Raw genomic sequence first — 57,671 nt, 5'->3', positions numbered from 1 at the left:
AATACTGAGCTACATCATCGTACTGCTCATGCTTTCGTTGTATGTATTCCCGCTTTTCTACCTTTTTAATGTATCGATGAAGACTCAAAGTGAGTATCTGATGGATCCCGTAGCTCTGGCCAAGAGTCTGCGCTTGGAGAATTTTATGGATGCTTGGGAAAAAGGGAATTTCTCTCAATACATGTGGAACAGCATTTTGTATACAGGTGTATCTACGTTATTAACACTGATTATATCCGTGTTTGCGGCTTTTCCGCTGGCGCGGGGATACGTCAAGTTCAGCACCTTCTTTTATGTGTTTTTCCTGATATCCATGTATCTCCCGAATCCGCTGATTCCGCAATTTGCTCTGATTAATAGTCTGGGACTTTACAATACCCAGCTTGGTTTTATTTTGCTGAAAACAACAGGTACCGGCATCGCTTTCCTAATGTTTGTGGGGTATATCAAGTCTGTCTCCCGAGAGCTGGATGAAGCGGCTGCCATGGACGGGTGCGGATATTCACGTTATTTGTTTACGATTCTTGTACCGCTGATGAAGCCGGTGTTGGCAACAGGCATCATTTTAACAGCCATTGGAGCATGGAATGACATTATAGGTCCTACCATTTATTTGTCTGATCCCGCGTATCAGCCAGTGACCAAGGGATTGTTCTCCTTCTACGGACAATACATGAACAACTGGCCGCTGCTCGCTTGCGGTATCCTGGTTGTTACACTACCGCTCGTTATTTTGTATATTTTCCTCCAGCGCTTTATTGTCGGCGGTGCAATGGCCGGAGCTGTGAAGTCTTGATTCCTGAAAGGATGATACCGAGTATGAGTGAGAATAACTTTGTATTTCCCGCCACGTTTATGTGGGGAACTTCGACCTCTTCTTATCAAATTGAAGGTGGCGTGGATGAAGAGGGAAGAACGCCTTCTATTTGGGATACTTTCTGTCGAGCACCCGGAAAGGTGATAGGAGGGGACTGCGGAGATGTGTCTTGTGACCATTTTCACCGCTTTAAGGAAGATGTGCAATTAATGAAGCAGCTTGGCTTTTTACATTACCGTTTTTCCGTGGCCTGGCCGCGCATTATTCCCGCATCCGGCGTGATTAACGAACAGGGGCTGCTCTTCTATGAGCGTCTGCTGGATGAGATTGAGTCGGCCGGGCTAATTCCGATGCTGACGTTGTATCATTGGGATCTACCACAGTGGATCGAGGACGAGGGCGGTTGGACGCAGCGAGAGATTATCCAACATTTTAAAACGTATGCCTCTGTAATCATGGATCGATTTGGACAGCGTATAAGCTGGTGGAATACGATAAATGAGCCCTATTGCGCCTCTATTTTAGGCTATGGTACAGGAGAGCATGCTCCCGGCCATGAGAACTGGAGGGAAGCCTTTACTGCTGCCCATCATATTCTGATGTGTCATGGTGTCGCCATCAATTTACACAAGGAAAAGGGGCTGACGGGCAACATCGGCATTACACTGAACATGGAACATGTGGATGCAGCTTCTGAACGACCCGAGGACGTAGCCGCTGCCGTCCGGCGGGATGGCTTTATTAATCGTTGGTTTGCCGAGCCGTTGTTTAACGGGAAATATCCTGAGGATATGGTGGAATGGTACGGGGCGTACCTGAACGGATTGAATTTTGTACAGCCTGGTGATATGGAGCTGATTCAGCAGCCAGGGGATTTTTTGGGCATCAACTACTACGCCCGCAGCATCATTCGAGCGACTACAGACGCTTCGTTGCTTCAGGTCGAGCAGGTTCAGATAGAGGAACCGGTAACGGATATGGGATGGGAGATTCACCCTGAATCCTTTTATAAGCTGCTAACGCGGATTGAGAAGGATTTTACCAAGGGCTTACCCATTCTGATTACGGAAAACGGAGCAGCGATGAAGGATGAACTGATAAATGGGAAGATTGAGGACATTGGGCGTCAGCATTACATTGAGGAACATTTAAAGGTATGCCATCGCTTTATTGGGGAGGGAGGTCAGCTTAAGGGCTATTTTGTCTGGTCATTCCTCGATAACTTTGAATGGGCCTGGGGCTACAGCAAACGTTTTGGTATTATACACATCAATTACGACACCCAGGAACGGACACCCAAACAAAGTGCGCTGTGGTTCAAGCAAGTGATGGCGAATAACGGGTTTTAAAAGAAAAGGGGTGCACGATGCAGCGGTATTATTTTGACGATCAAGGACGTTTTGTGATTGAAAATTTTGCGCAAGCCAAGCCCTTTTCCAGTTTTCTACCCGGTATTGCTGGTGTTCAGGGAATTCCGCTGTGGACGTATTATGTTAACCGTGGACAAGGAATCGCAAGCTTTGGTGTAGAGGATAAGAACGGAGCGATCATGGAGTTTTTTCCGGCCAACCGCAGCTATAGTCTCGTGCCGATACACGGCTTTCGAACGTTTTTAAAGGTAAAGAGGCAGAATGAGTGGATCTATGCGGAGCCATTTTCGGCTGTGTGTCCTATGGAGCGTGAACAGCAAAAAATGCTGATATCCCGTCATATGCTGGAAATACATAGCTCAATTCCGGACATAGGGCTGGAGGTGCGTGTGCAATATTTCACGCTTCCCAATGAAAGCTACGCTGCGTTGGTGCGCAAAGTTGAGATTGTCAATCATTCCGCCCAGGAGCTTGAACTGGAGGTGCTGGACGGAATGCCTGCCGTACTGCCCTTCGGTATTGACAATGCGGCGTACAAGGAGCTTGGACATACACTGAAAAGCTGGATGGATGTGTATAATCTGAAGAACAGCATTCCTTACTACAAGGTGCGTGGAAGTACAGCGGATACAAGTGAGATCCACCAAATTGAAGCGGGACACTTTATGTACAGCTTTGTGGAGCAGGAGGGCAAGATCAGGCTATTGAGTCCAATTGTTGATCCGTCCGGTATATTTGGTGAAAATACGGCACTGACCTTCCCTGATCGCTTTATCCGTACACGCGTCGAAGACCTGGTTTCACAGCAGCCTGTGACGACGAATAAAGTGCCATGTGGGTTTAGCGGTTATACGGCTCGACTGATGGCAGGTACAGCCGTAAATCACTGTACGATCATCGGGCATGTGAATGATATTCAATCTATCAATGAACGAATTACGGAAATTGCAACCATGCCTTATATCGAGCGGAAGGCGGAGGAAGCCAAAGCGTTGATCGAAGAGTTAACGGATGAAATGGCAACGCGGACATCCATTCCGTTGTTTGACGAATACTGCCGTCAGAACTATCTGGATAACCTGTTACGTGGTGGTTATCCATTGTTGCTGGACAACGGCACGGAGCATCCGTTTGTATATCATGTATTTTCGCGTAAGCATGGAGATTTGGAACGGGACTATAATTTCTTTAAACTCCAGGCGGGATACTATTCTCAAGGAAATGGTAATTTTCGTGATGCGAACCAGAATCGGAGAAATGATGTGTGGTTTAACCCCGGCGTAGGAGATTTCAATATCCGTATGTTTATGAGCCTGATTCAGCCGGACGGGTATAATCCGCTTGTTGTAAAAGGATGTAGCTTTCAAGTGCGAGAGCTGGAACCGTTGCTGGGACAGGTGGAGGTGGCAGATCATTCGTCTTTGCGTGCTTTTTTCCAATCGTCGTTCACCCCGGGTGAGCTGATTCAACATATAATTCATGGTAACATCGCACTAAAGCAAACGGTTGAGACGTTTGTGACTGAAGCTCTCAAGCATTCCGAGCAATGCTATGAGGCTGATTTTGGTGAAGGCTTCTGGATCGACCATTGGACTTATAACATGGATCTAATCGAAAGTTATCTAAGTATCTATCCGGACAAACAAGAGGAACTCTTGCTCGCGACCAGAGAGTACATGTATTACGACAGTCCGGCATGGGTACAGCTACGTCGAAACAAATACGTGCAGATGAAGGACGGACGTATCCGTCAGTACGGGGCGGTCGTAGAGAGCAAAGAGAAAGAAGCTCAGCTGCACGCCCGGGATCGCGATGTTTATTGGGTTCGAACCGAACATGGAAGCGGAGAGATTTATAAGTCCAATTTATATGAAAAGCTGCTGTCATTAGCAGCCATCAAGCTGTCCACGCTGGACCCGGAGGGCTTGGGAATTGAGATGGAGGCGGGCAAGCCGGGATGGAATGATTCCATGAACGGACTTCCGGGGCTGTTTGCTTCTGGATTCAGTGAACTGTGTGAATTACAGCGACTCGTAAGATTTTTAATAAATGCACAGGTGAAGCTTTCGGGTGATTCTGTGCTACGGCTGCCGCGAGAAGTTGCTAAGTTGATCCAACAGCTGAGGCTCACAATGGAGGAATACTACCATGATTCTGATGAGGCTGATTACAGGAATGAAAGCAAGGATTACAGCTTCTGGTCACGGATTTCGGATGCTAGAGAAGCGTATCGCGAAACGGTTCGTTTTGGATTTGAAGGGGCAGAAACACCACTAGCGTTTGATGATGTGCTGGTGTTTTTGCGCCAGGCTGAACGTAAGCTTCAACAGGGGATGGATAAGGCTCTGCTTATCGGTGAGGGGATATACCCAACCTTCTTTTATTATGAAGCCAGAGAATTCGAGGTACAGGAGGATGACTGCGGGGGCAAGCACGTAAACATACATTCCTTCGAACGTAAGGATACACCATATTTTCTAGAGGGACCGACTCGGGCTATGAAAGTGGTTGGCGACATTGTAAATGGGCAGAAGCTGTATCGGCAAATCAGGCAGAGCGGGCTTTACGACAGGAAGCTGGGCATGTATAAGGTAAATGAGAGTCTGACGGGGCAGCCGTTTGAACTCGGTCGTTCCAGAGCCTTTACGCCGGGTTGGCTGGAAAATGAATCTATATTTATGCATATGGAATATAAATATTTACTAGAGTGCTTAAGGATGGGTCTTTACACTGAATTTTTTTCCGACATAAAAAAAGCGTTACCGCCTTTTATGGACGCTGAGGTTTACGGCAGAAGTACGCTGGAAAACAGTTCCTTTATTGCTAGCAGTGCTAATCCTGATGCAAGTTTACATGGAACGGGATATATTGCGAGGCTCAGTGGATCTACGGCAGAATTTATTCATATGTGGATATGGATGATGACGGGCGGGAAACCGTTTGGCTATGATCATAGGGGCCTATCCTTGAAGCTGGAGCCCAAGTTGCCAGGCTGGATGTTCACAGATACAGGAGAGTTATCCTTCTGCTTTCTTGGAAGTTGCCAGGTGACTTATTTTAATACGAATCGCAAGGATACTTATGCGCCGGACTGCATAGTGACCCAGTATGTACTGCATTATGCCAGTGGAGAAAAGAAGACGGTAAACGGGGCTGTATTAGATCAAAAAGAGGCGCAGAATGTGAGAAATCGGTTGGTTTCCCGTATCGAGGTGTATTTGGGGATATAGCTCCATTAATTTATGCCGTCATGCTACATAACAGAGCATGACGGCTTTTTAAGACTGCATAAATCCTTGTGTGAGGGGGAACTATGCTGAAATATCTCGCAAATCCAGTATAACAGGGCAGTGGTCACTGCCTGTAATATGGCAATCAATGCTCGCATCCATCAATAGCGGACGAAGTCTCTCCGAGACGAGGAAGTAATCAATCCGCCAGCCGATATTCCGTTCCCTCACCTTTGGCATGTAGGACCACCAGGAATAAACATCCGTCCGGTCAGGATAAAAGTATCTGAAGGTATCTATAAATCCGGCGTCGAGTAGCTGTGACATGCGATCCCGTTCCTCGGGCGTGAATCCAGCATTTCCGTAGTTAGCTTTCGCATTTTTGAGGTCGATTTCCTGATGAGCCACATTCAAATCTCCACAAATGATGACGGGCTTCTTAGCATCCAGTTGTTGAAGATAGCTGCGGAAACGATCTTCCCATTCCAGTCTGTACGGCAGTCGGGATAAGTCCCGTTTGGTATTCGGTGTATACACATTGACGAGATAAAATTTTTCGAATTCCAGAGTAATGGTTCTGCCTTCCGGTTCTTCATTTTCTTCAAGTCCATAATGCACAGAAAGCGGCTTGATTTTAGTGAAAATAGCCGTGCCGGAATATCCTTTTTTCTCGGCATAATTCCAGTATTGTGTGTATTCCTCCATGTTCTCCATGAGGATTTGTCCCTCTTGAAGCTTCGTTTCCTGTACGCAAAAAATATCGGCATTCGTTTCTTTTAGATAAGTATAAAATCCTTTGGTCACACAGGCCCTTAAGCCATTTACATTCCATGATATTAACTTCATTAGTTATTCTCCTTGTTACTCATCGCGGTGAAGAGGTGTGATTTGTATATTCTCTGTTGATGTAAGCTTATAAATGTCTTCTATCTGGACTTCATAGGTCTTTTCATCAAAATGGTCCTGACCAAACATATAATCGTTTAGTTCTATTGCCTTAAGATTTCGTTTGGTATTCATAGCCGAAGGGAAGTATTTGATATCTATTGAGGCTTTATTTCCGGCCAACACTGTCTTGAGAACCTTCGCGGTTTGTAATATCCGTTCTTTTTCCAATGGCAACCCTGAGTCAGTTAGATCCGCGAATACAATTAAACGAATATACTGATTGCCGACCGCTTCTGGATTCTGTTTAAAATCGTCGTATTCTTTGATCATCTTATCCGTGTTCCCTTCTTGCACTCCAGAATGAACAGCGGCTGCTTCACCGTATAGCTTCTGTATAACGGGTTTGAGCTTCATGTCCAGTTGGCTCTCCCAAAGGGCGTTAAGATAATTTTCTCTAAATGGGACATCATCATAAGGACGCTTGGTCATGATAAAGAGGACGGAAGGATGACGATTAGAGATCGCCTCCATGGTATATTCAGTGGAGGGTATACTATGATAGCTGATATTTTGAATTTGAAAGTCCTCTCCGTATTTTTGCTCCAGATATTGCTCTGATTCTGCGGCTACGTTGCGTTTATTTTCACCTGTTTGTGTAAAAGGCTCTATAATATCTACGAATTTCATTGTGACTGCAAGAAGCAGAAGTGTAGCTCCCAAAGCGAGACTGAGCAAAGTGCGCCATTTGGAAGGCAAGGATGCACCCGTCGGCGCGCTATCCGCATGGTTTGGAATTTGAAAAGATCGTACTGTAAAAACAATGCCTAGAATGTGGAAAAGGATGGCCAGCGGTCCCGAAATAATAAGCAGGTACCCGAGAGAAAACATTGTAAAATAGATCAGAATTCCCTGTGTGATGATAAGAGCCGCTCCACCAATCATATAGGACGGAATGGCGAGATAAAACATACCCAGTCCAGTACCTAATATGGAAAGCAAAGTGGCAACAAAACGATGAATTTCCCACTGCTTTTGCAGTTTTTTCGTAGTCAAGGGAGTCAGCCTACCTCCTTCACTTAAAAGTGATGCAACATGATAGATGATAGCAATTTCTGTGTTTTTTTGAAAGAGCAGACACTTGAAACCAGCGCCTAAAACAGCGTTGGGCAGACAGCTTTTTCTACATTATTTATAATGAGAAAAAGCTCCCTTGCGGAAGCTTTTTGTATAGTATACCAGGAGAGGTACTATCCCTATGGTCAACTGCGAAGTATAGGCTCGATGCCGATAGTCCGAAGTTTCCCCGTGGGTTATCATCTTTCATGAGAACAAAAAAAGCCTCCATCATGGAAGCTTCTTGTTATAACGTCCCAGGAGGGATTCGAACCCCCGACCGACGGCTTAGAAGGCCGTTGCTCTATCCAGCTGAGCTACTGGGACATAAAATTCAAGCGAAGATTAATATATCATATGGACAAAAAAGATTCAAGTCTTATTTTGCATATATCGCTTATTTAGGCTTTATACAGCATAAATTCCGAGTAGACGTAGTTTTTTTTGCCTTATAAAAGGGTATGTTAGAATACAGGTGAATATGTGGAAGACGAGTGGTTGGACTTCGGCTGCTGTTTCTCATATAATCTACAAATACTTGAGCTTGCGGAGGAGAGGGGGTGCCTTGAATAAAGGACTCCAAGGTGACGACAAAAGAAAATAATATTGTATTGTTTCCGAAGACACTGGACTATTATCAAATTCAACTTACTGTAATGCTTGAAAACGAACGTTACGGAGAGGCGATGGCGATGCTGCGTTTTTTGATGCAGTGTCAGGGACAGGAGCAGAAACAATACGATGAATGGAACGCTCTATTACAATGGCTGGAAGCTGCATTTCCACAGTACGCTGACAGCGGGGCGGTAACGGACGCTGTAGAAGAAGACGAAGTCAGTGAAGTAGAGTTGGCTCGCCGTCATGCACGCTTTAAGCAGGAACAGGATGCAGGCTACGGCAACAAGCTGTTGCAGATGGTTATGGATGAACCGTTATCCGAACAGACGATTTTAGCGTTGGAACAGTTGTCCTATCTGGAACTGCCGGAAATCGACGATGCCTTGCTTCGCTGGATTACGGAACGGGAAATCCATCCTCTGCTGCAATTCCGTGTTCTGCAGACACTGCGACGACGCGGAATGGAAGGGACGATAGAAATCAGACGGGGTGACGAAAAAGCGGAAATCGACATTGAAACGGTTCCGTTACAGCCGGGTGATTTTCCAGAGCCGATTATGCGTATTTTGGAACGGGTGGCCGATCAGACTGAGGTGCATGAGCCTACACTATTCTATTTTGCACAGGAGCTGTGGTCACAGTTTGTGATGGCAGTGTACGGTACGAAAGATTATAGATCAATGTTGGTGGAAGAGGACGGAATGCCGGATATTTGGGCGGCGGCACTCCATCAGACGGTTTCGGAAAGTTTGAACGGAAACAATAATGAGGAAGAAACCCGTGTTATATACGGCATTACAGATGCGCTGCGCTTCCGTTTTGAGCAGGCGTATCGGTCGATGCGAGTATTCGTGGCGGCGGGAATGAACACTCCTTAATGACCGGAAACGTTTACCTGTAAAGCATTCAAAGGGCTGCTCTTGAAAAAGACAGTAATGTTAGATATACTATAGTGGTTATTTTGTGTGCGTTGATTGTAATGAAAACTAAGTGAAGATTTTGTTGGAGGGGAAAGCATAAAATGAAAGCAACTTGGGAGAAAATAGAGAAGAACCTTGGGGTTCTTGAAGTTGAGGTTGACGCGGATCGTGTAGCCGCTGCACTCGACAAAGCTTTTAATAAAGTGGCAAAACAAGTAAGTGTACCAGGATTCCGTAAAGGTAAAGTACCACGTCCTATCTTTGAAAAACGCTATGGTATTGAAAGTCTGTACCAGGATGCGATTGACATCCTGTTGCCAGAAGCTTACAGCCAAGCTGTAGAGCAAACGGACATCTTCCCGGTTGACAGCCCTGACGTTGAAATTGATCAATTTGCTAAAGGCGAATCTTTCAAGTTCAAAGCGAAGGTTACCGTTAAACCTGAAGTGACTTTGGGCGATTACAAAGGCGTAGAAGTGCCTGTAAGCAAACTCGAAGTAAGCGACGAAGAACTGGCTCAAGAACTGGAGCGCCTGCAACAACGTCATGCTGAATTGGTTGTCGTTGATGAAGATGCTGCTCAATCCGGTGATACAGCTATTATTGACTTCGACGGTTCCGTGGACGGTGTACCATTCGAAGGCGGACAAGCTGAGAAGTATTCTTTGGAACTGGGTTCTAACACATTCATCCCTGGTTTTGAAGAGCAAGTGGTTGGTTTGCACACTGGCGATTCCAAGGACGTTGAAGTAACGTTCCCTGAGAACTACCATTCTGCTGACCTCGCTGGCAAACAAGCGGTATTCAAAGTGAAAGTTCACGAACTGAAACGCAAAGTTCTTCCTGAACTGGACGATGAATTTGCTAAAGATGTAAGCGAATTTGACACACTGGCTGAATTCAAGAAAGACTTGAAAAAGCAATTGCTGGAGCGTAAGGAAAACGAAGCTAAAGCAGCCCGCGAGGGTGCTGTAGTGGAGAAAGTTGCTGAGAACGCAACAATCGACATTCCTGAAGCAATGGTGAAGAGTGAAGTGCAAAACATGGTTCGCGATTTCGACAACCGCCTGCGTAGCCAAGGTATGAACCTTGAAATGTTCCTCGGCTTCTCCGGTCAAAGCAAGGAAGACCTGGAAGAGCAAATGAAAGCTGATGCTGAGAAGCGCGTACGTAACAACCTCGTGCTGGAGCAAGTGGCTAAAGCAGAAAACATTGAAGTTTCCGAAGCGGAAATTGATGAAGAGCTGAAAAACATGGCTGAAGCTTACAAACGTTCAGTTGAGGAAATCCGCAGCATTCTGGAAGGCAACGGCTCGTTCGCTAACCTGAAAGAAGAAATTTCACTGCGCAAAACGATCGCTTTGTTGGTGGAAAACAGCAAAGAAGTAGAAGCGCCAGTTGAAGCTGCTGAATAATTCAGACGATAAAATATACGGAGTATGCTGTAACAAGCTGCAACGTAGCAATTAGATAGGGATAAGGCACGTAGTGAAAGTTACGTGCCTTATTTTTACCTTAGGCAACCCAAATTTTAGTCGTTTATGGAAAGTGCTGTGAGTCGTGCTTTTTTGTTTTACATAAGTCACTACCGTATATTTGCACATACATACGAAACATGGTTAAATATGAGAAGGTCTCGGCAGAGCGTACTGTGAACAGCTCGCACTGCATATATGAGCGCATGCAAATATGACACGAGACTCTGAACATGTTAAAATATTTTGTAAGGTGTTCACGTTTCATGCTTGCCGCTTCCGTTTTAATGGGACATAAGGATGCGGATGAATACAGGTGTTCATTTTAATAAAGAAAAGAGGTTGGTCGTGATGAGTCTCGTCCCTATGGTTGTGGAACAAACGAATCGAGGAGAACGATCTTACGATATTTACTCGCGGTTGCTTAAGGATCGTATTATTTTCCTAAGTGGCCCGATTGATGACGATGTCGCCAATCTCGTCATTGCACAGCTATTGTTCCTTTCTGCGGAAGATCCAGAGAAGGACATTAATTTGTACATTAACTCGCCAGGCGGTTCTGTAACTGCGGGCATGGGTATATATGATACAATGCAATTCATTAAGCCGGACGTATCAACGATCTGTGTAGGCATGGCTGCAAGTATGGGTTCGTTGCTGCTCACAGCGGGTGCGCCAGGCAAGAGATATGCACTTACCAACAGTGAAGTCATGATCCATCAGCCGCTCGGTGGCATTCAAGGGCAAGCCTCCGATATGCTGATTCATGCGGACTGGATTATCAAAACACGTGCCAAGCTGAATCAAATCTATGTAGAGCGTACGGGTCAGCCCCTCGAAAAAATCGAACGTGATACTGACCGGGATTTCTTCATGGAAGCGGAAGAGGCAAAAGCATACGGTATCATTGACCAGGTGCTGTCTAAACCGATTAATCTGTAAAGGGGTGGCTCTATGTTTAAATTTAATGATGAAAAAGGACAATTGAAATGTTCTTTCTGTGGTAAATCTCAGGACCAGGTTCGCAAGCTTGTTGCTGGACCGGGCGTATATATATGTGACGAATGCATCGAGTTGTGCACGGAGATTGTGGAAGAGGAATTGGGTCATGAAGAAGAAGTAGATCTGAAAGACATTCCGAAACCAATGCAAATCCGTGACATTCTGGACCAATATGTCATTGGTCAGGATCAAGCGAAAAAATCGTTGTCTGTAGCGGTATATAATCACTACAAACGTATTAATACCCAAAACAAAATTGATGATGTGGAACTGCAAAAAAGTAACATTTTGATGCTTGGACCTACAGGTTCGGGTAAAACGTTGCTTGCGCAAACCATGGCTAAAATTTTGAACGTCCCTTTTGCTATCGCGGACGCCACTTCCCTCACGGAAGCAGGTTATGTGGGTGAAGACGTTGAAAACATTTTACTGAAACTGATTCAAGCTGCCGATTATGATGTAGAAAAAGCCGAACGCGGCATTATCTACATTGACGAAATTGATAAAGTAGCCCGCAAATCCGAAAACCCGTCCATTACACGTGACGTATCGGGTGAAGGTGTACAGCAGGCATTGCTTAAAATTTTGGAAGGCACGGTTGCTTCTGTACCTCCGCAAGGTGGTCGCAAGCATCCGCATCAAGAGTTCATTCAAATTGATACCACGAATATCCTGTTCATTTGCGGTGGTGCCTTTGATGGTCTGGAGCAAATGATCAAACGCCGTATCGGTAAAAAGGTCATCGGCTTTAACGCTACTAGCGAACAAAAAGATCTGAAACCAGGCGAATATACTTCAATGGTATTGCCTGAGGATCTTTTGAAATTTGGTCTGATTCCGGAATTTGTAGGACGCTTGCCTGTAATTTCTACGCTGGAGCCGCTTGATGAGAACACATTGGTTCGTATTCTGTCCGAACCGAAAAATGCGTTAACCAAGCAATACCAGAAGCTGCTTGAGCTGGATAATGTACAACTGGAGTTTAAGCAAGATGCTCTGGAAGCCATTGCTCGTGAAGCGATCAAGCGTAACACGGGTGCCCGTGGTCTTCGCGCGATCATCGAAGGTATTATGCTGGACGTAATGTATGAGGTTCCTTCCCGTGAGGATGTGACCACTTGCGTCATCAATGAGCAGGTTGTAAAAGACAAAATCGCACCGGAACTCGGTGGTACAGATAAGGATAAAAAACAAGAAGAGAGCGCCTAAGGATTGATACTTCGCGATCTCTAAAACATGAGAAGCCGGATCTCCACTTCACTAAACCCGTATGAGGTTTTAAGGGGTGGAGGTTTGGCGTTAATGGGAGAGAAAAGTGCATGTTCTTAAGACAAGACACACGTCCCGTTAAAGTCGGGAATCTGACGATTGGCGGCAGCAATGAAGTCATCATCCAAAGCATGTGTACAACCAAAACAGCAGATGTGGAAGCTACTGTAGCCGAGATTCTTCGCTTGGAAGAAGCCGGATGTCAACTGGTGCGGGTTACCGTCAACAATGAGGAAGCTGCCGCAGCCATTAAGGAAATTAAAAAACGGATTCATATTCCGCTGGTGGCAGATATTCACTTTAATCACAAGCTGGCTCTACTGGCAATTGAAAATGGAATTGATAAGGTTCGCATTAATCCAGGCAACATTGGACGACGTGAAAAAGTGGAAGCTGTCGTTAAGGCGTGTAAGGAAAAAGGGATTCCGATTCGGATTGGTGTGAACGCCGGGTCATTGGAACAGCATTTACTGGATAAGTATGGCTACCCTACGCCAGAAGCGATGGTAGAAAGCGCACTGTATCATATCGGTATACTGGAAGAACTTGATTTCCATGACATTATCGTGTCACTGAAGGCGTCTGACGTTCCTATGGCGATTGCGGCTTATACGAAGGCAGCTGAAATTATTAAGTATCCGCTCCATCTGGGCATCACCGAAGCCGGTACGCTCTTTACCGGAACGGTTAAAAGCGCGGCGGGTATGGGTGCCCTGCTGGCATCAGGCATCGGGTCCACAATGCGTATTTCGCTCAGTGCCGATCCGGTGGAAGAAGTGAAGGTCGCACGTGAGTTGCTCAAAACTTTTGGATTGATCACTAACGCAGCTACATTGATTTCTTGTCCGACTTGCGGACGTCTGGATATTGATCTGTTCTCTATTGCTAACGAGGTAGAGGACTACATTGCAAAACTCAAGGTGCCGATTAAAGTATCAGTACTGGGTTGTGCAGTAAATGGTCCAGGTGAAGCGAAGGAAGCTGATATCGGAATTGCCGGAGCACGCGGTGAAGGCCTTTTGTTTCGTTATGGAAAAATGATTCGCAAAGTACCTGAGGCTGATATGGTTGACGAGTTGAAAAAAGAAATTGATATCATCGTCAAGGCTTACGAGGAAACGGGGAAAATCCCGGGACGTGAAGAACGTCATACCGCCGAGAAGGTGTAGGCAAAAGCAGTTATTATAAAGAGGCATAGTCATAATCTATTGTCATTATTTAAACGCCGTGGAGAGCAGCTCTGCTACAGAACTGTTCTTCGCGGTGTTTTTGTATTTCTCTCTGATCTTTTGAAAGACTGCCGTTTAGCTATCGCGGAAAAGGAAATACTGTCTTTCATAGAGCGGCATTTTTCAAATTGCTGAGATGAGAAACGGAGGAAATGCGATGGACTTGACTATGATTTTGTTATTGGTGCAAATGTTTTTCGGGATTGTCATCGGTCTGTATTTCTGGAACCTCCTGCGGAGCCAGAAAACGAACCGTAGTGCGGTGGACCGGGAATCCCGGAAGGAATTGGATAAGCTGCGGAAATTACGTTCTATTTCACTTACCAAGCCGTTGGCTGAACGCACACGGCCTGCCACGTTACAGGATATCGTCGGTCAGAAGGACGGACTGCGCGCGCTTAAGGCGGCGTTATGTAGTGCGAATCCGCAGCATGTTATTATTTATGGTCCCCCCGGTGTAGGCAAGACGGCTGCTGCGCGCGTGGTACTGGAAGAGGCTAAGAAGAATCTGTCCTCCCCGTTCAAGGGAGATGCCAAATTCACGGAGATTGATGCCACGACGGCACGTTTTGACGAGCGGGGTATTGCGGACCCGTTGATTGGTTCAGTACATGATCCGATCTATCAAGGGGCAGGAGCGATGGGTGTAGCGGGTATCCCGCAACCTAAACCCGGAGCTGTAACGAAGGCACATGGGGGTATGCTGTTCATTGATGAGATTGGCGAGCTGCATCCAACGCAGATGAATAAGCTGTTGAAAGTGCTGGAGGATCGCAAGGTATTTCTGGAAAGTGCGTATTACAATTCGGAAGATTCGCATACTCCTGCTTATATCCACGATATTTTCCAAAACGGTTTGCCAGCGGATTTTCGTTTGGTAGGTGCGACGACTCGTTCGCCGCATGAGCTGCCACCAGCTATTCGCTCCCGGTGCATGGAAATTTATTTCCGTGCCCTGCAGCCGCAGGAGATTGCTCGTATTGCTGAGGATGCTGTCCACAAGCTAGGCTTTGGCCCTTGTCCTGAGGCGGTAGAAGTCGTACAGCGTTACGCGACGAACGGCCGGGAGGCAGTCAATATGATCCAGCTTGCTGCTGGTTTGGCACTTACCGAGAAAAGGGAACGTCTCAATGCTTCCGACGTGGAATGGGTAGCGGGTAGCAGTCAAATTCAACCACGTCCTGATCGGAAAATACCGGGCTTACCGCAAATCGGATTCGTTAACGGATTAGCTGTATACGGTCCAAACATGGGTATGTTACTGGAAATTGAAGTTACCGCGGTTCCGGTTCCTGAAGGAAAGGGAAGCTATAATATTACGGGGGTCGTGGATGAGGAAGAAATCGGAGGTGGGTCCCGCACACTGCGCCGTAAGAGCATGGCTAAAGGTTCTGTGGAAAATGTTCTGACCGTTTTGCGTACGCTCGGATTGTCTCCGTCGAATTACGATCTGCATATCAATTTTCCCGGGGGTACGCCAGTAGATGGCCCGTCGGCAGGGATTGCGATGGCAACAGCTATTGCTTCTGCGATGCGGGGGATTCCGGTGGATCACGAAATTGCGATGACTGGCGAGGTTAGCATCCATGGCCGTGTTAAGCCGATTGGCGGTGTATTAGCCAAGGTTGAAGCTGCTTTTCAGGCAGGAGCCAAAAAAGTGATCATTCCGCAGGACAACTGGCAAGCTCTTTTTGACAGCATTGAGGGTTTAAAAGTCATCCCCGTACAATCGGTTACCGAGGTGTTCCGTCATGTGTTCGGGGAAGAGATGACGTCGGATTCGCCTGTACATGCGCCAATTGAGACTTTTCGCCCATCCCAATCTTCCTTGTTACAGGCTGATGGGACGCATAACGGGACGATATCAGATACAGGATCTTGCTAATGAACTACCCTTTCATTGGTTTTTTCATAAAACATTTGATAAAATATGAAAGATAGCAACGTGAGGATTGTAAAATCCGGAACCTGAGAATCACTGGAGGTGCGAAAGCGATGGGACCCACCAAGACAAAAGGTCGTCGTTTTCCTTTGCTGCCTTTAAGAGGACTTCTGGTCTACCCGAGCATGGTTCTGCATCTCGATGTGGGCCGGGAAAAATCGGTCAAGGCTTTGGAAAAAGCGATGGTTGAAGACAATTTGATTCTCCTGTGTTCTCAATCAGAAGTAAATATTGAAGAACCCACACAAGAGGACATTTTTCGAGTCGGCACGGTAGCCAAGGTACGCCAGATGCTCAAGCTTCCCAACGGAACCATTCGAGTATTGGTGGAAGGGCTGGAACGTGCCGAGATTATTCAATATACGGACAATGAAGAATATTACGAGGTAATGGCGAAGGAGCTGCACGAGGCAGAAAATGTACAGCCTGAGACGGATGCGCTTATGCGCACTGTATTAACTCAGTTCGAGCATTATATCAACTTGTCCAAAAAGGTAACACCGGAGACACTCGCTGCGGTATCTGATATTGAGGAGCCGGGACGGCTTGCAGACGTGATCACAAGCCATCTGACGCTCAAAATTAAGGAAAAGCAGGATATACTGGAGACGATCGACGTTACTCAGCGTCTGGAGAAGCTTCTGGATATTTTGAACAATGAGCGTGAAGTACTGGAGCTGGAACGTAAAATCAACCAGCGTGTGAAGAAGCAGATGGAAAAGACGCAGAAGGAGTATTATCTGCGTGAACAAATGAAGGCGATTCAGAAGGAACTTGGCGAGAAGGAAGGTCGCGCAGGAGAAGTTGAAGAACTACGCAACCAGCTGAGTGAATTGGAGTTGCCTGTTCCGGTGAAGGAGAAGGTCGAAAAGGAAATCGACCGTCTGGAAAAAATGCCGGCAAGCTCTGCCGAGGGTGGCGTCATCCGTAATTATGTCGATTGGCTGTTAAGCTTGCCATGGAACAAGTTTACCGATGATGATCTGGATATCGTCAAAGCCGAAGAGGTGCTCAATAACGACCACTACGGACTGGATAAGCCCAAGGAGCGGGTACTGGAGTATTTGGCTGTGCGCAAGCTGGTGAAGACCATTAAGGGGCCGATTCTGTGTCTCGTAGGTCCGCCAGGGGTCGGTAAGACCTCGCTGGCTCGTTCGATTGCCAAATCCATGGGTCGGGAATTTGTCCGCATCTCTCTCGGAGGTGTGCGGGATGAAGCGGAAATCCGTGGTCACCGCCGGACTTATGTTGGCGCGATGCCGGGGCGGATCATTCAGGGAATGAAGACCGCAGGAACGTCTAATCCGGTCTTTTTGCTGGATGAGATTGATAAAATGGCCTCCGATTTTCGGGGGGATCCATCGGCGGCATTGCTCGAAGTGCTTGATCCTGAACAAAACAATACGTTCAGCGACCATTTTGTCGAGCTGCCATTTGATCTGTCCAACGTGATGTTTGTAACGACAGCCAATGCTGCGCACAACATCCCACGTCCACTAATGGATCGCATGGAGACGCTGTATATTCCTGGCTACACCGAACTGGAGAAGCTGGAAATCGCCAATCGGTATCTATTGCCCAAGCAGAAGAGAGAGCATGGCTTGGACGAGGAACAGTTGGTCATCGGGGAGGATACGCTGCTGCGTGTCATTCGCGAATATACCCGTGAATCCGGTGTGCGGAATCTCGAACAGCAAATGGCTTCTCTATGCCGCAAGGCGGCGAAGTCAGTTGTATCCGGTGGCGAAGGGCCAATTCAAATCACACCGGATAATCTGAAAGATTATTTGGGTATCGCTAAATTCCGTTACGGAGTAGCAGAACTGGAGGATCAGATCGGTACGGTTACAGGCTTGGCATGGACAGAGGTCGGTGGTGAAACACTGATGATTGAAGTGACGGTCGTACCCGGTAGCGGGAAACTGATTCTTACAGGTAAACTGGGAGACGTTATGAAGGAATCTGCACAGGCGGCATTCAGCTACACTCGGTCCAAAGCAGTCGATCTGGGCATTGAGCTAGACTTTTATGAGAAAAATGATATTCACATTCATATTCCTGAGGGAGCGATTCCGAAGGATGGTCCATCTGCGGGAATTACTATTGCTACAGCATTAATTTCGGCTTTGACCAACCGTCACGTATCCAAGGATGTAGCTATGACGGGCGAAATTACCCTGCGCGGTCGCGTATTGCCGATTGGTGGTTTGAAAGAGAAGTCGCTGGCTGCCCATCGGGCAGGCTACAAAAAAATTCTGCTTCCCAAAGATAATGAACGGGATTTGAAGGATATTCCCGACAGTATCCGGCAGGATGTTGAATTTGTCCCCGTTGCCCATATGGATCAGGTGCTAAAGCATGCTTTGGTTGAGCAGGCAAGGGTACATTAGAGAGGAATTAAGAACACAATGAAAGTAACAAAAGCAGAATTTATAATAAGTGCGGTTGGTCCCGATCAGTTTCCTGTGGACGCTTTGCCAGAGATTGCTCTGGCAGGGCGCTCCAATGTTGGTAAGTCTTCACTGATTAATCGGTTGATTAACCGTAAAAATTTGGCGCGTACCAGTTCTACGCCGGGTAAAACCCAGCAACTCAATTATTACCGGATTAATGATGATCTTTATTTTGTCGATTTTCCCGGTTACGGTTACGCTAAGGTATCCAAAACATCCCGTAAAGCTTGGGGGCAGATGATTGAGTCTTATTTGCTGGAGCGTGAGCCACTCAAACTGGTGCTTCAAATGGTAGATTTGCGTCATCCGCCGTCCAAGGATGATATCATGATGTATGATTGGCTGCGTCATAATGGGCTTCCCGTATGTGTTGTAGGCACGAAGGCAGATAAAATCCCCAAAACACGGCGGGAAAAGCATTATAAGGTAATCAAGCAGGAACTCGGAATACTTCCCGGGGGATTGTTTATCCCCTTTTCATCCGAAGAAGGTATGGGCAAGGAAGAGCTGTGGTCTGTCATCTCCAGCTATATAGAGAATGACGACGAAGAGCAGACGGAATTGTAAGGTTAGGGACGTCCTTGAGGGCGTCCCTTTTTCATGATTCGGGCTTCAAAAAATATTAAACTCACTAAATTGGTGGGAATAATATATAATAACTAAAGGAACTCATGGAATTTAAGCAGAAAAGTGAGTATATGAGGGATAATGCAGTCTCAACCCCATCATTTTCTGTTTATTTCCGATGTATGGCGGAAATTTATGATTTGATGAGCAAGAAAAGCGCTGCAGGTCTGATGTATAATAAAACATAAAGCTTAAACTAAAGGTTCAGAAAGAATTGAGGAGATTGGTATGGCTCAGCGGTTAGCCACAGAGTATGTAAAAACCACTTTGACCTTGTCAGAAACCCAAATGGACGAATTTTTGCGAGCAGTGGATGATCCCCAGGTGCATTACCGGATTAAAGTTCTGGATAACGGAGGACAGGAAATCGTTCTGGAGCATATTGCGGGTGAGGAAGTTCATTTGTTTTTTGAAGCCAAAGAGGGAGCGTTTGTCTGTGAATTGACTTGCCGCTTAATTCATCCGCAACTAACCCTGTTTATACGCAAACTTTTTGTTCGCTTTAAGGGTGAAGGCATTGTTTACCGAATGTATCAAGGATTCACTATGGTGTATTTTTATAATGAAGGTGCGGTTCGCAAAATTATGGAAAAGAATGCCGAAGGCTCCAGTCTGGTGTTTGAATATAAAAATACAGTGCAGGAACTGCAACAGCTTTTTCAGCATCAGAACGTCGAAAATGAAATATCAGAAGTATATAATCTCATTAATTCGTTGCTTGACCAGCGGAATTTGGCACGCACTTTCTCGGAGCTGGAACAGATTGATCAGAAGCTTCGGATGAGTTGCTCCAAATTATTTGCATTGGAAGCCTAAAAAGGCTTGAACATCTGGAATGAATCGTTATGCAGTGTAGTCCCTTTCGTTACCGAAAGGGGCTTATTTATTCCAAAAAAATGATTGCATTTGCTGCACATAGATGTTATTTTTAATCTCGTTGAAAATGAATATAGGAACCAGGATTCACTCAGGACATTGAATGTTGCGAGAGGTTATCCCTCGGGAAGTGAATGACGTAGGTCCTAGCGGATGAAATTTTTTTCAAACATTTTATTCCTAGGAAGGGGGAACCGAAAGATGGAATTGGAGTACTCAACTTTCGGAAGACACGTTGCCGTAGATACTTGGGGTGTTGAGTTTGAATTACTGAATGATGCGCAGTTTTTGGAGGCTCAATTAGTTGAAGCTGCTGAAGCTTGCGGAGCAACGGTGATGTCTGTTCAATCCAAGCAATTCGAACCACAGGGAGCTACCGTGCTTGTACTGTTGTCGGAGAGTCATCTCTCTATTCATACGTATCCTGAGAGAGGATTTGCCGCTATTGATTGTTATACTTGCGGTGAGACTGTTGATCCGCAGCTGGCTATTGATTACCTGGTATCCGTTCTAAAACCGAAAAAAACATATGCGAAGAAGCTGATTCGTGGCTTGGGAGAGCTTCAGGTGGAATCCCCGGAGTGCAAGCTGGCTGAGTTGGTTTAAATCGTCCTCAATGGAGCCATTTGTGCGTCCTATATCATAACCATGGAACATTTCCATGGTTATTTGTTTTAAAAGTGGTTCACACTAAATCAAATCATACAGAACGTGCTGGATGTTCATGAAAGCCATCCAATTTTCATAAACAATTCATAAAACAGCCGGAGGAGATTCGGACTTCTGTGATATAATTAACATAGTTTATGATAACAGTGGTTATTCTTATTACAGTTTAGGCAGGTGAATTTGCAATGCACATCGTCGTTGTTGGGTTGAATTATCGTACGGCGCCTGTGGAAGTCAGAGAGCGTTTTACATTTGCAGAACAAGATTTGCCAAAAGCGCTGGAACAACTCAAACTTACCAAAAGTGTGTTGGAGGGCGTAGTTGTCGCAACCTGCAATCGGACTGAAATATATGTTGTGGTGGACCGCCTTCACATGTGCGGTTATTTTATACGCAGTTTTATGGAGCAATGGTTTGGCATTCCGCGTGATCAATTTACACAACATTTATATATATATGAGGACGAGCAGGCGATTCGGCATTTGTTCCGTGTGACTTGTGGTCTTGATTCTATGGTAATCGGAGAAACACAAATTTTGGGACAGGTAAAGAACGCCTTTCTTCAGGCTCAATCCCAGAAAATTACGGCAACGTGGTTTAATATGTTGTTTAAGCAAGCCGTCACATTGGGCAAGCGTGCCCATTCGGAGACGTCTATCGGAGAAAGCGCCGTATCTGTCAGCTATGCAGCAGTTGAGCTGGGCAAACGGATTTTCGGAATGTTTACCGATAAAAAGGTACTTATTCTCGGTGCTGGTAAAATGAGCGAGCTTACTGTTAAGCATTTGTACAGCGGTGGAGCAGCTGAGGTTATTGTAGCAAACCGAACCCTGTCCCGTGCGGAAGACCTTGCCTCCAAGTTCCATGGAACGCCGGTTACGATGGAGGAAGGCATGAATCGGTTGGCGGATGTGGATATTGTCATTAGCTCGACAGGTGCCCAGGGTTATATTCTGGATCGGACTCGGGTTGAAGCAAGTATGAAACGTCGACAGTCTCGTCCTTTGTTTATGATTGATATTGCGGTTCCGCGTGATCTCGACCCGGCTATTGGTGAATTACAGAATGTTTTCCTGTACGATATTGATGATCTGGAAGGGATCGTGGAGAGCAATTTGGAAATGCGCCGTACCGAAGCTACAAAAATCGAGCATATGATCGAAGATGAACTTAGCGAGTTTTATCAATGGTTGAAAACGATGGGAGTGCGTCCGGTGATTCGTGCATTACAGGAAAAAGCGGAGTCTGTACATCAGGATACATTGGAAAGCTTGTTCAATAAGCTTCCCGAGCTGGATGAACGGCAACGCAAAGTGATTAGCCGCTTGACGAAAAGTATGCTGAATCAGATGATGCATGATCCGATCAATCGGGTAAAAGAACTGGCTGTCCAAAAGCAGGGAAATGAGGCCCTAGACATGTTTAGCCACATTTTTGCTCTGGAGGATCGTTTGGATGACGCCGCTCAGAAAGTAGATAAAAGCGATGCATCTGCGTTAATGAAACCGGAAGCCGGTGTTCATGAAAAAACCGTTCAGGCTCAGGCTTTGCCAGCGTCGTTTGCGCCGGCCAGCCTGTAAAGGTGGGTGAACAGAAGTGGCTTCAGGCATGCTTATATATGATTCAATGATTTATGTTTTTGCCCTGAGCCTTCTGTTTGTATTCTCGGATGGGATTCGTCGCAATGCGAATGCTAAACGGACAGGTACAGGGCTTCTTGTTGTCGTTCTGGTGCTCCAGCTTGCTTATATGGGGATAAGAACCTGGAATGAAGGGCATCTTCCTATTTTCGTGACCTACGATTTTCTATTTCTGTTCTCAGTTATTTTGGTACTGATTTCTTTGATTCTGACACGTTATCAGCGATCCGAATTTGCGGTATTGTTGCTTAATATTATTAGTTTTGCAGTGCTAGTGCTCAACAATATATGGATGGAGCCTCTCGATAACCCGCTTGGAAATTGGCATACAGTGCATGGACTGCTCCTGATTCATATTGCGCTGGCTAATCTTGGTTTTGTAGCGATGACGGTAGCAGCTGTATTTTCGGGGTTATATCTGTTTTTGCATCGTAAATTGAAAGTAAAGAAATGGAATGACACGATCAGACGCCTGCCGAGTCTGGAAATGATGGACCGGTATACGCATATGGCGCTGTTGATTGGTACTCCTTTGTTGGGAGTCTCTATTGTAGTTGCCGTTATTTCTATTATTGCCGAGGAACGCTGGCGTCTCTTGCTAGATACCAAGGTGCTGATGACGGCGATTGCCTTGTGCGTGTATATTATATTTTTAGTGAGCAAAAGATTGAATCAGCGTTCAGGGCTTGTAATGGCAAAGTGGGCATTGGTGGGCTACACGCTATTGATTCTTAATTTTTTGCTGAATTCCTGGTCTGTATTTCATCAGTGGACGGGAGAGTGAAAAGCCTTTTGCAGCATTTTGTCCCGATTTCGTTGAATTGTAAGAATAAGATCTGTTGTGTTGTAGGTGGCGGTAGGATTGCGGAACGAAAGGTAAAGGGGATGATGGAAAGTGGGGCATTCATTACCGTCATTAGCCCGAATATAACGCCGGATTTACAGGTTCTGGCGGATCACAAGCAGCTCCACTGGGTAAATCGCGTATATCGCGAGGGTGACCTCCAGGGAGCCTTTCTTGTATATGCGGCGACGAACCAGAGAGAAGTGAATTATGAGGTTGCGCATGAGGCCAGACAAAGGGGTATACTGGTAAATGTGGCGGATCGATCGGAAGAGGGAGACTTTATAACGCCGGGAATCATTCGACGAGGGAGACTGACGATTAGTATTTCCACAGAAGGGGCTGGCCCTGCTGTGACCGCTGATATTACATCAGCTTTGGATACGTTGTTTGGTAGCGAATACGAGCCATATCTGGATTTCATGCACGATATGCGACAGATCATCAAACGTAAGATAAGTTCCCCGCAGCAAAGGACCAAACTACTGAGGCGCTTGGCGAGTAGTGGAATTTTGGATCAAATACGCCGTCATGAATTTATGGCTTGGACCGAAAAAGAAATAGACCTATGGATTGCGCAAAATCAGGAGGAATAACATGCGAACAATTGTGGTAGGCAGCAGACAGAGTGCGCTGGCGTTAACTCAGACCGGGCATGTCATTGAAGATTTGAACGCGCTGTGCGCGGAGTATGGAATGGATTTGCAATTTGTCGTGAAGAAAATCCTGACCAAGGGTGATCGAATATTGGATGTAACCTTGTCCAAAGTGGGTGGCAAAGGGCTTTTTGTCAAAGAAATTGAACAGGCCATGCTGGCTGGTGAGATTGATATGGCAGTACATAGTATGAAGGATATGCCTTCCGAATTGCCGGAAGGGCTTGTCAACGGCGCTGTGCCGCGCCGTGAGGACCCGCGTGATTGCCTGATCACATTGGGCGCCAAGAGTCTGGAGGATTTGCCTCAAGGGGCAAAGGTGGGCACGAGCAGCCTGCGCAGAGCCAGTCAAATCAAGTCCATGCGACCTGATCTACAATTGGAGCCTGTGCGTGGTAATATTGATTCCCGTCTGAAAAAGCTGGAGACGGAAGGTTTTGACGCTATCATTTTGGCGGCAGCAGGCTTGCATCGGATGGGCTGGAAAGAGCGAATTACGTCCTATATACCGGAAGAAGACTGTTTGCCGGCGGTTGGGCAGGGAGCGCTAGGTATTGAATGTCGTGCGAGCGATGAAGAGCTATTGGCCTTGCTGCGCCTTTACAACGACCGGGATACCTCGGCTACCGTTGCGGCAGAACGAACCTTTCTGGGCGTTTTAAATGGGGGGTGCCAAGTGCCGATCGGGGCTCATGCGGTATGGGCTGGTCAAGAAATCAGCCTCACGGGCATGGTAGGCTCGCCAGATGGCGAGGTTATTTTGAAGGAAACGCTCCAGGGAAATGATCCGCAAAAGCTGGGAGAAGCGGTGGCGGCCAGTTTGATAGCCAAAGGAGCGGAACAGATTCTGGCGCAGGTGAGGGGATGATAGCATGGCAGGAAAAGTATATTTGGTAGGTGCAGGACCCGGAGACGCAAGATTAATTACGGTCAAGGGTTGGGAATGCATTCAATTGGGCGATGTCATTGTGTACGACAGACTGGCAAGCCCGCGTCTCTTGGGATTAATGAAGCCAGGTGCCCAAAAAATCTATGTCGGCAAGTTGCCAGATCGTCACACTATGAAGCAAGAGGAAATTAATCAGCTGCTGGTGGATTTGGCTTTGGAAGGCAAAACAGTTGTTCGTCTTAAAGGGGGAGACCCCACTATATTTGGACGAGTCGGCGAGGAAGCTGGGCTACTGCGTAAACATGGTATTTCCTATGAAATTATACCCGGCATCACATCAGCAATCAGTGTGCCCGCCTATGCGGGCATTCCAGTCACACACCGGGATATGGCCTCATCGCTGTCTATCATTACAGGTCATGAAAGTCCCGATAAACTCGACAAAAGTATTCATTGGGATAAAGTGACGAACGCAACGGGCACACTGATCTTTATGATGGGTGTAGCAAAGATTGGCTATATCAGTGAACAGCTGATAAAACACGGCAAGCCGTCAAATACTCCTGTTGCCTTGATCCGTTGGGGGACCCGCGCCGAGCAGGATACGCTGGTGGGTACGCTGGCGGATATTGAAGCTAAGGTGAAGGCTGCGAATTTTCAACCTCCCGCCGTCATCGTTGTCGGAGAAGTGGTCAATCAACGTGAACAGTTAAAATGGGCTGAGGACATGCCTTTGTTTGGCAAGCGGATTTTGGTTACTCGCGCGCGTGCGCAGGCCAGCAGTCTGGTTCACCGGATTGAGGAGCTTGGCGGCGAGCCTTATGAATTTCCAGTTATTCAGACGGTCGCCCCTTCGGACGAGTCAACCAAACAGGAAATTAAAGAGGCATTTGCGCGACTTCCTGAATATGACTGGGTGTTTTTTACCAGCGTTAACGGAGTGGAATACTTTTTCACCCACTTAAAGGAACAGGGTAAGGACGTACGTGCGCTGTTCAAAGCGCGTATTGCCGCAGTCGGACCAGCTACAGCAGCCGCGCTTCGGACGCACGGAATTGAGGCAGAACAGATCGAAGGCCCTTTTCAGGCAGAGGGTTTGCTCGAAGGGTTTGAGCAGGATTTGCAAGCAGGGCAGAACGTATTTCTCCCAAGAGGTGATCTCGCTCGGGCATGGCTGCCAGAAAAGCTGAGGGAGATGGGACTTCATGTGACCGAGGCTGATTTGTATCAAACTGTGCTGGCGGCCAACACACAGGATGATGAGTTACTCAAGCTGCTTGAGGAGCGCGCCATTCACGCGATTACGTTTACCAGTTCATCGACCGTAACCTTTTTTCTGGAAGCGCTCAGGCAAATGGGGATCAATGATCCGCTGTCGCTGCTGGAGGGAGTTACGATCGCTGTGATTGGTCCCTTGACTGGTGAGACAGCTACCCAAGCCGGTTTGACCGTCAGTTTTATGTCAGAAAAGGCGACCATTGAAAGTCTGATCCAATCGTTATGTGACTGGAAACAATCAAGTACTGTTATGACATTATAATTATTATTTTTACTAATGAATGTATAAAAATGGAGGTTTGTAATCATGAGTATTCCTTTTACCAGACATCGTCGTTTGCGCCAGTCGGCTGCAATCCGCAGTATGGTGCGTGAGACGGTATTGAATCCTGCTGATTTTATCCAACCGATCTACGTAACATTTGGCACTGGGGTGAAACAGGAAATAAGCTCTATGCCAGGTGTATACCGTTTTTCTCTGGATCGGCTGGAGGAAGAACTGAAAGAAATTAGTGAGCTTGGCATTCCCGCCGTGCTCCTGTTTGGCATACCCGAAACAAAAGACAGTTTGGGGACTTCGGCTTTTGTGGACGATGGTATTGTTCAGGAAGCTACTCGTCTGATCAAGTCACGTTATCCCGAACTGCTGGTTGTGGCTGACACTTGTTTGTGCGAGTTTACGGACCATGGACACTGCGGTATGGTGCACATGCATGAGCATGATGGTGAGGTATGCGGTGAAGTATTGAATGATGAATCTCTGGAGGTGCTGGTACGTACAGCCGTTTCTCAGGCCAGAGCTGGTGCGGATATTATCGCGCCATCTAATATGATGGACGGTTTTGTACAGGCGATTCGGCAGGGATTGGATCTGGAAGGCTTCTCACATATTCCGATCATGTCGTATTCCGTCAAATACGCGTCTGCTTTTTACGGCCCTTTCCGGGAAGCCGCAGATTCTGCGCCGCAGTTTGGTGACCGCAAATCCTATCAGATGGACCCTGCTAATGCACGTGAAGCGTTGAGAGAAGCAGAATCTGATGTACTGGAGGGTGCCGATATGCTGATGGTGAAGCCTTCTCTTTCTTACTTGGACGTGATGCGTACGATTAAGGATCAATTTGATCTGCCTATGGTGGCTTACAACGTCAGTGGTGAATATGCCATGGTCAAGGCAGCAGCCCTTCAAGGATGGATTGATGAAAAAGCGATGGTGCTGGAGATTTTGACAAGCATGAAGCGTGCGGGTGCAGATATGATTATTACCTATTCCGCCAAGGATGCGGCAAGATGGTTGAAGCAATAAGTGTATTTTCAGAAGACAGGAGTGGTCAGAATGATCGACGAACAACGAACAGTGCGTAAGGATACGCGCTCCAAAGCAGCCTTTGGTGAGGCAAAACAATATATTCCGGGTGGCGTAAACAGTCCGGTTCGGGCTTTTAAAGCTGTTGGGATTACACCTGTATATATCGACCGTGGTGAAGGATCGCGCGTATATGATATTGATGGTCAATCCTATATAGACTATGTATGTTCATGGGGCCCGCTCATTATGGGTCATGCACATCCTGAAGTTGTTAAAGCTTTACAGACTGCTGTGGTAAAAGGGACCAGCTTCGGCGCACCAACATTGGCGGAAACTGAAATGGCCAAGCTCGTATGTGAACGCGTTCCTTCCATGGATATTGTTCGTATGGTTAACTCGGGAACCGAGGCGACAATGAGCGCGATTCGACTCGCACGCGGATTTACGAGTCGTAGCAAAATCCTTAAATTTGAGGGATCTTATCACGGTCATGCGGACAGCTTGCTGATTAAAGCTGGTTCTGGTGTTGCTACACTGGGTCTGCCCGATAGTCCAGGCGTACCCGAAGGCGTGGCCACACATACGATCACCGTCCCTTACAATGATTTGGCTTCGGTGAAGTTGGCTTTTGAAAAATTTGGCGAGGAAATTGCCGCAATTATTGTCGAGCCAGTAGCAGGAAATATGGGAGTCGTGCCGCCACAGCCTGGATTTTTGGAAGGGCTGCGTGAGGTGACCCGGCAGTATGGAAGTCTGCTGATTTTTGATGAAGTGATGACTGGATTCCGGGTTGGACTTCATTCGGCTCAAGGACGCTTTGGTGTGACGCCGGATCTTACGTGTCTGGGCAAAGTCATTGGTGGTGGACTGCCTGTAGGTGCTTACGGCGGACGTCGCGATATTTTGGAGCAAATTGCTCCATCGGGGCCAATCTATCAAGCGGGTACGCTTAGCGGAAATCCGCTGGCTATGGCAGCAGGTTACTCGACACTTAAATTGCTGACACCAGAAGTATATGATCGGCTGGAAGAGCGGGCAGCACGGCTTCAGGCCGGATTCGAACGTAATGCGAGCGAGCTGGGTATCCCTGTCTCGATTAATCGCGTGGGTTCCATGGTTTGTCCATTTTTTACAGAAGAAAAGGTTGTCAATTTTGATACAGCTAAAACGAGTAATCAGGACCACTTCCGCCGTTACTTTACTGAAATGGTGAATGAGGGAGTCAGTGTGGCGCCGTCTCAATTTGAGGGCATGTTTGTATCGGGCGTACATACGGTGGAGGATATCGATGCCACCATTGAGGCGAACTATCGCGCGCTCAAACGTCTATGAGCTGGCAAGGTGGCTGGAAAAGAAGGGGGCCATGGCTGGAAATCACACCGGGACGGGAAATCACAGATGATGAAAATTGCGCTGATGCTGTAGATCAGTGGTTGCTGAACCGTTTGGAATTACCGGAAAAGCTGTGGCGCAAACTACGTCATGAAAAAGAGATTGAACTTACAGGGGACCGGCTACGGCTGGCCCTTTTTCCTGTAATGAACCTTGGTATCACCCCACGTTGGTATGATTTGAAGGTACTGTATGAGGATGATTTTTGCCTGGTTGTGCACAAACCAGCAGGTATGGCAGTACATCCGGACGGCGCTGTACAGGATGGCCCGCTGACGTTGGATCATGCTGTCGCATCCTACTATGAGATGAATGGCATTCATGCGGCGGTACGGCATGTGCATCGTTTGGATGTGGATACGACGGGCCCGGTGCTATATGCCAAAAATGAATTTGCCTTGCTCAAGCTGGACGAGCAGATGAGGGCTAAGGACATCGGCCGCCGTTATGTAGCTTTGGTGCGAGGGAAAGTGCCTTCATCGCTGCGGACGTTGGATTGGCCGATTGGCAAGGACAGGCATCACAAGCAGCGTCGTCGTGTATCTCCGACCGGGCAGAAGGCGGTTACTCATGTGGAACTTGGGGAAGTATGGGGGAGCGGTCCAAATGCGATAAGTCTCGTATATCTGACGCTGGAGACAGGCCGGACGCACCAGATCCGCGTACATCTTAGTCATGCTGGCTATCCGTTGCTCGGGGATGTGTTATACGGGGGCCGGGCTACTGATTTTGGCAGGCAAGCGCTGCACGGAGAGCGTCTTACCTTCAGCCATCCGCTGAGCGGCGAAACGATTACCGTGGAGGATGCTTGGCCGGATGATTTTCAAAAGCTGCACAAACAGCTATAAAAGATGGCATGCCTTCTATTTTGGCGCATATACTTGAACCTAGAAACGGTTTGCAATATGGAGTTTCCGTGCGTCTGACAGGTGTCAGGGGATGTGCGGAGACTGCCCAAAGGAGGATGCCATCCTTGAACAAACAACAGAATGATCAGCCGCAAGGCTTGCGTTTTGATATTTATGAACGCATTCATTTGACGGAGGAAGCTGCCGGGATTGCTGAGTTGGAGGAAATTGAGCTTCTGCCACGCATTCAGGTTGTAACCCACGGCGACCATGCCGCTTTGCGAGGGCATTTGCTGCTGGAGGGCGTGTACCGCACACCTGAACAGATCACGAGTGAGCTTCATCATTTGATCCCTGTGGAAATTACCATTCCGCTGAACCGGGTAGGGAGATTGGAAGATATCTCCGTCGAGATTGAAAATTTTGATGTGGACCTGCTTTCTTTACGCAGTCTAAACATTACAGGCGTTCTTTCTTTGCATGGGGTGGAAAGCTCGCACGCGGAGGAGACGGCGGTTTGGCTGGATGAGGAGTTTACCGTGGTGCATGCGCCTGAGCATCCGGCTCAATCCGTTTCCGCCGATGGAGAGCATCGCCAGGAAGAGGCCTATTCTACCCAAGACTTGACATCCGATCACATTACAGACCCTGAACTTTCCTACAAAGTGCCAGCACAACAGGAGTACGTTTCCTGGGAGCAGTCGTCAGAGGAACATGGGGAACAGAAGTCATCATCGGAACAGCAAGCTTATGAGCCGGCAGTAGACCCGAACCGATTCTATGAGCCTTGGACGGGCAAAGCAGTTGAAGACAGCTCTCCCGAGGTCAAGCATGAGCATGAGTCACCGGAAGTGTGGGGATTTCAGCAAGAGGAAGCATGGACGGGGGGGAATGAGCCCAAAGTATCTTCCGCATCTCCCAATGTAGCATATGACCCTTTACTGTCTGAACCGCATCCTTCCACAGAGTCGGAAGTCTATCTGGAGCCACAGTTGGAAGCGAGTCAGGTAGATGGCTTCGACTTCAGGCCTGAAGCGTCAGAGCAGGTGAATCACGAGGTTCATGACACCTTTACTGAGGATAAGCCAGAGATGCGCGTGGCGCTTAACAGTAAAAAGGATGAAGGAGCAGACGAGCCGGACCCGGTTGTCTACTCATCATTGCTCCAATCCAGCCGTTCGGTGAAGGAAGCGGAATACCAGCAGCAGTTGGAACATGAGCCGCAGGATCAGAATCAGAAAGCCGAAGAAGAGCGTGAGGATGCCAAGTGGAAAAACCTATTTTTCCATACACAGGATGAAACGCCTTTCCGCAAGGTGCGGTTATGCATTGTACAGCGTGAGGATACACTGGAAACCATAGCTGACCGTTATCAGCTCAGCACACGAGAGCTTCAACTGTATAACAGATTGGCGGAGCATCATGTGGAAGAAGGGCAGGTATTGTATATCCCTTGATCCGGTCGCTGAAAAATGCACGGCGGGTGTTGACTATAGTCAATGGGAAATGTATGATGTGGTATAGTTATTGAAAGACTGAGATCGGGAAGAGTAGGCAGCAAGCCCTTCAGAGAGTGGAATTGCAGCGCTGTGAGGTTCCGCAGGAAGCTACTGGCCGAAGTCACCCGGGAGTCGCCTGTTTGAACAGTTCCTCATTTAATTCCTACGGAAGGTAAGAGGTTCACGGTAGAATAAGGCCGGTCCGCAACCGTTATCTGCATAAAGTGTCACACCATGTGTAATGGATCAGTGGATACATACACGAGGGGTGAAACAAAGGTGGTACCGCGAGAGAACAGCCTTTCGTCCTTTGAGGATGAAGGGCTTTTTTTATTTGCCAATTGAAAAATCATGGAGGTATCCTGATATGTCAGAACAAGACAACAAGACAACCTTGGAAATGCCAACAACGTACGATCCAAAATCAGCAGAACAAAAATGGTACAAAACGTGGATGGAGAAGGGCTATTTCCGCGCTGGGCAACATCCGGAGGCAGAGCCTTTTACAATTGTTATTCCACCACCGAACGTTACGGGTATGTTGCATATTGGACATGCTCTAGATTTTACTTTGCAGGATATTATTATCCGCGCCAAGCGGATGCAGGGTTATGATGCCTTGTGGCTGCCAGGAGCAGACCATGCGGGTATTGCTACCCAAACAAAGGTAGAGCAGAAGCTGCGTGAAGAAGGCCTGACACGTTATGATTTGGGCCGTGAGAAGTTTTTGGAGAAAGTGTGGGAATGGAAGGATCTTTATCTGGATAACATCCATAATCAGTGGGAGAAAATGGGTTTTTCTCTCGATTATTCTCGCGAGCGTTTTACGCTGGATGAGGGACTTTCCCAAGCGGTACGCGAAGTATTCGTTAAACTGTACAAGAAGGGCCTGATTTATCGCGGTAAACGCATCATTAACTGGGACCCTGCTGCACGTACTGCATTGTCGGACATTGAGGTGGAATACAAAGAGGTGAACGGAAATCTGTATCACCTGCAATATCCACTGAAAGACGGTAGCGGATTTATTACAGTAGCCACTACACGTCCTGAGACGATGCTGGGCGATACAGCTGTAGCTGTACATCCAGAAGATGAACGCTACAAGCAAATGATTGGCAAAACGCTTGTGCTTCCAATCATCGGTCGGGAAATTCCGGTTATTGCGGATGACTACGTGGATAAAGATTTCGGTAGCGGCGCGGTTAAAATTACACCGGCTCACGACCCGAATGACTTTGAAATGGGACAACGTCACCAGTTGCCACAAATTACGGTGATGGACGAAACGGGAACGATGAATGCCGAAGCAGGCAAATATCAGGGTCTTGATCGCAGCGATTGCCGTAAGCAAATCGTCGCTGATCTGAAAGAGCAGGGCGTACTGATTCGTATTGAAGAGCACGTACACCAAGTAGGCCACAGTGAGCGTACAGGTGTAGTTGTAGAACCTTATCTGTCTACACAATGGTTTGTGGAAATGAAGCCTCTGGCAGCTAAAGCGATTGAAGTGCAGAAGGCTGGTAACGGTGTAAACTTTGTACCGGATCGCTTTGAACGTACTTATCTGCATTGGATTGAAAATGTGCGTGACTGGTGTATTTCCCGTCAATTATGGTGGGGACACCGTATTCCGGCTTGGTACGATGAGGAAACCGGAGAAGTTATTGTATCGGCAGAAGACCCTACAACTTTGCCTGAATACGCCGGCAGAAAGCTAAAACAGGATGAGGATGTGCTGGATACTTGGTTCAGCTCGGCTTTGTGGCCGTTTTCGACACTGGGTTGGCCTGAGCAGACAGAGGACCTCAAACGCTACTATCCGACTAATGTCCTGGTTACAGGCTATGACATTATTTATTTCTGGGTATCGCGTATGATTTTTACCGCACTGGAGTTTACGGAAGAGATTCCGTTCAAGGACGTACTTATGCACGGTTTGGTTCGTGATGCGGACGGTAGAAAAATGTCCAAATCCCTCGGCAACGGTGTTGATCCGCTTGACGTGATCGACCAATATGGTACCGATGCCATGCGTTATATGATTTCCACCAGTAGCACGCCGGGACAAGACCTTCGTTTCCGCTGGGAGCGAGTGGAGCAGGCCCGTAACTTTGCCAATAAAATCTGGAATGCGTCACGCTTTGCGCTGATGAATCTGGAAGGCGTTACTGCGGCAGATATAGACATTACCGGTGATTTGAGCACCGCTGATCGTTGGATTCTGCATCGCCTAAACGAAACTTCACGCGACATCACGCGTCTAATAGATGCTTATGAATTTGGCGAGACAGGCCGCCTTCTGTACAACTTTATTTGGGATGATTTGTGCGACTGGTACATTGAGTTTGCGAAGCTTTCCCTATATGGCGACAATGCAGAGGCGAAAAAGAAAACACAGTCCGTACTTGCATATGTATTGGATCGGACACTGCGCATGATTCATCCGTTCATGCCGTTTATCTCCGAGGAAATATGGCAGCATCTTCCGCATGAAGGCGAAACGATTACACTGGCGGCTTGGCCTGTTTATGATCCTGCTTTCGAGGATAAGGATGCGGTCGCAGAAATGAATTTGCTGATCGACGTGATTCGCGCTGTGCGTAATATCCGCGCTGAAGTCAACGTACCGATGAGTAAAAAAATTGAATTGCTCATAAAACCCGGCGATCAAGCCGTTCTCGATATCATTAACCGTAATGGGGAATATGTACGCCGATTCTGTAATACGTCTGAATTCGACGCGGGATTAGAGTTCACCGTTCCAGATAAAGCCATGACATCTATAGTTAGCGGTGCAGAGCTATACCTGCCGTTAGCCGGACTTCTTGATATTGCCCAGGAAATTAGCAGACTGGAAAAAGAACTTCAGCATTTGAACAGTGAAGTGGAGCGCGTGGAGAAAAAGCTCTCCAACCAAGGCTTCGTGGCGAAGGCACCAGCTAAAGTCATCGAGGAAGAGAAGGCCAAGCAAGCCGATTACTCAGATAAGCGCGCTAAAGTTATCGCACGTATTGAAGAACTCAAGGGATAATTTCACTCACAATAAAATGACCTGAAGGTGAAGAGGATGTCAGATACGATCAGGGGCGGCGACGCGGCTCCTTTACAAAGTTATGATGAAGCAGTGGAATGGATTAACGGCTTGATTCCGTTTGGTATCAGACCCGGATTGGAACGAATTGAACAGCTAATGAGAATGTTGGGTGATCCGCAACGACATCTGAAATTTGTGCATATTGCGGGGACTAACGGTAAGGGCTCAACCTGTGCCTTCCTGACCTCTGTGCTACTGAAATGTGGTTACGATGTCGGAACTTTTACGTCTCCATACATCACCCGATTTACGAACCGTTTTCAATTCAATGGGACCGATATTCCCGATGAAACGCTGGTTTTGCTTGCCAATCGCTTGTATCCGTTGGTGAAAGAAATCGCAGACAGTGAATTGGGATCACCTACGATGTTTGAGGTATCGACAGCATTGGCTATTTTATACTATGCTACGGTAGCTTTTCCAGATGTTGTGGTATGGGAGACAGGTCTCGGGGGAAGGATGGATGTAACTAATATCGTGAGTCCAATCGTCTCGATCATTACGAATGTCGGCTATGACCATACAGATATTTTGGGAGATACGCTCGAACAGATTGCAAGGGAAAAGGCCGGTATCATCAAGCCGGGTGTACCTGTCGTCAGTTGTGTTTCCCAGCCCGAAGCTATTCAGGTCATACGTGAAACGGCGGCAAAGCAAGGGGCTACCTTGTACCTGGCAGGAGAACAATTTACGTATGAACGGCTAAACGGGGATGAAACAGGTCAGACCTTTTCATTCGCGGGACCCTTCCGACATATGGAAATCGACATCACGTTGTTAGGCGAGCACCAATGTTCTAATGCGGCAGGGGCTATGATGGCACTTGAAGTTCTACGTCAGTATATGGCTTTTGTGTTAGATGATGCCGAACTGCTGGAGGGCTTTAGGCAAGCTGCCTGGGCAGGGCGTCTCGAACAGGTCAGTATCTCGCCGAGAATTGTCCTTGATGGGGCTCATAATCCAGAAGGGGCACAGACGCTGGCCAAGAGTCTTCCTCAACTATATTCGTACAAAAAAATGGTTTTAATGATGGGGATGCTGTCAAACAAGCATCATGAAGCATACTTGCAGCATATACTGCCACTAGTGGATACGCTTATCCTGACCGAGCCCGATTTTCGCCGCAAAATGAATGCCGCTGAATTGGCTCATCTCGTGGAGAAGCTGCGGCCGTCTTATGCCAAAACGGATTTAAAAATTATTGTAGAAGGTGACTGGAAAAAGGCACTCAGTCTGCTTCAGTCACATACGGAAGCGGAAGATCTGGGGGTGGTGTCCGGCACGCTGTACCTTATTGCAGATGTACGGGCTACCCTTATGTATCAAACCGATTCGGAAAAAGGTTGGTGAAATTGTTGATTACTTCGGAACATGTTCATTTTATCGGTATCGGCGGCTACGGGATGAGCGCAATTGCTCGGGTCATGCTGGAGATGGGGTATACGGTGACTGGCTCAGATGTAGCATCTCAAGAGCTGACAGAAAAACTGGCGGCAAAAGGCGCAAAAATATATATTGGACACACGCCTGAACATATTGCAGGCGCGGATATCGTCGTCTATTCAACAGCATTGTCACGTGACAATGTGGAGCGGGTAGCAGCGGAAGAATTGAATATTCCAACTCTGCACCGTTCGCAGATGTTGGCTCGCTTGCTTAACGAACGTAAGGGAGTAGCTGTTGCAGGAGCGCACGGTAAAACGACAACCTCCTCAATGATCGCTCTGGTTATGGAGAGATGCAATGTTGATCCAACGTACATTATTGGCGGCGAAATCACGAATTTGGGGACGAACGCCAAAGCAGGTAAAAGCGAGTTTGTCGTTGCCGAGGCGGATGAGAGCGATGGTTCTTTTCTGCAATATCATCCTTGGCAAGGTATCGTAACCAATATTGAAGCGGATCATTTGGAAAATTATGATGGCGACTTTAATCGTCTGAAAAGTGCTTACGTGCAGTTTTTGAGTCAAATTCGGCCGGATGGAGCAGCAATTGTATGCGCAGATGATCAGAACATCCGAGAGATGCTACCTCAGCTCCAAACTCGGGTCATTACTTACGGAGTGGAGCATGAAGCGGATTATATGGCGACAGATATCCAATTAGGTGACCGTCGTTTAAGCTTTACTATGAGCCGTAAGGGAACAGCACTCGGAACGATTGAATTATCTGTACCGGGTAAACATAACATGTATAATGCGATGGCTACTGTGATTTCATGTTTGGAAGCAGGGATTCCATTCGATCAAATCGCTGCGACAATTGTGGAATTTCACGGAGCGAAACGTCGTTTTCAGGTGCTAGGTGAAAGCAATGACATTCTGATTATTGATGACTATGCGCATCACCCAACAGAGATTGAGGCTACGATTAGCGCAGCGAGAGCGACTGGCAAGCGTATTATTGCTGTGTTCCAGCCGCAACGCTACAGCCGCACCTTTTTCCTGCTGGACGCGTTCAGCCGCGCGTTTAGCGAGGCTAATGAAGTCATAATTACCGATATTTATTCACCAGCGGGAGAAAAGCAGATTGAAGGCGTGCATTCTTCCAAGCTCGTGGATTTAATCGTCCAAAACAGTAATGCTAATGCAATCTATTTACCGACCAAAGAAGCCGTGATCGAGGAGTTAAAAGATCGGCTACAGCCGGGTGATCTTGTGCTGACGATGGGAGCGGGAGATATCTGGAAAGCAGGCGATGCGTTAGCACGCCATCTTCGCGGACAGCAAGTGTAATACGTATAAAAATGAGCTGTTACACCAATGAATTACATTTATTCAAGGGTATTCCGAACACGAATGTGTTTCGGGATACCCTTTTTTTGTAATGCTGGGGCATATATTCTTAGCTTGACTCATACAACAGACTATGAGGAAGTATGGGACAAGGAGGGAGTGCATCCATGAACAAGACCAAGATGACATTCCGGTTCGACCAACAGTTGCCGGAGACAAGCCGGGAGGATAAGCTACAGGTGCTTCCGTACAAAAACGAGTCGATTACGAACGAACAGCGTGAAACGATTAGAGATAAGGGGTTATATCAAAAAGATAAGCGTCATCAAGCTGATAACCCGCAAAAAGGAACGGAACGGATTAGAGGAATGAAGAAAAATACTGTAACTACGCAAGAAGCAGAGCTCAATGAGCCTGAGGATCTGAATAAACGCATTTCAAGTCGGCGCTTTGCTCCGACATTAAGAGTACAAGAGGGATGGGATGACCCCTTTGGCCGTTCGGCGGCTTCTTGGTCAGATGCGGACGTTCTACCAGATAGCTTAGAAGAGAATGAGGAAGCTTATCATTCTGGCCAAGAGTACAGAAAACGTCCGCCTCACCCTTCTAGATGGAAACTGGTTGGCTCTGTAGCCAGCGCACTGGTGACCGGGGGTATGTTTGGATATATTATGTTATTACTGTTTAACGGAGGAGGCATGGTCCCGGGAGCAGATCCTTCAGTAGAGGAGGCTGTACCGGTCTTTAGAGAATCTGTTGGTGTGGATGCAATATCTGCAAAAGAGAATTCTGTCCCTGTCACTGTCATAGAGGCTCAGGTACCTCCACAAACCTACTATTTGCTGCAATATGGGGTTTTCAGCACTCCAGAACGGGCCTTACAAGCAAAAGAAGAACTGTTGAAGGCAGGCATTGCAGCAGGAGAGGATACCGAGGACCAAAACCGGGTATATGCAGGAATATCACCGGATAGGGAGCAAGCCAAGTTGCTCAGCAATCAGTTGAAAACACAAGGAGTCGAATTGTATGTTCGTGAGCTTGAATTGCCTGGATTCGAAAAAGCGGCTTACGGAGGCGAAGGTGATAAACTCACTAGCTTTTTTCAGTTAAGCAGTTCATTGGTGGGTAAGTTGAGCGGACTTTCCTCAACCTTGCTCAGAGAAGGAGGTCCGAATACGGTCCCAGCCTCCGACATGAAGGAGCTGAACGACCTGCATCAGCAGTGGACACAAAATATCACTGCACTTCCTACCGGTCTTCCGAAGGAAGCGGTTGCCTCCGCAACCTCACTTGAAAAGGCGATGAACAGCGCGGTCTCTGCACTTGGGGAATATAATAAGAATACGGCCAAGGAACACATTTGGGAGATTCAGTCCTCCATGATGGAATATGTTTTGCGTGAGAAGGAATTTATCCAATTCATAAAACAATAGGCTAACCATATTTTCCGGCAAGGAACTGGAAATAGTTCCCCATGCCGGATTTCTGTTTGTATTGCAGTACAAATCACCGTATAATAATGAAGGTGTCAAAAAATGGCGAGGGAAGATCAGGATGAAAAAAAATGTAGGAATGCTTATACTGTTTTTGTTGCTCGGTTGGCTCTTGGGTGCATGGATTGCCAAAGCCCTTCAATCGATCAAGTTCCTTTCCTTTCTGACCCACCCCACTAGGATATCTTGGTCGCCGAGAGCGGACCTGGATATTATCAGCTACAACATAACGATAAATTTTGAATTGAGCCTGCTTAGTCTGATCGGCATCATTGCCGCGTTCTGGCTGTACCGCAGGCTCTAACTGATGAAAAGGAGCTTCCCTTATGGACGGGAAAATTACGCCCCGCATTATTCTGGCATCGACTTCACCAAGAAGGAAGGAATTGCTCGCATTTTTGAGACTCCCCTTTGAGGTGGTGCCGAGTCATGCGGATGAGAGCACGCCTGAGAGCTGGACGCCTCAGCAAATCGTGGAGACCCTTGCGGCACGCAAAGCCGAAGCGGTCGTGAACACCGCCGCTCAGTCCGAGGAAGCTGGACTGGTTATTGGCAGTGATACCATTGTCGTGCTGGATGGTTCGGTATTGGGCAAGCCTGCCGACCATGCGGACGCGGTTCGCATGCTGACTGCATTGCAGGGAAGAACACACCGTGTGTACACCGGGGTAGCCTGCATACATACCGGAACCGGCAAAATGCTTGTCAGACATCGCCAAACGGAGGTTACAATGAAGCCTCTGAGCCAAGAGCAAATTGTGGCATACGTGAACACTGGCGAACCATCTGACAAAGCAGGAGCGTATGGCATTCAAGGCATGGGTGCTACGCTGGTGGAATCTATTCAGGGTTGTTATTTTAACGTCGTAGGATTGCCGCTTTCCTTGCTGTCGGACATGCTGTCCGATTTTGGAGTGAATGTGTTGCGTCCATAAAGGGGATAAACATATGCTGGAGTCGCCAATACTGATGCTTCGCGACCTCCCCCATGAAGAACGACCAAGAGAGCGCATGATGACATATGGGGCGGATGCCTTGAGCAACGCGGAGTTGCTGGCAATATTGCTGCGTACAGGAACACAAAATGAGTCATCGGTGCATTTAGCGCAGCGTATTTTGCAGCAGGCAGGGAACTTGCGTCAACTGGTGGATATGAGTCTGAGCGAGTTGACCCAGATTAAGGGCATTGGAAATGCTAAAGCGATACAGCTAAAAGCGGGTATCGAACTGGGGCGTCGATTAGCATTGTCTCGCCATTTGGAGACCCCGGTGATTAGTTGCCCGCGGGATGTGGCAGATCTGCTGTTTGAGCAGCTTCGTTATTTGCAAAAAGAGCATTTTGTATGCTTGTTCCTAAACACTAAAAATCATGTCATTGCTCAGGAAACACTATCTATGGGCAGCCTGAATTCCGCCATCGTGCATCCTCGTGAAGTATTTCGGGCAGCAATCAAATGCAGCAGTGCTTCGATCATTTGTGCTCATAACCATCCGAGCGGTGATCCGAAGCCAAGCCCGGAGGATGTCCAGTTGACTCGCCGCCTGATGGAAGCGGGCAACATCGTGGGTATCGACGTGCTTGATCATATTGTGATCGGGGACGGGACCTTTATAAGTTTGAAGGAACAAGGTCTGATATAATATAATATTTAAATCAAACATTTAAATCCGACCGGATAATCCGGCCTGAATAAACCGTTTATACATGGATAACAGATTTCAGGGAAGAGAAAAGGAGATTACATCATGCTGGGTGGCTTTACAAAAGATTTGGGAATTGACTTGGGGACGGCAAACACGCTTGTATACGTAAGAGGAAAAGGAATTGTGGTTCGTGAACCATCTGTAGTCGCTTTGCGTACAGATACAAAAACCATTGAGGCTGTTGGTGAATCTGCGAAAAAAATGATCGGTCGCACACCGGGAAATATCCGTGCGATTCGTCCGATGAAGGACGGTGTCATTGCTGATTTTGATACGACAGCAACGATGATCAAATATTTTATCCGTCAGGCGCAAGCCCAACGTTCTTGGTTTCCACGCCATCCGAACGTGATGGTTTGCGTGCCTTCAGGCATTACTGCCGTGGAGCAGCGTGCTGTTGAAGATGCGACGAAGCAAGCAGGCGCAAGAGAGGCATACACGATAGAGGAGCCGTTTGCAGCTGCAATTGGCGCTGATCTTCCCGTATGGGAGCCTACAGGCAGTATGGTTGTCGATATCGGTGGAGGTACAACCGAGGTTGCAGTCATTTCCCTGGGAGGGATTGTAACAAGCCGTTCTGTGCGTGTGGCTGGCGATGAAATGGACGACTCCATCATCCAATACGTGAAGCGTCAATACAACCTGATGATTGGTGAACGGACTTCAGAGCAGCTGAAAATGGAAGTTGGTTCAGCTATGCCATTAGAGCAAGTGGAGACATCGGAAATCCGCGGACGGGATCTGGTAACAGGTTTGCCGAAGACGATTACGATTACATCCGATGAAATTAGCGAAGCATTATCGGATACAGTCAATGCGATCGTGGACGCGGTCAAAGTAACACTGGAAAAATGCCCTCCCGAGTTGGCAGCGGACATCATGGATAGAGGAATCGTACTGACTGGCGGTGGAGCACTTCTGCGTAACCTGGACAAGCTGTTGGCAGGTGAAACCGGAATGCCGGTGATCGTAGCGGAAAATCCTCTGGATTGTGTGGCAATCGGTACAGGCAGAGCGCTGGAAAATATCCATTTGTTCAAATCGCGCAGTAGTTCTGCCGTCCGTTCCAAACGTTGAATCGGGGGTGTAGGAACTGTTTAAGCTGTTTGGCAATAAAAGACTATTTGTTCTATTGATCGGGATCGTTCTGTTTATTGCCCTTATGGGGATTACACTTGGACAGAGAAATTCCTTAACCTGGCCGGAGAAGTTCGCCAGAGATTCAATTGGCTTTGTGCAAGGTATCTTTTACAGGCCCGCTTCAGCAATAGCGGGCTTCTTTGAAGATATCGGAAATATGCGTAATATCTACGAAGAAAATGAGCGGTTAAAAATTGCTGTAGCAAAGCTGACTCGTGACCAGATTCAGACCCATAATTATGTTGAAACAAATGCCAGACTGCAGAATGAACTGAAGTTCACCCAAACGCAAAAGGCGAAAAATAATTATGATTATCGTGTTGCTCAAGTGAATAGCGTCAGCAATGATTCCAAAACGCTTGTGATTGATATTGGTGAGAAGGACGGAGCGAAGGTTGGTCAGGAAGTCAGTTCGCTTGAAGGATTTGTAGGAGTCATTAGCCGCACGGGAAATTTTACGTCCACCGTTACGCTGTTGACTACATTGGATCCTAAAAATCCGAGTTCTTATGCCATTGCAGCGACAGTCTTGGGCAAGGAAAATCAATCGTTTGGTATGATTGAAAGCTATGATCCGGGTACGAACAGATTTCAAATGACTCGCATTGAGGAAAAAGATCCAATCGCAAAGGGCGACCAGATTATTACGTCTGGCGCAGGCGGAAAATTCCGTAAAAACCTAAAGATTGGAACGGTAGAGAAAATCCAGGTTGGGGAGTTCGGCCAAACACGGACAGCGATTATTAAACCGGCAGCCAGCTTTGTGGATTGGAAGGAATTGCTCGTTCTTTACACTCCTGAGGTACCGGAATAATGAAGATGCGCGGTCAGGTTCTAATACTGCTGCTGTTTGCACTGTTTATAGCTGAAGGAACGATTCTTCCGTGGCTTCTTCCGGATAGTTGGCATTCAAGAATGGTTCCGAATTTTGTATATGTCGTGATCTTGTTTGTATCTGTGTATTACAGCCGTCATACAGCATTGGTGCTAGGTATTGTTTTTGGACTTATTCATGATGTAGTGTACTACGGGTTTATCATTGGCCCTTACTCTTTTGCAATGGGGTTGTCTGCATACTTATTGGGGCTTGTTTTTACAGCTCGACGTGCGCCGATGCCCATTATGATGGCGGCCGTGTTGATTGGTAGTTTTTTGCTGGATTCTATGCTTTTTGCCATTGATCAGCTGTTTCAGCTGAATCATCAGACTTTCAATTGGGCACTTGCTCAGTATATGATTCCTGATTTATTTATCCATTTTCTGTTCGCCCTCATCATTTATGTCCCAGTTCGCAAGCAATTGCAGCGTTTGGGTACCCGTGAGAAAAAGGAAGAGGCCGTCTAGGTCTTTTCACACACATTTTGTCCGGGTTAGCAGGGATTTGACGTCCCGAGGCCGAAATGATTGAGATAGGAGGGACAGGCTAATGGCGGTGAAATCGAATCATGTCACGATTAAAGGCATCAAAGATGGCCTGGTATTCCTGCTGGACGATCAATGCGAGTTTGAGGATTTGCTGGGTGAGCTGCGTTTTAAGCTGGAACACAGTCATCAAAATATTTTAACAGGCCCGATTATTCATGTGGATATTAAGCTGGGAAGCCGGGAAGTGACTGAGGAACAGAAGGAAAGTATTCTGGAGATCTTGAAGCAGAAGGGAAACCTGCTCATCAGGTCTGTAGAATCACCCGGACTGCCTGCAGAAGTGCAGGGAAAGCCCCCCATTCACACGGTGACAGGGATTATCCGTTCAGGTCAAGTGCTTCATCACAATGGCAACTTACTCTTTTTGGGAGATGTAAACCCAGGCGGAATTATAACATGTACCGGTGATATTTATGTCCTCGGCGCTCTGCGAGGCATGGCGCATGCAGGGATGGAGGGAAATAGTGAAGCGATTATCGCGGCCTCCTATTTTGCACCGACACAGCTGCGAATTTCCGAAATGATCAGCCGTCCACCAGACGAATGGGAGACACGTGAATCCGGTATGGAATTTGCGTATCTCAAGGATGGCGCTATGCAAATAGATAAAATGAGCAATATTGTGCGTCTGGGCCGCGATTTTAACGTGTTCAAAGGGGTGTAGCACATGGGAGAGGCTATCGTCGTCACTTCAGGAAAAGGCGGCGTCGGCAAAACGACGACGTCAGCCAATATAGGAACAGCGCTTGCACTGCTCGGCAAAAAGGTATGTTTGGTCGATACGGATATCGGTTTGCGTAATCTAGACGTTGTGATGGGTCTGGAAAACCGGATTATTTATGACCTTGTTGATGTAGCGGAAGGTCGTTGCCGTTTAAATCAGGCACTGGTTAAGGACAAGCGTTTTGAGGAGCTGTATATGCTGCCAGCCGCTCAAACCAAGGACAAGAGTGCTGTTACGCCGGAGCAGGTAAAGGATATTATTTTGGAGCTTAAAAAGGATTTTGAATATATATTGATCGACTGCCCTGCGGGTATCGAACAGGGCTTTAAAAATGCCATTGCTGGTGCGGATCAGGCCATTGTTGTAACCACCCCGGAAAATGCCGCCGTACGCGATGCAGACCGGGTAATTGGTTTACTGGAAAGCTCACATGTGATATCACCCAAGTTGGTGGTTAACCGTATTCGCAATAGTATGGTTAAATCCGGAGATATGTTAGATATTGATGGGATTTTACAAGTGCTTAGCATAGACCTTATTGGGATTGTGCCAGATGATGAAATGGTAATTAAAGCAGCTAATACAGGAGAGCCTACTGTTATGAATCCAGATGCACAGGCAGCGATTGCTTACCGCAACATTGCGAGACGGATTTTGGGCGATACAGTGCCCCTCATGCAGCTGGACCAGAAGAAGAGCGTGATGACACGCTTTAAGAAGTTTTTTGGTATGGGTGGATGAGAAAATTAAAATTGTAATACTAGACACTTAAATAAGTAATAATCTTATTTAAGTGTTTTTGGTTTGTCTTTTTAAATTTCTATAATTCGTGTTTCTCAAAATTTAGGGTCACTACATAAATGTCATAAATACAAACAGGTCCGGTGCACTTGCGCCGGTTTTTTTGATTTTTAGGTGTATAATCCCGAACCGGACAACATAAGTTGAAGCCCGTCCTCATAAGATGTATAAACATACCTCGCTGAGGGGGCTGAACAGGATGAATAAAAATTCCGGAATCAAGCAGCGCAGAGAAGAACGTATACAGCAGCTAATCGCGGGAAGCAAAGCGGAGGTGTATTCCTCTGGCATATATCAGGACAGGCACGGGGATAGAGAAATGAATTCGATGCCTATAGTCAGTGCCAACTCGCCCAGAGACCCGGAAACCGAGTGGAAAAATGATCGGCAACGCTGGCAGCAATCTTTTGGGGCGAACCGTGGTCCGTCCTTTTGGACTTCCTTTTGGCGCAGATCTGTCATGGCAACGGTGTTATTTGGAATGGTATGGGGATTGTTTCGCTGGGATATTCCCTATGCAGTGAATTTGAGAATTTTTATCGCAGATGCCTTGAATAAGGATATGGATTTTACAGCCGCCGGACAATGGTATGAAACTTATTTTGACGGAGCTCCCTCCTTTTTGCCGATTTTTGGCGAGGAGCATGAAACGCACAAGGTAGACGCAAGTCGAAAGGGCTCTCCACCGATTGAAGGCAATATAACACAGTCGTTTGCCCTAAGTCTTAAAGGGGTAGAAATTACGCCGAATGTTACCGGCAACGGGGCAATCGCTGTTAAAAGTATAGATGTAGGACGTGTATTAGACATATTGAATCATCCCGAAAGTGGAATTACGATTACAATTCGCCATACTGGCGGTATTACAGCAACTTACGGAAGGCTTTCCCGCTCTACCTTAAAAGTGAACGACTGGGTTCAGGAGGGAGACGAGATCGGTGTACTGCCAGCAAGCCACAACGGCAGCGAGGCGGTAACTTTGTTTTTGGCAGTGCAGAGAGGGGATCAATATATTGACCCGTCGGAAGTGGTAGCCCTTGATTAATGTCCGGGGGGTGACTTTATCACTGCATCCACTGTTTGTATTAGTTATGCTGACCTCTGTATTAACTGGACATTTTATCGAGATCATGACCTTGTTTACACTGGTGTTTATTCATGAGCTAGGTCATGCGACAGCCGCTTCGCTGTTGGGGGCGCGGGTGCTTTCCATACAGATGTTACCCTTTGGAGGAGTGGCAGTTATTGAGGATCAGGGGAAGCTCAATGCGTGGAAGGAGATTGTCATTGCCCTGGCGGGCCCCCTGCAAAACGGAATCATGATCATTATCCTTTTATGGCTCAGAAATGTGAGTGGGCTGGAGCATGATTATGTAAATTATATAATTCAGGGAAATGCAGTTATTGCACTGTTTAATTTGTTACCAATTTTACCACTTGATGGTGGGAAAATATTGCAGTCATTGATTAGTTTATCCTTTTCTTATCACCGCACATTGGTGTGGACTTTTCGAGCCAGTATCGTAACGAGTCTGCTATTTTGTATGTATGGTATTTCGCCGTTGTTAAGGCAAAATGGGCCTATGCATTTAAATCTGCTGGCGGTAGGGATTTTTTTGCTTTATTCTAATATTGTGGATTATCGGAATATCCCTTACCGTTTTATACGTTTTTTGCTGGGGAGGGACGAGCTTTTTTATCGCGAAGCCGCTAAGGGGAGTATTGCCTTACCTATTGTATCCCTGCCAGTGAAACATTTGGAGCCTGTTTTGCGTCTTTTCAGAAGAGATCGGTATCATATGGTTTATGTTATGAATGAGCAGGGACGGATTGTAGCCGTATTGCCGGAGCAACGTCTTATTCGCTCTTATTTTGCGGCACGCCCGCCAAATGGTGGAGAACCCAAGCCCAAATAATGTTTTATGAGTTGAGGAAGAGGCTGTATCCAGAGAGGTTGAAAAACCATGAAGCAAATGATTGTACAATGCCAACAACAGATGACCCAAATGGCGCTGTTAGAAGAGGGACGATTGGTTGAATATGCGGCTGAACTACCGCGAAAACGGGGAATTCTAGGTTCTTTTTTCAAGGCGAGGGTGGTCAATGTACTACCAGGAATGCAAGCCGCCTTTGTTGACATTGGACAGCGAAAGAATGCCTTTTTGTATGTGGATGACGTACTTCATGCCCATTTGGACAAGCAACCGGAGGTAAAGCCATCCATTACTGAACTGTTAAAGGTGGGTCAGGAAATTGTAGTGCAGGTATTAAAAGAGGCTGTTGGTAGCAAAGGTGCCAGGGTCACCACTCATTTTTCACTTCCGGGCCGTTGGATCGTATACATGCCTCGTGCTGATTATGTGGCCGTATCCAAGAAGATCGAGCGTGAGGGAGAACGTGCCCGTTTGAAAGCAATGGGAGAGCAGCTGCGCACGGGTGAGGAAGGGGTCATAATTCGTACCGTTTCGGAGGAAATGAGTATAGAGGCGATTGAAAATGATCTGAATCAACTACGTAAGCAGTGGGCAGCTATTCAGCGTAAAGCTGGTGAACACCCGGCTCCGTGTGAATTACACCGGGATTTGAGTATCGTTCAGCGTTTAATTCGGGATGTGTTTACACCTGAACAGGACGAACTGGTCATTGACAGTGAGGAGCAAGCAAAGGATGCAGAAATAATGCTGCAACAGATTGGTCCCGCGAAAGCTCATGTAAGTATATTTTGTAGTGCAGAAGAAACTATTTTTAAAGCTTATGGCATTCATGAGCAGCTGGAACGCGATTTTGCGCGAAAGGTATGGCTTCAGGGCGGCGGATACATTGTCATTGATCATACGGAGGCATTGACCGTCATTGATGTGAATACTGGGAAGTTTACGGGAGGCAGTAATCTGGAAGAGACGGTGACCCAGACTAACATTGAAGCAGCCGAAGAGATTGCCCGCCTGGTACGTGTTCGTGATATTGGTGGTATTATCATCATTGATTTTATTGACATGGAACAAGAGGAGAATCGTCGGGAAGTATCCTCTGTGCTGGAAGCAAGATTGAAGAAGGATCGGACTAAATCATATGTTGTCGGTTGGACACGGTTAGGTTTGCTGGAAATGACCCGCAAAAAAGTGCGTGAGGAAAAGACGCTCGTATAGAGCGATGCGAGAACCAAAAATCATTTCAAAACTAGAGGTTGAATGTGAACGAAACTTGTGCTACAATCATTTGGTATGTGTGATGCGTAAGATTGGCTGCACATGCTGTAACCGCTCCAATCAGGTACTGAAGTGCAGCATCCTAAGGGAATCTGCCACCTGCTATTAGGCGAGTCTGAGACATAAGGAGGTGCAAGCAAATGTACGCAATTATCGAAACAGGTGGTAAGCAATACAAAGTTCAAGAGGGCGACGTATTGTTCATCGAGAAGTTGGAAGCTAATGATGGTGAAACTGTAACGTTCGATCGTGTTTTGGCAGTGTCCGGCGACAATGGCTTGACAGCAGGTACACCGCTTCTTTCTGGAGCTTCTGTAACAGCTAAAGTTGAGAAGCATGGTCAAGGTCAAAAGGTCATCGTATACAAATACAAACCTAAAAAGAACTACCATGTGAAGCAAGGTCATCGTCAACCGTACACGAAAGTGACGATTGAAAAAATCCAAGCGTAAGAGGGTGCGATAAGTGATTATCGTGCGTATTACACGACTGGAGGATGGCAGCATACAGGGATTTTCCATTAAAGGCCATGCGAATTATGCCAAATCTGGCGAAGATATCGTATGTGCTGGTGTTTCAGCGGTAACGGTAGGAACTGTCAATTCTATTGAAGCTCTTACGGACGTTGAGATGGAAACGGAAATGGAAAACGGCTTTTTAAGCGCGTATCTTTCTCCTGAAAGTTATCATGATGCGAATGCACAGGTTCAACTGTTGCTGGAGTCCATGGTGATTATGCTGACAAGTATTGCTGAATCATACGGTAAGTATATTCAAATAGAAAATAAACAAAGAAGGAGGTAGACATCATGTTGAAATTGACATTGGATCTTCAATTATTCGCATCGAAAAAAGGTGTAGGTTCCACGAAAAACGGACGTGACAGTAGATCGAAACGTCTTGGAGTGAAACGTGCTGACGGTCAAGCAGTTACCGGCGGTAGCATCCTGGTTCGTCAACGCGGAACGAAAATTCACCCGGGCACGAACGTAGGCATCGGTAAGGACGACACTCTGTTCGCGAAAGTGGACGGCGTTGTGAAGTTCGAACGTTGGGGCCGTGATCGCAAAAAGGTGAGCATCTACCCGATCGACGCTGCTCCAGTAGCAGCTACTGTAGAAGCTTAATAGCGGCTTAGACACGCTGAAAAGCCTCCGGCACTTTTGTCGGAGGCTTTTTTGCATGATGGTAATGAACTGGAAAGTTAGTCTGTGCTATACTGGATTAAGGTCTTTATTAATCCATTTAATTATCGCAGAACGGAGAGAAGCCATGTTCCAGCGGATAAGAGCGCCTTATCTGGCGTTGGGTTCCATTCTGATTCCTTTGGTTTTTTCACTGCTCTATCCCGAAGTATTAACGATTATCATATTAGCTGTGTGGTCTATAGTTGCTGCTTGCTTTGGTATGTGGTATACACATAGGCAGGTTGAACATGAGCGGAAAGCTGCTTTGCGTTCTTTTGAGCGTACAGCGATTGCAATGCTTAACCATCACCGGCATGACTGGATGAATGACTTACAGGTACTTTATGGCTATATTCGTATGAATAAGCATGATAAATCTGCTGCTTATGTGGAAACAATAAAAGGGCGCGTGGCGGAAGACAGTAAAATTTCTAAGTTGGGTATTCCCTCGCTGGTGTTTTATTTGCAGTCTTTTCGCGTGAACGCTGGAAATTTACAGTTGTCGGTACAGGTTGAGGAGCAGCTAAAGTTAGACGCTGTCATGTCTCCCGAAGACGGCGAGTCGCTTGCCTCGGCCGTCATAGAAACGGTGCGTGCGTATCAATATGGCGGGGGCCGGTCGTCCTGGGGAGAAGTGCGCAGATTGACACTTTTTTTCGGTATGGATCAGAATGATGTTATCGTCCGTTTTGAAGGAAGTGACATACCTGCTGATTTGAATATCCTAAAGCAGGTCAGGTCCGTACTCGGAAGTGAACGCATTCGAACAGAGAAGCTCCCTACGGGCGAAATGCTTCAAATTAGGATGCAGTGCCAGACATAAGGAAGGTGTAACCATGTTTGTAGATAAAGCGAAGATTTTTGTTAAAGGTGGAGACGGTGGAGACGGATTAATTGCGTTTCGCCGTGAAAAATACGTTCCTGAAGGTGGCCCAGGTGGTGGTGACGGAGGGAACGGTGGAGACGTAATTTTCCGTGTAGATGAGGGTTTGCGTACCTTGATGGATTTTCGTTACCAACGGCATTTTAAAGCCCAGCGTGGAGTAAAAGGTCGCAACAAAAGCCAGCACGGAGCGAATGCGGAGCACATGATCGTACGTATACCACCGGGAACAGTCATCATAGATGATGATACTGGTGAAGTAGTGGCAGATATGACGCGTCATGGTCAACAAGTCGTCGTAGCTAAAGGAGGACGCGGAGGACGCGGAAACATCCGTTTTGCTACGCCGAATAACCCAGCGCCTGAGTTGGCTGAGAACGGCGCAGAGGGACAAGAACGTTATATTACGCTTGAGCTAAAAGTAATGGCTGATGTAGGGTTGGTCGGTTTCCCTAGTGTAGGGAAGTCCACCTTGTTGTCGGTTGTATCTTCTGCAAAACCTAAAATTGGCGCATACCACTTTACAACGATTACCCCGAATTTGGGCGTCGTGGATGTGGGTGATCATCGTAACTTTGTGATGGCGGATTTACCTGGTTTGATTGAAGGAGCTCATGAAGGTATTGGGCTGGGACATGAATTTCTGCGGCACATTGAGCGGACGCGTATTATTATCCATGTCGTGGATATGGCGGGCTCTGAAGGACGTGACCCATTTGAAGATTGGACTAAAATTAACGACGAATTGAAGCAATATAATGCAGCGTTGGCTGAGCGTCCACAAATTGTGGCGGCCAATAAAATGGATATGCCGGAAGCTGAAGAAAACCTGGCTCACTTCAAAGAGCAGATTGCTTCTATACGTCCTGATCTTGAAATCATGCCTATTTCCTCGTTGACACGCCAAGGTGTGAAGGAACTGCTCTATCGGGCTGCTGATCTGTTGGATCAAATACCGGACGAGCCAGTTGTTGAGGAAGTAGCAGAAGTCAATGAACGTAAGGTATTCAAGTTGGATACGGCAGAAGACGATGGCTTTACGATTGTACGTGAAAACGACACATTCGTGGTGCACAGCCCCAAAATTGAGCGCATGATGAAGCGTATGCAGCTGAATTCGCATGATGCCATTTTAAAATTAGCAAGAACGTTGCGCCACATGGGTGTGGATGCTGAGCTACGCAAGCGTGGCGCCAAAGATGGTACATCTGTACGCATTGCTGATTTCGAGTTCGAATTCGTGGAAGGCAGCAGCTACTACTAAAAATCAAATAATGGTCTAAAACGTGGACGGTTACTGCACTATAGGGAACTCTATAGATGGCAGTAGCCGTTTTTTGTATTGTTAGCTTGCCGATTTTCAGGAGTTTCGATATAATGTCCTCTATACAAAAACATAAGTCTTTGAGGAGAGGACGTTCTTGAAAGAGCGCTATTACTTGGTACGGGAAGATATTTTGCCTGAAGCTATTGTTAAGACAATACAGGTTAAACTGCTGCTGGCTTCGGGAGATGTTAAAACCGTGCATGATGCCGTGGAGCAAGTTGGGCTAAGCCGAAGCGCCTTTTATAAATATAAGGACGGCATACATTTGGTTAACCAGCTGGAGCGTGAGCGAATTGTCAATATCTCTATTGATTTGGAGCATCAGTCCGGCATGCTGTCCAGGGTGCTTGGCAGAGTGGCAGATTTCGGAGGCAATGTGCTGACGATCCAGCAAAGTATTCCACTGCAAGGTAGAGCCAACGTAGTCATCTCGGTAGAAATGTCCAGACTCAGTGAAGAGTTGGGTGTTCTACTGGAGGGCTTGGAGGCCATCTCTGGAGTCAAACGTGTCCGCCTGATTGGGCAAGGTTAAGGCAATACAGTTCATTAGATATAAGTTAGCAGGAGGGGAATGGATGAAACCGGTCAAAGTAGGATTGTTAGGTTTGGGGACGGTAGGAACGGGAGTCGTTCGAATCGTAGAAGGCAATCAGGAAGACTTAAGCAGACAAGTGGGTTCACCGATTATCATTGAAAAAATAGCTGTAAAAAACATAGACAAATATCGTTCCATTGAAGTGGACACGGCCAAGCTTACTGAGGACCCATGGGAAGTCATTCGGGACCCTGAAATTGATGTAATTATCGAAGTCATGGGCGGCGTTGATCAGACGAAGGAATACATTCTTGAAGCGCTGGAGCGGGGCAAGCACATCGTAACAGCAAACAAGGACTTAATGGCTTTGCACGGTTCTGAAGTATTAGCAAAGGCACAAGAAAAGCAGTGTGATATTTTTTATGAGGCTAGTGTAGCAGGCGGTATCCCGATCATTCGTACACTAATTGAAGGTTTCTCCTCCGACCGTATTACCCGCATTATGGGAATTGTGAACGGTACGACAAACTTTATTTTAACTAAAATGAGTCAGGAAGGAGCCTCGTACGAGGAGGTTCTTAAGGAAGCGCAGGAGCTTGGATACGCTGAATCAGATCCGACCTCAGACGTGGAAGGACTGGATGCAGCTCGTAAAATGGCAATTCTCGGCACGCTCGGTTTCCGTTCTAATGTAGAGCTCAAGGATGTAAGTGTCAGCGGTATTTCAAAGGTAACCAGTGAAGATATTGCTTTTGCTAAAAAACTGGGATATGAAATGAAATTGCTTGGCATTGCAGAGCGCCAGGGTGATGAATTTACGATCAACGTTCAGCCGACCATGGTACGCAAGCAGCATCCATTGGCTTCGGTGAACGGGGTATTCAACGCGGTTTACGTACATGGTGAAGCAGTGGGAGAAACCATGTTTTATGGTGCGGGTGCAGGCGAAATGCCGACGGCTACATCGGTTGTAGCCGATTTAGTAGCTGTAGTGAAGAATCTCAAACTCGGCGTGAATGGGCTTAAAGCAATCGTACCTTACAACCCCAAAAAAATCAGTAATGACGAAGATGTGTATTTCAAAAACTTCGTGCTTCTGCATGTAGATGATAAAGCAGGGGTGTTGGCACGGATTACGCAGGTATTTGCTGAATTTGATGTCAGTCTGGCATCAGTTGTGCAGCAACCGAATGAGGTTAACCCCGATGCTGAAATTATTATCGTGACTCATTTAGCCAGTAAAGCGAGTATGAAAAAGGTTTTGGAGCATTTTGAAACTTTGGACGTCATCCGTCGCATCAAAAGCGTATATCGAGTAGAGGGATAGTCAATAAAAGCAGGAGGAATTGTCTGTATGACCGTTATAAAAACAGCAAGAGTGCGTGTGCCTGCGAGTACGGCCAACTTGGGCCCAGGTTTTGATACATTGGGCATGGCGTTGTCCTTATATGCATGGATTGAAATGAAGGAGGCCGAACAGACGGCTTTTCATTTATATGGAGATGAAATGAATGGCGTTCCCCAAGATAAAACCAATCTGATTTACAAGGTAGCACAAATGGTTTTTCGGGAAGCGGACGTATCTGTTCCTGAGCTCGATATTTCGATGTACTCGGATATTCCGCTCACCCGAGGTTTGGGCAGCAGCGCTTCCGCCATTGTGGGCGCCCTGGTGGCTGCCAATACGCTGATTGGCTCGCCTCTGTCGGACTCCAAGCTGTTCGACATGGCAAGCGCCATTGAAAAACATCCGGACAATGTTGGAGCTTCCCTATTTGGCGGTATTATTACAGCGATGTGGGACGGCAAGCATGCTAAGCATTTACGGCTTGAGCCGGATGCTAATCTGGAGGTTATGGTAGTTATTCCAGATTTTCAGCTGTCCACGTCGAAAGCCAGAGAAGTTCTGCCCAAGCATGTATCCTTGAAGGATGCGGTATATAATATAAGTCATGCTTCAATGCTGGTAGCGGCATTAGCATCGGGACGAACAGATTTAATCGCCGAAGCGATGCGTGATCAGCTTCATCAGCCTTACCGCGCGGCACTTGTACCGGGTATGACAGAGATCCTACAGGATGCGCACCATTATGGTGCTTTGGGTGTGGCTCTCAGTGGGGCTGGGCCGACGCTGCTAGCATTGACAGATCATCGGGAAAATCGGAAAGCGGAGTTGGAGCAGTATTTAACGGATACAATGAACAAAGAGGGGATCACTGCGTCTGTTTTAAAATTGCGCCCGGAGAGTGAAGGAGTTAAAGTATATACGGAAGGGAATACACTCCCTTTTATGGATATGATTAAAGGGGAACTTACGATATGAAACGAATTGCACTTCTTCCTGAGGGGACCGTTTCTCATGAAGCGATAAAGTATTTGTTAGGAGATACGCCCTGTGAATTACTGTTTTACAAGCATATAGCGGACGTATTTCAGGCAGTAGACAAGGGAAAGGCAGACTATAGTGTGATTCCCATTGAAAATACGATTGATGGCTCTGTAAGTTTGCACATGGATTGGCTTGTACATGAAGTAGACATTCAAATGCAGGCAGAATGGGTATATCCTTCAATTCAAAATCTTATTGGACATCGCAGTGAATTTACTAAGGATCAGGACAAGCTGGATTTGAGCAAAGTGGTCAAAATTATGTCCCATCCTGTAGCGCTTCCCCAGTGTAAAGAATTCATACAGACTTCCGCCCCTCAGGCCGAGCTGGAGAGTGCAGGAAGTACGGCAGAAGCCGTCGAAATTGTTAAACATAACCCCGGTAAAGGCTGGACCGCTCTCGGAACCAAGCTTGCGGCTGCCAAACACGGATTGGATATTTTAGCCAGCAAAGTGACGGATCACGATAACAACTTTACCCGCTTTGTCTTGATCGGCCATCAACCTATACGTCTCCCACGTACGCCTGAAGGCCAGCGAACCAGTATTTTGGTCACGCCGCCGCAGGATTTCCCAGGAGCGCTGCATCAGGTTTTATCCGCATTTGCGTGGCGCAGGTTAAATCTGTCCCGTATTGAATCGCGTCCGACCAAAAAGCAATTGGGGAATTATTATTTTTACATTGAAGTATTGGAATCTCTGCATTCCGTTTTGCTTCCGGCAGCCTTTGCAGAGATTGAGGCTTTGGGGTGCCATGTACGTATTCTTGGCTCTTATCCAAGTTACAAGTATGTTGAAGCAGCGATCGAACCTATTTTGAAGAAACATTAATCGGAGGTGTGGTTTTAATGGCAGAACAATGGATTTATCTGGATGGGCAGCATGTGACTAAGGAAAATGCAAAGGTTTCCGTATACGATCATGGATTTTTGTACGGAGACGGTATATTTGAAGGCATTCGTATTTATAACGGCAATATTTTTAAATGTAAGGAGCACTTGGAGCGTCTGTATGATTCTGCGAAATCCATTCAGTTAAATATTCCGTTGTCTCCTGATGAAATGCTGGAAGCAATGGCTGAAACGATTCGTCTTAACGAAATGCGTAACGGATATATCCGTCTGGTTGTATCCCGTGGTGTAGGAAATCTAGGTTTGGATCCTCTTCGTTGTGCGAAGGCAAGTGTCATCATTATCGTGGAGCAGCTCGCCATTTACCCGGAGGAAGCTTACTTGACTGGCCTGAAGACAATCTCTGTCTCTCAGCGTCGTAACATCCCGGATGCTTTGAACCCGAAAATTAAATCGTTGAACTATCTCAACAATATCCTGGTAAAGATCCAGTCTAACTACGCTGGTGTAGGTGAGGCTATTATGCTCAATTCCCAAGGGTATGTGACGGAAGGTTCTGCGGACAACATTTTCATTGTCAAAAATGGAGTGTTATATACACCGCCTTGCTATTTGGGAGCGCTTGAGGGTATTACTCGTAATGCTATCATCGATTTGTGTGCTAAGCTTGGATATTCGCTCAAGGAGCAACCTTTTACACTGCATGATGTGTATGTTGCGGATGAGGTATTTTTTACAGGAACCGCGGCAGAAGTTATTGCAGCTTATGAAGTGGATGGTCGTACGATCGGTTCCGGTGTTGCTGGTCCAGTGACTTTGGAGCTACTGGCTGAGTTCAGGAAGATCGTGGATCAGGATGGCTATAAAGTGTGGCAGGACTAAAATAATACTAAATCCTTTTGACTGAATGCTCGCGAGAGTATTCGGTTGAGAGGATTTTTTTGTTTGTATGGGGTCATTCGCCCGGGAGGTGCATAGGATGTAATAACAGAAGCCGGGCGTTTATCCCGCCCGAACGAAAGTCTAGGAGGTTTGTGACCTGTGAAAATACACATCGTCAAAAAAGGTGACACCCTGTACTTGCTGGCACAGAAGTATAATGTGACGCTGGAGAAAGTTATTGCCGCCAATCCCCAATTGGCAGACCCTAATCAGTTGAACATCGGCGAGAAAATCAAAATACCGACAGAACCTGTTACGATGGAAACACAGCCGTCAACGGTATATCAGCACAAGGTTAAGCAAGGAGATTCGTTGTGGAAGTTGTCCAAGGCGTGGAATGTACCGCTTAAGCTAATTATCGATGCCAATTCCCAGCTTAAAAACCCCAATGCTCTTCTGGTTGGAGAAACAGTTAATATCCCACACTACAAAGAAGAAGCGTCTGATATTGTTGCGAATAAAAAAAATACCGCAGTTAAAGAAGAGATGACACAGCCTAAACCTGAATTCCCAACCAAGCAAGAGCTTACCGAGCCTAAGGTGGAGCTTACCCAGCCTAAGGCGGATTTGACTCAGCCTAAACCGGAGAACATACCTAGTCCTAAAGAAGAGATGACGCAGCCGAAAGAAATGGTGAATCCTCCTAAGCTTCCTGAATTAAAACTGCCTGAAGTTCCCATGCCGATGGCACCAGTGAATCCTGCTCCGCCTCAAATACAGCCTATAGTTACTCAACCGATTGCACCCAAGCCACAGCTGCCAGTAAATATGGAGAAGCAACCCGTAACTGAAAAATTTTGTGGCTGCACAAGCTCGAAGCCAATAGTAAATTCTCCATGGCCAGTACAGCAGCAGACATTTGATTACAGCCCACAAATAAATACAATGCCGAAGTCGTGGTATCCGGGCATTGGGTCTCCTCAACCTTGGGGGAATGCTCCTGTAAATACCTCCTTTGCAGAAAATGCTTCTCCTTCGATAGCTCCAGATCAGGGTTATCATCATGACTGTGAGCATCCATGGAGTTGGGGACCTATGCAAAAAGCGTCTATAAATGCCCACCCAACACCTTATCCTGCCTTTTCGGATTGCTGTACCCCCGGATATTATCCGAGTCATGAAGCGTCTGAAAATACATCCTATCCTGTCTATCCCCCATTTATCCATCAAGGCTACCCACAGCAAAATCCTGAGAGTACAGCTCAGGGCAGTCAGTGGGGGCATACATGGGGAGGACCTCAATATGGTTTGCCTGCGGGTGGATACGTGTCCGACTATAGCCAGCTACTAGGACAACAATCTGCGAATTCCCCATATCATCCGTCCGCACATGGGAATGCACCTATGTATCCATTAGAGGGATATACAACGCCTTATATGTTTATGCCGGACTGTGGCTGCCGGGAAGGGAACACGGAGTCGGCGCCAGCATTTTCGGGAACGCAGGAAGTAGGTAACAATCTGACTATTGCGTCCCAAAATGAAGTTGTTTCTTCTTCTAAACCAAAGGATAGTAGCGTGCGGAAAGGCAAATCAAAAGACGTCTCTGGCAGTACATCCAAAGAAGAGACGTCCAAAGCCAAGATTTCCAGTAAAAATGCTACTATCAAAAAGCAGAAATCCCGTAAGTCAACTGGAGGAGGATCCCATTCCTCATCCTATAGTGCTCGTTCACGTAAAAATCCATGGATTAAGGACTGACGTAGCTAAATATAAGATGAGGGGAATCGCCTAGTAGTGTCCCGGCTTTATTAGTCATTAAGAGAAAGAAATGAATGTTAAAGGGACTGTTATTCTGCTTGTAGGGAATAATAGTCTCTTTATTTAAATGCAGTGATTTTAACATGAAAAAATAAGTTTAAAAAAGGTGTTGCTAATTATCGTGTTTATGTGGTATATTCTTATAGCTGTCTTTTACAAGATAGTTAGCAACACAAAAACAAAGTAGAATTGATTAAAAAATTCTTTTAAAAAAGTGTTGCAAAGAAGTAGAAAACATGATATATTATTTAAGTCGCCGCTGAGATGCGGTGGTGAAACAAAGTGAAGATAAAGTAAAACATTATGCAGGTTTGATCTTTGAAAACTGAACAACGAGTGAGTAATGATTTTGCTTGCAAAATCAAATGCTAAGATTCTAGTATATACCGTCAGGTTGTATAGAATGGAAGCGAAAAGAGATATTTTATCTCGTCAGTTTCAAAATGAGCTTATCGCTCTTTCTATATTGTTTCATCTTCGGTTCTTCTCAATAGAGTGGATGAAGATGAAACAGGTTGACGTTACTTTGTAACGTCTTTAATGGAGAGTTTGATCCTGGCTCAGGACGAACGCTGGCGGCGTGCCTAATACATGCAAGTCGAGCGGGGTTATGTAG

At 46.7% G+C, this 57,671-nt stretch carries 50 protein-coding genes, 1 tRNA gene, 1 rRNA gene and 1 other annotated feature (1 of these 53 running past the window's edge); of the genes, 49 read left to right on the top strand and 3 right to left on the bottom strand.

The features are described 5' to 3' along the window. The 3 genes in view from AC6EJC_RS21970 to AC6EJC_RS21960 are tightly spaced (at most 23 nt apart) and all read left to right on the top strand, a layout consistent with a single transcriptional unit that may run on beyond the window. On the top strand, nucleotides 1–796 hold the 3' portion of the coding sequence (locus tag AC6EJC_RS21970) for a carbohydrate ABC transporter permease (protein ID WP_444955786.1). The gene continues 23 nt to the left of window position 1, outside the view; the window shows 796 of its 819 coding nt (coding positions 24–819); the start codon falls outside the window, past its left edge; it ends in the stop codon at nucleotides 794–796. A gap of 23 nt (nucleotides 797–819) precedes the next feature. Beyond that, nucleotides 820–2,166 carry a GH1 family beta-glucosidase gene (locus AC6EJC_RS21965; protein ID WP_444955785.1) on the top strand — a complete coding sequence of 449 codons (1,347 nt, stop codon included), beginning with the start codon at nucleotides 820–822 and terminating at the stop codon, nucleotides 2,164–2,166. 17 nt (nucleotides 2,167–2,183) lie between these two features. Then, a complete protein-coding gene (locus tag AC6EJC_RS21960) occupies nucleotides 2,184–5,417 on the top strand; it encodes a cellobiose phosphorylase (protein WP_444955784.1) in 3,234 nt (1,077 codons plus the stop codon). A gap of 81 nt (nucleotides 5,418–5,498) precedes the next feature. On the opposite strand, the gene AC6EJC_RS21955 is transcribed toward AC6EJC_RS21960, so the two are convergent. From AC6EJC_RS21955 to AC6EJC_RS21945, 3 genes are all read right to left on the bottom strand, one after another. Then, entirely contained in the window at nucleotides 5,499–6,263 is a 765-nt protein-coding gene (locus AC6EJC_RS21955) for an exodeoxyribonuclease III (RefSeq protein WP_444955783.1), read from the bottom strand. A 15-nt stretch (nucleotides 6,264–6,278) separates the two neighbouring features. Then, nucleotides 6,279–7,358, bottom strand: a complete 1,080-nt coding sequence (locus AC6EJC_RS21950) for a hypothetical protein (RefSeq protein WP_444955782.1) — start codon at nucleotides 7,356–7,358, stop codon at nucleotides 6,279–6,281. Between the two features lie 313 nt (nucleotides 7,359–7,671). Then, nucleotides 7,672–7,745 (bottom strand) — tRNA-Arg (locus tag AC6EJC_RS21945). A 257-nt stretch (nucleotides 7,746–8,002) separates the two neighbouring features. Here AC6EJC_RS21945 and AC6EJC_RS21940 point away from each other — a divergent pair. The 46 genes from AC6EJC_RS21940 to AC6EJC_RS21715 form a co-directional block, all read left to right on the top strand. Beyond that, the gene (locus tag AC6EJC_RS21940; protein ID WP_444955781.1) at nucleotides 8,003–8,914 is read left to right on the top strand and encodes a hypothetical protein; all 912 of its coding nucleotides are present in this window, start codon (nucleotides 8,003–8,005) and stop codon (nucleotides 8,912–8,914) included. 143 nt (nucleotides 8,915–9,057) lie between these two features. Next, entirely contained in the window at nucleotides 9,058–10,371 is a 1,314-nt protein-coding gene (tig, locus tag AC6EJC_RS21935; RefSeq protein WP_444955780.1) for a trigger factor, read from the top strand. A gap of 411 nt (nucleotides 10,372–10,782) precedes the next feature. Beyond that, the gene (gene clpP / locus AC6EJC_RS21930) at nucleotides 10,783–11,373 is read left to right on the top strand and encodes an ATP-dependent Clp endopeptidase proteolytic subunit ClpP (RefSeq protein ID WP_016324659.1); all 591 of its coding nucleotides are present in this window, start codon (nucleotides 10,783–10,785) and stop codon (nucleotides 11,371–11,373) included. A 12-nt stretch (nucleotides 11,374–11,385) separates the two neighbouring features. Continuing rightward, nucleotides 11,386–12,642, top strand: coding sequence for an ATP-dependent protease ATP-binding subunit ClpX (clpX, locus tag AC6EJC_RS21925; protein WP_013311623.1), 1,257 nt, complete (start codon nucleotides 11,386–11,388; stop codon nucleotides 12,640–12,642). A gap of 110 nt (nucleotides 12,643–12,752) precedes the next feature. Further along, nucleotides 12,753–13,871, top strand: a complete 1,119-nt coding sequence (gene ispG / locus AC6EJC_RS21920) for a flavodoxin-dependent (E)-4-hydroxy-3-methylbut-2-enyl-diphosphate synthase (RefSeq protein ID WP_025718670.1) — start codon at nucleotides 12,753–12,755, stop codon at nucleotides 13,869–13,871. Between the two features lie 217 nt (nucleotides 13,872–14,088). Beyond that, nucleotides 14,089–15,816, top strand: coding sequence for an ATP-dependent protease LonB (gene lonB / locus AC6EJC_RS21915; RefSeq protein WP_444955779.1), 1,728 nt, complete (start codon nucleotides 14,089–14,091; stop codon nucleotides 15,814–15,816). A 110-nt stretch (nucleotides 15,817–15,926) separates the two neighbouring features. Next, complete coding sequence (gene lon / locus AC6EJC_RS21910) at nucleotides 15,927–18,263, top strand: endopeptidase La (protein ID WP_023989969.1); 2,337 nt, start codon at nucleotides 15,927–15,929, stop codon at nucleotides 18,261–18,263. Nucleotides 18,264–18,281: 18 nt separating this feature from the next. Further along, nucleotides 18,282–18,893, top strand: a complete 612-nt coding sequence (yihA, locus tag AC6EJC_RS21905; RefSeq protein ID WP_013311619.1) for a ribosome biogenesis GTP-binding protein YihA/YsxC — start codon at nucleotides 18,282–18,284, stop codon at nucleotides 18,891–18,893. Nucleotides 18,894–19,181: 288 nt separating this feature from the next. Beyond that, entirely contained in the window at nucleotides 19,182–19,769 is a 588-nt protein-coding gene (locus AC6EJC_RS21900) for a non-ribosomal peptide synthetase module (RefSeq protein ID WP_444955778.1), read from the top strand. Nucleotides 19,770–20,036: 267 nt separating this feature from the next. After that, nucleotides 20,037–20,435: an adenosylmethionine decarboxylase gene (gene speD, locus AC6EJC_RS21895; protein WP_025365654.1), complete on the top strand. Its 399-nt coding sequence runs from the start codon at nucleotides 20,037–20,039 to the stop codon at nucleotides 20,433–20,435. 248 nt (nucleotides 20,436–20,683) lie between these two features. Next, nucleotides 20,684–22,078, top strand: a complete 1,395-nt coding sequence (gene hemA / locus AC6EJC_RS21890) for a glutamyl-tRNA reductase (RefSeq protein WP_013311616.1) — start codon at nucleotides 20,684–20,686, stop codon at nucleotides 22,076–22,078. A gap of 16 nt (nucleotides 22,079–22,094) precedes the next feature. Then, complete coding sequence (gene ccsA / locus AC6EJC_RS21885) at nucleotides 22,095–22,922, top strand: cytochrome c biogenesis protein CcsA (RefSeq protein ID WP_061828817.1); 828 nt, start codon at nucleotides 22,095–22,097, stop codon at nucleotides 22,920–22,922. Between the two features lie 8 nt (nucleotides 22,923–22,930). Then, a complete protein-coding gene (locus AC6EJC_RS21880) occupies nucleotides 22,931–23,578 on the top strand; it encodes a precorrin-2 dehydrogenase/sirohydrochlorin ferrochelatase family protein (protein WP_103050159.1) in 648 nt (215 codons plus the stop codon). A 1-nt stretch (nucleotide 23,579) separates the two neighbouring features. Beyond that, nucleotides 23,580–24,506 (top strand): hydroxymethylbilane synthase, encoded by a 927-nt coding sequence (hemC, locus tag AC6EJC_RS21875; protein ID WP_103050160.1) that lies wholly within the window; start codon nucleotides 23,580–23,582, stop codon nucleotides 24,504–24,506. 4 nt (nucleotides 24,507–24,510) lie between these two features. Continuing rightward, nucleotides 24,511–26,067 (top strand): uroporphyrinogen-III C-methyltransferase, encoded by a 1,557-nt coding sequence (gene cobA, locus AC6EJC_RS21870; RefSeq protein ID WP_444955777.1) that lies wholly within the window; start codon nucleotides 24,511–24,513, stop codon nucleotides 26,065–26,067. Between the two features lie 45 nt (nucleotides 26,068–26,112). Continuing rightward, nucleotides 26,113–27,111, top strand: coding sequence for a porphobilinogen synthase (hemB, locus tag AC6EJC_RS21865; protein ID WP_444955776.1), 999 nt, complete (start codon nucleotides 26,113–26,115; stop codon nucleotides 27,109–27,111). A gap of 30 nt (nucleotides 27,112–27,141) precedes the next feature. After that, on the top strand, nucleotides 27,142–28,446 hold the full coding sequence (gene hemL / locus AC6EJC_RS21860; RefSeq protein ID WP_444955775.1) for a glutamate-1-semialdehyde 2,1-aminomutase: 1,305 nt from the start codon (nucleotides 27,142–27,144) through the stop codon (nucleotides 28,444–28,446). Further along, the gene (locus tag AC6EJC_RS21855) at nucleotides 28,443–29,354 is read left to right on the top strand and encodes an RluA family pseudouridine synthase (RefSeq protein ID WP_444955774.1); all 912 of its coding nucleotides are present in this window, start codon (nucleotides 28,443–28,445) and stop codon (nucleotides 29,352–29,354) included. Before hemL ends, AC6EJC_RS21855 begins: the two co-directional genes overlap by 4 nt. Before the next feature lie 125 nt (nucleotides 29,355–29,479). Then, nucleotides 29,480–30,811, top strand: a complete 1,332-nt coding sequence (locus tag AC6EJC_RS21850) for a LysM peptidoglycan-binding domain-containing protein (protein WP_444955773.1) — start codon at nucleotides 29,480–29,482, stop codon at nucleotides 30,809–30,811. A gap of 409 nt (nucleotides 30,812–31,220) precedes the next feature. Beyond that, the gene (locus AC6EJC_RS21845) at nucleotides 31,221–33,887 is read left to right on the top strand and encodes a valine--tRNA ligase (RefSeq protein ID WP_444955772.1); all 2,667 of its coding nucleotides are present in this window, start codon (nucleotides 31,221–31,223) and stop codon (nucleotides 33,885–33,887) included. 36 nt (nucleotides 33,888–33,923) lie between these two features. Next, the gene (locus AC6EJC_RS21840; RefSeq protein ID WP_444955771.1) at nucleotides 33,924–35,300 is read left to right on the top strand and encodes a bifunctional folylpolyglutamate synthase/dihydrofolate synthase; all 1,377 of its coding nucleotides are present in this window, start codon (nucleotides 33,924–33,926) and stop codon (nucleotides 35,298–35,300) included. A gap of 5 nt (nucleotides 35,301–35,305) precedes the next feature. Continuing rightward, a complete protein-coding gene (gene murC, locus AC6EJC_RS21835) occupies nucleotides 35,306–36,685 on the top strand; it encodes a UDP-N-acetylmuramate--L-alanine ligase (RefSeq protein WP_444955809.1) in 1,380 nt (459 codons plus the stop codon). Nucleotides 36,686–36,852: 167 nt separating this feature from the next. Further along, entirely contained in the window at nucleotides 36,853–38,118 is a 1,266-nt protein-coding gene (locus AC6EJC_RS21830; protein ID WP_444955770.1) for an SPOR domain-containing protein, read from the top strand. Between the two features lie 121 nt (nucleotides 38,119–38,239). After that, nucleotides 38,240–38,482, top strand: a complete 243-nt coding sequence (locus AC6EJC_RS21825) for a DUF4321 domain-containing protein (RefSeq protein WP_023989955.1) — start codon at nucleotides 38,240–38,242, stop codon at nucleotides 38,480–38,482. A gap of 22 nt (nucleotides 38,483–38,504) precedes the next feature. Next, nucleotides 38,505–39,113: a Maf family protein gene (locus AC6EJC_RS21820; protein ID WP_444955769.1), complete on the top strand. Its 609-nt coding sequence runs from the start codon at nucleotides 38,505–38,507 to the stop codon at nucleotides 39,111–39,113. 13 nt (nucleotides 39,114–39,126) lie between these two features. Then, a complete protein-coding gene (gene radC / locus AC6EJC_RS21815; RefSeq protein ID WP_444955768.1) occupies nucleotides 39,127–39,819 on the top strand; it encodes a RadC family protein in 693 nt (230 codons plus the stop codon). A gap of 105 nt (nucleotides 39,820–39,924) precedes the next feature. After that, nucleotides 39,925–40,959, top strand: coding sequence for a rod shape-determining protein (locus tag AC6EJC_RS21810; RefSeq protein WP_444955767.1), 1,035 nt, complete (start codon nucleotides 39,925–39,927; stop codon nucleotides 40,957–40,959). Between the two features lie 55 nt (nucleotides 40,960–41,014). Continuing rightward, on the top strand, nucleotides 41,015–41,836 hold the full coding sequence (gene mreC / locus AC6EJC_RS21805; RefSeq protein ID WP_444955766.1) for a rod shape-determining protein MreC: 822 nt from the start codon (nucleotides 41,015–41,017) through the stop codon (nucleotides 41,834–41,836). Continuing rightward, nucleotides 41,836–42,366, top strand: a complete 531-nt coding sequence (mreD, locus tag AC6EJC_RS21800) for a rod shape-determining protein MreD (protein ID WP_444955765.1) — start codon at nucleotides 41,836–41,838, stop codon at nucleotides 42,364–42,366. Before mreC ends, mreD begins: the two co-directional genes overlap by 1 nt. Nucleotides 42,367–42,448: 82 nt before the next feature. After that, nucleotides 42,449–43,111 (top strand): septum site-determining protein MinC, encoded by a 663-nt coding sequence (gene minC / locus AC6EJC_RS21795; protein WP_444955764.1) that lies wholly within the window; start codon nucleotides 42,449–42,451, stop codon nucleotides 43,109–43,111. A gap of 3 nt (nucleotides 43,112–43,114) precedes the next feature. Further along, nucleotides 43,115–43,912: a septum site-determining protein MinD gene (minD, locus tag AC6EJC_RS21790; protein ID WP_013372668.1), complete on the top strand. Its 798-nt coding sequence runs from the start codon at nucleotides 43,115–43,117 to the stop codon at nucleotides 43,910–43,912. Between the two features lie 259 nt (nucleotides 43,913–44,171). Beyond that, nucleotides 44,172–45,017, top strand: coding sequence for a peptidoglycan DD-metalloendopeptidase family protein (locus AC6EJC_RS21785; protein WP_444955763.1), 846 nt, complete (start codon nucleotides 44,172–44,174; stop codon nucleotides 45,015–45,017). Beyond that, a complete protein-coding gene (locus AC6EJC_RS21780; protein ID WP_444955762.1) occupies nucleotides 45,010–45,888 on the top strand; it encodes a M50 family metallopeptidase in 879 nt (292 codons plus the stop codon). The genes AC6EJC_RS21785 and AC6EJC_RS21780 overlap by 8 nt, the downstream gene beginning before the upstream one ends. A 48-nt stretch (nucleotides 45,889–45,936) precedes the next feature. Continuing rightward, on the top strand, nucleotides 45,937–47,121 hold the full coding sequence (locus AC6EJC_RS21775; protein ID WP_444955761.1) for an Rne/Rng family ribonuclease: 1,185 nt from the start codon (nucleotides 45,937–45,939) through the stop codon (nucleotides 47,119–47,121). Nucleotides 47,122–47,220: 99 nt separating this feature from the next. Further along, nucleotides 47,221–47,308: a sequence feature (ribosomal protein L21 leader region), on the top strand. A gap of 13 nt (nucleotides 47,309–47,321) precedes the next feature. Then, the gene (rplU, locus tag AC6EJC_RS21770; protein WP_013311592.1) at nucleotides 47,322–47,633 is read left to right on the top strand and encodes a 50S ribosomal protein L21; all 312 of its coding nucleotides are present in this window, start codon (nucleotides 47,322–47,324) and stop codon (nucleotides 47,631–47,633) included. A 13-nt stretch (nucleotides 47,634–47,646) separates the two neighbouring features. Next, nucleotides 47,647–47,985 (top strand): ribosomal-processing cysteine protease Prp, encoded by a 339-nt coding sequence (locus tag AC6EJC_RS21765; protein ID WP_444955760.1) that lies wholly within the window; start codon nucleotides 47,647–47,649, stop codon nucleotides 47,983–47,985. 5 nt (nucleotides 47,986–47,990) lie between these two features. Beyond that, the gene (gene rpmA / locus AC6EJC_RS21760; protein WP_068500009.1) at nucleotides 47,991–48,308 is read left to right on the top strand and encodes a 50S ribosomal protein L27; all 318 of its coding nucleotides are present in this window, start codon (nucleotides 47,991–47,993) and stop codon (nucleotides 48,306–48,308) included. A gap of 145 nt (nucleotides 48,309–48,453) precedes the next feature. Continuing rightward, nucleotides 48,454–49,191, top strand: coding sequence for a Spo0B domain-containing protein (locus AC6EJC_RS21755; RefSeq protein ID WP_444955808.1), 738 nt, complete (start codon nucleotides 48,454–48,456; stop codon nucleotides 49,189–49,191). Nucleotides 49,192–49,204: 13 nt separating this feature from the next. Continuing rightward, nucleotides 49,205–50,515: a GTPase ObgE gene (gene obgE, locus AC6EJC_RS21750; protein WP_444955759.1), complete on the top strand. Its 1,311-nt coding sequence runs from the start codon at nucleotides 49,205–49,207 to the stop codon at nucleotides 50,513–50,515. Between the two features lie 157 nt (nucleotides 50,516–50,672). Then, nucleotides 50,673–51,110, top strand: coding sequence for an ACT domain-containing protein (locus AC6EJC_RS21745; protein WP_444955758.1), 438 nt, complete (start codon nucleotides 50,673–50,675; stop codon nucleotides 51,108–51,110). Nucleotides 51,111–51,153: 43 nt separating this feature from the next. Further along, nucleotides 51,154–52,440, top strand: a complete 1,287-nt coding sequence (locus tag AC6EJC_RS21740) for a homoserine dehydrogenase (protein WP_444955757.1) — start codon at nucleotides 51,154–51,156, stop codon at nucleotides 52,438–52,440. A gap of 27 nt (nucleotides 52,441–52,467) precedes the next feature. Further along, the gene (gene thrB, locus AC6EJC_RS21735; protein WP_444955756.1) at nucleotides 52,468–53,436 is read left to right on the top strand and encodes a homoserine kinase; all 969 of its coding nucleotides are present in this window, start codon (nucleotides 52,468–52,470) and stop codon (nucleotides 53,434–53,436) included. Continuing rightward, nucleotides 53,433–54,332: a prephenate dehydratase gene (gene pheA / locus AC6EJC_RS21730; protein WP_444955755.1), complete on the top strand. Its 900-nt coding sequence runs from the start codon at nucleotides 53,433–53,435 to the stop codon at nucleotides 54,330–54,332. Before thrB ends, pheA begins: the two co-directional genes overlap by 4 nt. Nucleotides 54,333–54,349: 17 nt before the next feature. After that, nucleotides 54,350–55,234, top strand: a complete 885-nt coding sequence (gene ilvE / locus AC6EJC_RS21725) for a branched-chain-amino-acid transaminase (protein WP_444955754.1) — start codon at nucleotides 54,350–54,352, stop codon at nucleotides 55,232–55,234. 159 nt (nucleotides 55,235–55,393) lie between these two features. Continuing rightward, complete coding sequence (locus AC6EJC_RS21720) at nucleotides 55,394–56,995, top strand: LysM peptidoglycan-binding domain-containing protein (RefSeq protein ID WP_444955753.1); 1,602 nt, start codon at nucleotides 55,394–55,396, stop codon at nucleotides 56,993–56,995. A gap of 597 nt (nucleotides 56,996–57,592) precedes the next feature. After that, nucleotides 57,593–57,671 (top strand): 16S ribosomal RNA (locus AC6EJC_RS21715); the annotation flags it as partial.

The sequence above is a fragment of the Paenibacillus sp. TY11 genome (assembly GCF_059772165.1).
This window is presented reverse-complemented; position numbering and strand designations above follow the sequence as displayed.

Bases quoted from the DNA above. Each gene is read 5' to 3' on its own strand.
- minD (WP_013372668.1), top strand. From the start codon at position 43,115: ATGGGAGAGGCTATCGTCGTCACTTCAGGAAAAGGCGGCGTCGGCAAA.
- AC6EJC_RS21825 (WP_023989955.1), top strand. From the start codon at position 38,240: ATGAAAAAAAATGTAGGAATGCTTATACTGTTTTTGTTGCTCGGTTGG.
- hemB (WP_444955776.1), top strand. From the start codon at position 26,113: ATGAGTATTCCTTTTACCAGACATCGTCGTTTGCGCCAGTCGGCTGCA.
- AC6EJC_RS21845 (WP_444955772.1), top strand. From the start codon at position 31,221: ATGTCAGAACAAGACAACAAGACAACCTTGGAAATGCCAACAACGTAC.
- AC6EJC_RS21740 (WP_444955757.1), top strand. From the start codon at position 51,154: ATGAAACCGGTCAAAGTAGGATTGTTAGGTTTGGGGACGGTAGGAACG.
- lonB (WP_444955779.1), top strand. From the start codon at position 14,089: ATGGACTTGACTATGATTTTGTTATTGGTGCAAATGTTTTTCGGGATT.
- AC6EJC_RS21900 (WP_444955778.1), top strand. From the start codon at position 19,182: ATGGCTCAGCGGTTAGCCACAGAGTATGTAAAAACCACTTTGACCTTG.
- lon (WP_023989969.1), top strand. From the start codon at position 15,927: ATGGGACCCACCAAGACAAAAGGTCGTCGTTTTCCTTTGCTGCCTTTA.
- AC6EJC_RS21855 (WP_444955774.1), top strand. From the start codon at position 28,443: ATGAGCTGGCAAGGTGGCTGGAAAAGAAGGGGGCCATGGCTGGAAATC.
- AC6EJC_RS21775 (WP_444955761.1), top strand. From the start codon at position 45,937: ATGAAGCAAATGATTGTACAATGCCAACAACAGATGACCCAAATGGCG.
- tig (WP_444955780.1), top strand. From the start codon at position 9,058: ATGAAAGCAACTTGGGAGAAAATAGAGAAGAACCTTGGGGTTCTTGAA.
- AC6EJC_RS21965 (WP_444955785.1), top strand. From the start codon at position 820: ATGAGTGAGAATAACTTTGTATTTCCCGCCACGTTTATGTGGGGAACT.
- hemL (WP_444955775.1), top strand. From the start codon at position 27,142: ATGATCGACGAACAACGAACAGTGCGTAAGGATACGCGCTCCAAAGCA.
- AC6EJC_RS21955 (WP_444955783.1), bottom strand. From the start codon at position 6,263: ATGAAGTTAATATCATGGAATGTAAATGGCTTAAGGGCCTGTGTGACC.
- AC6EJC_RS21810 (WP_444955767.1), top strand. From the start codon at position 39,925: ATGCTGGGTGGCTTTACAAAAGATTTGGGAATTGACTTGGGGACGGCA.
- rplU (WP_013311592.1), top strand. From the start codon at position 47,322: ATGTACGCAATTATCGAAACAGGTGGTAAGCAATACAAAGTTCAAGAG.
- clpX (WP_013311623.1), top strand. From the start codon at position 11,386: ATGTTTAAATTTAATGATGAAAAAGGACAATTGAAATGTTCTTTCTGT.
- radC (WP_444955768.1), top strand. From the start codon at position 39,127: ATGCTGGAGTCGCCAATACTGATGCTTCGCGACCTCCCCCATGAAGAA.
- pheA (WP_444955755.1), top strand. From the start codon at position 53,433: ATGAAACGAATTGCACTTCTTCCTGAGGGGACCGTTTCTCATGAAGCG.
- clpP (WP_016324659.1), top strand. From the start codon at position 10,783: ATGAGTCTCGTCCCTATGGTTGTGGAACAAACGAATCGAGGAGAACGA.
- AC6EJC_RS21820 (WP_444955769.1), top strand. From the start codon at position 38,505: ATGGACGGGAAAATTACGCCCCGCATTATTCTGGCATCGACTTCACCA.
- AC6EJC_RS21830 (WP_444955770.1), top strand. From the start codon at position 36,853: ATGAACAAGACCAAGATGACATTCCGGTTCGACCAACAGTTGCCGGAG.
- ilvE (WP_444955754.1), top strand. From the start codon at position 54,350: ATGGCAGAACAATGGATTTATCTGGATGGGCAGCATGTGACTAAGGAA.
- ispG (WP_025718670.1), top strand. From the start codon at position 12,753: ATGTTCTTAAGACAAGACACACGTCCCGTTAAAGTCGGGAATCTGACG.
- AC6EJC_RS21755 (WP_444955808.1), top strand. From the start codon at position 48,454: ATGTTCCAGCGGATAAGAGCGCCTTATCTGGCGTTGGGTTCCATTCTG.
- thrB (WP_444955756.1), top strand. From the start codon at position 52,468: ATGACCGTTATAAAAACAGCAAGAGTGCGTGTGCCTGCGAGTACGGCC.
- yihA (WP_013311619.1), top strand. From the start codon at position 18,282: ATGAAAGTAACAAAAGCAGAATTTATAATAAGTGCGGTTGGTCCCGAT.
- hemA (WP_013311616.1), top strand. From the start codon at position 20,684: ATGCACATCGTCGTTGTTGGGTTGAATTATCGTACGGCGCCTGTGGAA.
- AC6EJC_RS21840 (WP_444955771.1), top strand. From the start codon at position 33,924: ATGTCAGATACGATCAGGGGCGGCGACGCGGCTCCTTTACAAAGTTAT.
- cobA (WP_444955777.1), top strand. From the start codon at position 24,511: ATGGCAGGAAAAGTATATTTGGTAGGTGCAGGACCCGGAGACGCAAGA.
- obgE (WP_444955759.1), top strand. From the start codon at position 49,205: ATGTTTGTAGATAAAGCGAAGATTTTTGTTAAAGGTGGAGACGGTGGA.
- hemC (WP_103050160.1), top strand. From the start codon at position 23,580: ATGCGAACAATTGTGGTAGGCAGCAGACAGAGTGCGCTGGCGTTAACT.
- AC6EJC_RS21960 (WP_444955784.1), top strand. From the start codon at position 2,184: ATGCAGCGGTATTATTTTGACGATCAAGGACGTTTTGTGATTGAAAAT.
- rpmA (WP_068500009.1), top strand. From the start codon at position 47,991: ATGTTGAAATTGACATTGGATCTTCAATTATTCGCATCGAAAAAAGGT.
- minC (WP_444955764.1), top strand. From the start codon at position 42,449: ATGGCGGTGAAATCGAATCATGTCACGATTAAAGGCATCAAAGATGGC.
- AC6EJC_RS21785 (WP_444955763.1), top strand. From the start codon at position 44,172: ATGAATAAAAATTCCGGAATCAAGCAGCGCAGAGAAGAACGTATACAG.
- mreD (WP_444955765.1), top strand. From the start codon at position 41,836: ATGAAGATGCGCGGTCAGGTTCTAATACTGCTGCTGTTTGCACTGTTT.